The organism is Micromonospora sp. WMMA2032, from assembly GCF_002688545.1.
GTDB classification, from domain to species: Bacteria; Actinomycetota; Actinomycetes; order Mycobacteriales; family Micromonosporaceae; genus Micromonospora; species Micromonospora sediminicola.
In genome coordinates, this window is sequence record NZ_CP024052.1 from 3996356 (window position 1) to 4051396 (window position 55041).

At 72.2% G+C, this 55041-nt stretch carries 63 protein-coding genes and 3 tRNA genes (2 of these 66 only partly in view); 41 read left to right on the forward strand and 25 right to left on the reverse strand.

Annotation, left to right across the window (positions count from 1 at the left end; all coding sequences use genetic code 11):
* The 8 genes from CO540_RS18330 to CO540_RS18365 form a co-directional block, all read right to left on the reverse strand.
* Nucleotides 1-635: the 5' portion of an IS3 family transposase gene (locus CO540_RS18330; RefSeq protein WP_099163001.1), read on the reverse strand. It extends 97 nt beyond the left edge of the window; 635 of the gene's 732 nt are visible here — the first part of the coding sequence; its start codon is at nucleotides 633-635; the stop codon falls past the left edge of the window.
* A 302-nt stretch (nucleotides 636-937) separates the two neighbouring features.
* Entirely contained in the window at nucleotides 938-1420 is a 483-nt protein-coding gene (locus CO540_RS30605) for a hypothetical protein (RefSeq protein ID WP_216642286.1), read from the reverse strand.
* Complete coding sequence (locus CO540_RS31345; protein WP_216642287.1) at nucleotides 1417-1860, reverse strand: HIT domain-containing protein; 444 nt, start codon at nucleotides 1858-1860, stop codon at nucleotides 1417-1419. Before CO540_RS31345 ends, CO540_RS30605 begins: the two co-directional genes overlap by 4 nt.
* A complete protein-coding gene (locus CO540_RS18345) occupies nucleotides 1857-2342 on the reverse strand; it encodes a TIR domain-containing protein (protein WP_099163002.1) in 486 nt (161 codons plus the stop codon). Before CO540_RS18345 ends, CO540_RS31345 begins: the two co-directional genes overlap by 4 nt.
* Before the next feature lie 235 nt (nucleotides 2343-2577).
* Entirely contained in the window at nucleotides 2578-3042 is a 465-nt protein-coding gene (locus tag CO540_RS18350) for a hypothetical protein (RefSeq protein WP_099163003.1), read from the reverse strand.
* Between the two features lie 86 nt (nucleotides 3043-3128).
* Nucleotides 3129-4892, reverse strand: a complete 1764-nt coding sequence (locus CO540_RS18355; protein ID WP_371682308.1) for an IS481 family transposase — start codon at nucleotides 4890-4892, stop codon at nucleotides 3129-3131.
* Between the two features lie 633 nt (nucleotides 4893-5525).
* Nucleotides 5526-6344 (reverse strand): toll/interleukin-1 receptor domain-containing protein, encoded by an 819-nt coding sequence (locus tag CO540_RS18360; RefSeq protein WP_157779154.1) that lies wholly within the window; start codon nucleotides 6342-6344, stop codon nucleotides 5526-5528.
* Nucleotides 6345-6603: 259 nt separating this feature from the next.
* Entirely contained in the window at nucleotides 6604-6891 is a 288-nt protein-coding gene (locus tag CO540_RS18365) for a hypothetical protein (RefSeq protein ID WP_253866034.1), read from the reverse strand.
* 218 nt (nucleotides 6892-7109) lie between these two features.
* On the opposite strand from CO540_RS18365, the gene CO540_RS18370 reads away from it, so the two are divergent.
* The 7 genes from CO540_RS18370 to CO540_RS18400 all read left to right on the forward strand — a co-directional run bounded on the left by CO540_RS18370 (nucleotide 7110) and on the right by CO540_RS18400 (nucleotide 12663).
* Entirely contained in the window at nucleotides 7110-7505 is a 396-nt protein-coding gene (locus CO540_RS18370) for a hypothetical protein (RefSeq protein ID WP_099163006.1), read from the forward strand.
* Between the two features lie 500 nt (nucleotides 7506-8005).
* Entirely contained in the window at nucleotides 8006-8449 is a 444-nt protein-coding gene (locus CO540_RS31350) for a hypothetical protein (protein ID WP_157779155.1), read from the forward strand.
* Nucleotides 8450-9992: 1543 nt separating this feature from the next.
* On the forward strand, nucleotides 9993-10439 hold the full coding sequence (locus tag CO540_RS18380; RefSeq protein WP_157779156.1) for a YbaB/EbfC family nucleoid-associated protein: 447 nt from the start codon (nucleotides 9993-9995) through the stop codon (nucleotides 10437-10439).
* Nucleotides 10393-10785, forward strand: a complete 393-nt coding sequence (locus tag CO540_RS18385) for a WXG100 family type VII secretion target (protein ID WP_099163009.1) — start codon at nucleotides 10393-10395, stop codon at nucleotides 10783-10785. Before CO540_RS18380 ends, CO540_RS18385 begins: the two co-directional genes overlap by 47 nt.
* Nucleotides 10763-11860, forward strand: a complete 1098-nt coding sequence (locus tag CO540_RS18390; RefSeq protein WP_157779157.1) for a hypothetical protein — start codon at nucleotides 10763-10765, stop codon at nucleotides 11858-11860. The genes CO540_RS18385 and CO540_RS18390 overlap by 23 nt, the downstream gene beginning before the upstream one ends.
* A 28-nt stretch (nucleotides 11861-11888) precedes the next feature.
* The gene (locus tag CO540_RS18395; RefSeq protein WP_091565469.1) at nucleotides 11889-12182 is read left to right on the forward strand and encodes a hypothetical protein; all 294 of its coding nucleotides are present in this window, start codon (nucleotides 11889-11891) and stop codon (nucleotides 12180-12182) included.
* Nucleotides 12183-12294: 112 nt separating this feature from the next.
* Nucleotides 12295-12663, forward strand: a complete 369-nt coding sequence (locus CO540_RS18400; RefSeq protein ID WP_253866036.1) for a DUF5713 family protein — start codon at nucleotides 12295-12297, stop codon at nucleotides 12661-12663.
* Nucleotides 12664-12736: 73 nt separating this feature from the next.
* On the opposite strand, the gene CO540_RS18405 is transcribed toward CO540_RS18400, so the two are convergent.
* Nucleotides 12737-13261, reverse strand: a complete 525-nt coding sequence (locus CO540_RS18405) for an SMI1/KNR4 family protein (RefSeq protein ID WP_099164829.1) — start codon at nucleotides 13259-13261, stop codon at nucleotides 12737-12739.
* Nucleotides 13262-13332: 71 nt separating this feature from the next.
* On the opposite strand from CO540_RS18405, the gene CO540_RS18410 reads away from it, so the two are divergent.
* On the forward strand, nucleotides 13333-13698 hold the full coding sequence (locus CO540_RS18410) for a hypothetical protein (protein ID WP_099163011.1): 366 nt from the start codon (nucleotides 13333-13335) through the stop codon (nucleotides 13696-13698).
* A 51-nt stretch (nucleotides 13699-13749) separates the two neighbouring features.
* Here the strand turns inward: CO540_RS18410 and CO540_RS18415 are convergent, their stop codons facing one another.
* From CO540_RS18415 to CO540_RS18440, 6 genes are all read right to left on the reverse strand, one after another.
* Complete coding sequence (locus tag CO540_RS18415; protein ID WP_253866038.1) at nucleotides 13750-15222, reverse strand: endo-1,4-beta-xylanase; 1473 nt, start codon at nucleotides 15220-15222, stop codon at nucleotides 13750-13752.
* A 323-nt stretch (nucleotides 15223-15545) separates the two neighbouring features.
* The gene (locus tag CO540_RS18420; protein WP_099163012.1) at nucleotides 15546-16343 is read right to left on the reverse strand and encodes an ABC transporter permease subunit; all 798 of its coding nucleotides are present in this window, start codon (nucleotides 16341-16343) and stop codon (nucleotides 15546-15548) included.
* A complete protein-coding gene (locus CO540_RS18425) occupies nucleotides 16340-17239 on the reverse strand; it encodes an ABC transporter ATP-binding protein (protein WP_099163013.1) in 900 nt (299 codons plus the stop codon). Before CO540_RS18425 ends, CO540_RS18420 begins: the two co-directional genes overlap by 4 nt.
* The gene (locus CO540_RS18430; protein ID WP_091565513.1) at nucleotides 17236-17607 is read right to left on the reverse strand and encodes a hypothetical protein; all 372 of its coding nucleotides are present in this window, start codon (nucleotides 17605-17607) and stop codon (nucleotides 17236-17238) included. Before CO540_RS18430 ends, CO540_RS18425 begins: the two co-directional genes overlap by 4 nt.
* Complete coding sequence (locus CO540_RS18435) at nucleotides 17607-18212, reverse strand: helix-turn-helix domain-containing protein (RefSeq protein ID WP_172967871.1); 606 nt, start codon at nucleotides 18210-18212, stop codon at nucleotides 17607-17609. The genes CO540_RS18430 and CO540_RS18435 overlap by 1 nt, the downstream gene beginning before the upstream one ends.
* A 40-nt stretch (nucleotides 18213-18252) precedes the next feature.
* Complete coding sequence (locus tag CO540_RS18440; RefSeq protein ID WP_099163014.1) at nucleotides 18253-18705, reverse strand: MarR family winged helix-turn-helix transcriptional regulator; 453 nt, start codon at nucleotides 18703-18705, stop codon at nucleotides 18253-18255.
* Nucleotides 18706-18799: 94 nt separating this feature from the next.
* Between CO540_RS18440 and CO540_RS18445 the strand changes: the two genes are divergently transcribed.
* Entirely contained in the window at nucleotides 18800-19891 is a 1092-nt protein-coding gene (locus tag CO540_RS18445; protein ID WP_099163015.1) for an epoxide hydrolase family protein, read from the forward strand.
* Nucleotides 19892-19938: 47 nt separating this feature from the next.
* On the opposite strand, the gene CO540_RS18450 is transcribed toward CO540_RS18445, so the two are convergent.
* A complete protein-coding gene (locus CO540_RS18450; RefSeq protein ID WP_099163016.1) occupies nucleotides 19939-20424 on the reverse strand; it encodes a carboxymuconolactone decarboxylase family protein in 486 nt (161 codons plus the stop codon).
* A 166-nt stretch (nucleotides 20425-20590) separates the two neighbouring features.
* Here CO540_RS18450 and CO540_RS18455 point away from each other — a divergent pair, with 166 nt between their 5' ends.
* The 6 genes from CO540_RS18455 (at nucleotide 20591) to CO540_RS18480 (ending at nucleotide 25255) form a co-directional block, all read left to right on the forward strand.
* Nucleotides 20591-21472: an RNA polymerase sigma-70 factor gene (locus CO540_RS18455; RefSeq protein WP_099163017.1), complete on the forward strand. Its 882-nt coding sequence runs from the start codon at nucleotides 20591-20593 to the stop codon at nucleotides 21470-21472.
* Between the two features lie 26 nt (nucleotides 21473-21498).
* Entirely contained in the window at nucleotides 21499-21792 is a 294-nt protein-coding gene (locus tag CO540_RS18460; protein ID WP_099163018.1) for a hypothetical protein, read from the forward strand.
* 109 nt (nucleotides 21793-21901) lie between these two features.
* Nucleotides 21902-22330, forward strand: coding sequence for a hypothetical protein (locus CO540_RS18465; protein ID WP_091565540.1), 429 nt, complete (start codon nucleotides 21902-21904; stop codon nucleotides 22328-22330).
* Nucleotides 22331-22341: 11 nt separating this feature from the next.
* On the forward strand, nucleotides 22342-22764 hold the full coding sequence (locus tag CO540_RS18470; protein WP_099163019.1) for a hypothetical protein: 423 nt from the start codon (nucleotides 22342-22344) through the stop codon (nucleotides 22762-22764).
* Nucleotides 22765-22880: 116 nt separating this feature from the next.
* Nucleotides 22881-24677, forward strand: a complete 1797-nt coding sequence (locus CO540_RS18475) for a serine/threonine-protein kinase (RefSeq protein WP_099163020.1) — start codon at nucleotides 22881-22883, stop codon at nucleotides 24675-24677.
* A complete protein-coding gene (locus CO540_RS18480) occupies nucleotides 24674-25255 on the forward strand; it encodes an FHA domain-containing protein (protein ID WP_099164832.1) in 582 nt (193 codons plus the stop codon). Before CO540_RS18475 ends, CO540_RS18480 begins: the two co-directional genes overlap by 4 nt.
* 82 nt (nucleotides 25256-25337) lie before the next feature.
* Here CO540_RS18480 and CO540_RS18485 read toward each other — a convergent pair whose 3' ends face one another.
* Nucleotides 25338-26111, reverse strand: coding sequence for an SAM-dependent methyltransferase (locus CO540_RS18485; protein ID WP_099163021.1), 774 nt, complete (start codon nucleotides 26109-26111; stop codon nucleotides 25338-25340).
* 115 nt (nucleotides 26112-26226) lie between these two features.
* On the opposite strand from CO540_RS18485, the gene CO540_RS18490 reads away from it, so the two are divergent.
* Entirely contained in the window at nucleotides 26227-26706 is a 480-nt protein-coding gene (locus CO540_RS18490; RefSeq protein ID WP_099164833.1) for a hypothetical protein, read from the forward strand.
* On the opposite strand, the gene CO540_RS18495 is transcribed toward CO540_RS18490, so the two are convergent.
* Together CO540_RS18495 and CO540_RS18500 are read right to left on the reverse strand one after the other, a co-directional pair.
* The gene (locus CO540_RS18495) at nucleotides 26682-29048 is read right to left on the reverse strand and encodes a glycoside hydrolase family 65 protein (RefSeq protein ID WP_099163022.1); all 2367 of its coding nucleotides are present in this window, start codon (nucleotides 29046-29048) and stop codon (nucleotides 26682-26684) included. The two genes, CO540_RS18490 and CO540_RS18495, sit on opposite strands and share 25 nt — an antisense overlap.
* A gap of 118 nt (nucleotides 29049-29166) precedes the next feature.
* Nucleotides 29167-29940, reverse strand: a complete 774-nt coding sequence (locus CO540_RS18500; RefSeq protein ID WP_371682309.1) for a prepilin peptidase — start codon at nucleotides 29938-29940, stop codon at nucleotides 29167-29169.
* 590 nt (nucleotides 29941-30530) lie between these two features.
* Between CO540_RS18500 and CO540_RS18505 the strand changes: the two genes are divergently transcribed.
* The 12 genes from CO540_RS18505 to CO540_RS18560 are packed head-to-tail and all read left to right on the forward strand — an operon-like array spanning nucleotide 30531 to nucleotide 39474.
* Entirely contained in the window at nucleotides 30531-31097 is a 567-nt protein-coding gene (locus CO540_RS18505; protein ID WP_091576700.1) for a hypothetical protein, read from the forward strand.
* Nucleotides 31091-32044, forward strand: coding sequence for a hypothetical protein (locus CO540_RS18510; protein WP_099163024.1), 954 nt, complete (start codon nucleotides 31091-31093; stop codon nucleotides 32042-32044). The genes CO540_RS18505 and CO540_RS18510 overlap by 7 nt, the downstream gene beginning before the upstream one ends.
* On the forward strand, nucleotides 32041-32706 hold the full coding sequence (locus tag CO540_RS18515) for an SAF domain-containing protein (RefSeq protein ID WP_099163025.1): 666 nt from the start codon (nucleotides 32041-32043) through the stop codon (nucleotides 32704-32706). The genes CO540_RS18510 and CO540_RS18515 overlap by 4 nt, the downstream gene beginning before the upstream one ends.
* Nucleotides 32706-33539, forward strand: coding sequence for a ParA family protein (locus CO540_RS18520; protein ID WP_099163026.1), 834 nt, complete (start codon nucleotides 32706-32708; stop codon nucleotides 33537-33539). Before CO540_RS18515 ends, CO540_RS18520 begins: the two co-directional genes overlap by 1 nt.
* On the forward strand, nucleotides 33529-35067 hold the full coding sequence (locus tag CO540_RS18525) for a CpaF family protein (RefSeq protein WP_099163027.1): 1539 nt from the start codon (nucleotides 33529-33531) through the stop codon (nucleotides 35065-35067). Before CO540_RS18520 ends, CO540_RS18525 begins: the two co-directional genes overlap by 11 nt.
* Complete coding sequence (locus CO540_RS18530; RefSeq protein ID WP_371682310.1) at nucleotides 35010-35966, forward strand: type II secretion system F family protein; 957 nt, start codon at nucleotides 35010-35012, stop codon at nucleotides 35964-35966. Before CO540_RS18525 ends, CO540_RS18530 begins: the two co-directional genes overlap by 58 nt.
* 17 nt (nucleotides 35967-35983) lie before the next feature.
* Nucleotides 35984-36829 (forward strand): type II secretion system F family protein, encoded by an 846-nt coding sequence (locus CO540_RS18535; RefSeq protein ID WP_099164834.1) that lies wholly within the window; start codon nucleotides 35984-35986, stop codon nucleotides 36827-36829.
* Nucleotides 36830-36853: 24 nt separating this feature from the next.
* The gene (locus tag CO540_RS18540) at nucleotides 36854-37063 is read left to right on the forward strand and encodes a hypothetical protein (protein WP_091565586.1); all 210 of its coding nucleotides are present in this window, start codon (nucleotides 36854-36856) and stop codon (nucleotides 37061-37063) included.
* Nucleotides 37063-37551 carry a TadE family protein gene (locus tag CO540_RS18545; RefSeq protein ID WP_099163029.1) on the forward strand — a complete coding sequence of 163 codons (489 nt, stop codon included), beginning with the start codon at nucleotides 37063-37065 and terminating at the stop codon, nucleotides 37549-37551. The genes CO540_RS18540 and CO540_RS18545 overlap by 1 nt, the downstream gene beginning before the upstream one ends.
* The gene (locus tag CO540_RS18550) at nucleotides 37548-38018 is read left to right on the forward strand and encodes a TadE/TadG family type IV pilus assembly protein (RefSeq protein ID WP_371682232.1); all 471 of its coding nucleotides are present in this window, start codon (nucleotides 37548-37550) and stop codon (nucleotides 38016-38018) included. The genes CO540_RS18545 and CO540_RS18550 overlap by 4 nt, the downstream gene beginning before the upstream one ends.
* Nucleotides 38015-38449 (forward strand): pilus assembly protein TadG-related protein, encoded by a 435-nt coding sequence (locus tag CO540_RS18555; RefSeq protein WP_091565594.1) that lies wholly within the window; start codon nucleotides 38015-38017, stop codon nucleotides 38447-38449. Before CO540_RS18550 ends, CO540_RS18555 begins: the two co-directional genes overlap by 4 nt.
* Nucleotides 38450-38463: 14 nt before the next feature.
* The gene (locus tag CO540_RS18560) at nucleotides 38464-39474 is read left to right on the forward strand and encodes a LysM peptidoglycan-binding domain-containing protein (protein WP_099163031.1); all 1011 of its coding nucleotides are present in this window, start codon (nucleotides 38464-38466) and stop codon (nucleotides 39472-39474) included.
* 6 nt (nucleotides 39475-39480) lie between these two features.
* Here CO540_RS18560 and CO540_RS18565 read toward each other — a convergent pair whose 3' ends face one another.
* Complete coding sequence (locus CO540_RS18565; protein WP_099163032.1) at nucleotides 39481-40332, reverse strand: Rieske 2Fe-2S domain-containing protein; 852 nt, start codon at nucleotides 40330-40332, stop codon at nucleotides 39481-39483.
* A gap of 85 nt (nucleotides 40333-40417) precedes the next feature.
* Here CO540_RS18565 and CO540_RS18570 point away from each other — a divergent pair, with 85 nt between their 5' ends.
* The 4 genes from CO540_RS18570 to CO540_RS18585 all read left to right on the forward strand — a co-directional run bounded on the left by CO540_RS18570 (nucleotide 40418) and on the right by CO540_RS18585 (nucleotide 42389).
* The gene (locus CO540_RS18570) at nucleotides 40418-40879 is read left to right on the forward strand and encodes a nitroreductase family deazaflavin-dependent oxidoreductase (RefSeq protein ID WP_099163033.1); all 462 of its coding nucleotides are present in this window, start codon (nucleotides 40418-40420) and stop codon (nucleotides 40877-40879) included.
* Nucleotides 40880-40942: 63 nt separating this feature from the next.
* Nucleotides 40943-41152 carry a type II toxin-antitoxin system VapB family antitoxin gene (locus tag CO540_RS18575; RefSeq protein ID WP_099163034.1) on the forward strand — a complete coding sequence of 70 codons (210 nt, stop codon included), beginning with the start codon at nucleotides 40943-40945 and terminating at the stop codon, nucleotides 41150-41152.
* Nucleotides 41149-41574 (forward strand): PIN domain nuclease, encoded by a 426-nt coding sequence (locus CO540_RS18580; protein ID WP_099163035.1) that lies wholly within the window; start codon nucleotides 41149-41151, stop codon nucleotides 41572-41574. The genes CO540_RS18575 and CO540_RS18580 overlap by 4 nt, the downstream gene beginning before the upstream one ends.
* Before the next feature lie 50 nt (nucleotides 41575-41624).
* Nucleotides 41625-42389: a crotonase/enoyl-CoA hydratase family protein gene (locus tag CO540_RS18585; protein ID WP_099163036.1), complete on the forward strand. Its 765-nt coding sequence runs from the start codon at nucleotides 41625-41627 to the stop codon at nucleotides 42387-42389.
* A 4-nt stretch (nucleotides 42390-42393) separates the two neighbouring features.
* Here the strand turns inward: CO540_RS18585 and CO540_RS18590 are convergent, their stop codons facing one another.
* Nucleotides 42394-43878 (reverse strand): NAD(P)/FAD-dependent oxidoreductase, encoded by a 1485-nt coding sequence (locus tag CO540_RS18590; protein WP_099163037.1) that lies wholly within the window; start codon nucleotides 43876-43878, stop codon nucleotides 42394-42396.
* Nucleotides 43879-43970: 92 nt separating this feature from the next.
* On the opposite strand from CO540_RS18590, the gene CO540_RS18595 reads away from it, so the two are divergent.
* The gene (locus CO540_RS18595; protein WP_099164835.1) at nucleotides 43971-45071 is read left to right on the forward strand and encodes a serine hydrolase; all 1101 of its coding nucleotides are present in this window, start codon (nucleotides 43971-43973) and stop codon (nucleotides 45069-45071) included.
* Between the two features lie 13 nt (nucleotides 45072-45084).
* On the opposite strand, the gene CO540_RS18600 is transcribed toward CO540_RS18595, so the two are convergent.
* Together CO540_RS18600 and CO540_RS18605 are read right to left on the reverse strand one after the other, a co-directional pair.
* Nucleotides 45085-46407 carry a deoxyribodipyrimidine photo-lyase gene (locus CO540_RS18600; RefSeq protein WP_099163038.1) on the reverse strand — a complete coding sequence of 441 codons (1323 nt, stop codon included), beginning with the start codon at nucleotides 46405-46407 and terminating at the stop codon, nucleotides 45085-45087.
* Entirely contained in the window at nucleotides 46404-47330 is a 927-nt protein-coding gene (locus CO540_RS18605) for a phytoene/squalene synthase family protein (RefSeq protein WP_099163039.1), read from the reverse strand. Before CO540_RS18605 ends, CO540_RS18600 begins: the two co-directional genes overlap by 4 nt.
* A 65-nt stretch (nucleotides 47331-47395) precedes the next feature.
* Here CO540_RS18605 and CO540_RS18610 point away from each other — a divergent pair, with 65 nt between their 5' ends.
* The 8 genes from CO540_RS18610 (at nucleotide 47396) to CO540_RS18645 (ending at nucleotide 52949) form a co-directional block, all read left to right on the forward strand.
* Nucleotides 47396-48550: a polyprenyl synthetase family protein gene (locus tag CO540_RS18610; RefSeq protein WP_099163040.1), complete on the forward strand. Its 1155-nt coding sequence runs from the start codon at nucleotides 47396-47398 to the stop codon at nucleotides 48548-48550.
* 35 nt (nucleotides 48551-48585) lie between these two features.
* A complete protein-coding gene (gene crtI, locus CO540_RS18615; protein ID WP_099163041.1) occupies nucleotides 48586-50064 on the forward strand; it encodes a phytoene desaturase family protein in 1479 nt (492 codons plus the stop codon).
* Nucleotides 50061-50654: an isopentenyl-diphosphate Delta-isomerase gene (gene idi, locus CO540_RS18620; RefSeq protein ID WP_099163042.1), complete on the forward strand. Its 594-nt coding sequence runs from the start codon at nucleotides 50061-50063 to the stop codon at nucleotides 50652-50654. Before crtI ends, idi begins: the two co-directional genes overlap by 4 nt.
* Nucleotides 50644-51591 carry a MerR family transcriptional regulator gene (locus CO540_RS18625; RefSeq protein WP_099163043.1) on the forward strand — a complete coding sequence of 316 codons (948 nt, stop codon included), beginning with the start codon at nucleotides 50644-50646 and terminating at the stop codon, nucleotides 51589-51591. Before idi ends, CO540_RS18625 begins: the two co-directional genes overlap by 11 nt.
* A gap of 76 nt (nucleotides 51592-51667) precedes the next feature.
* Nucleotides 51668-52465: a polysaccharide deacetylase family protein gene (locus CO540_RS18630; RefSeq protein ID WP_099163044.1), complete on the forward strand. Its 798-nt coding sequence runs from the start codon at nucleotides 51668-51670 to the stop codon at nucleotides 52463-52465.
* Nucleotides 52466-52620: 155 nt separating this feature from the next.
* Nucleotides 52621-52693 (forward strand) — tRNA-Glu (locus tag CO540_RS18635).
* A 33-nt stretch (nucleotides 52694-52726) separates the two neighbouring features.
* A tRNA-Asp gene (locus CO540_RS18640) sits at nucleotides 52727-52800 on the forward strand.
* Between the two features lie 75 nt (nucleotides 52801-52875).
* Nucleotides 52876-52949: transfer RNA gene (locus CO540_RS18645), tRNA-Phe, on the forward strand.
* Nucleotides 52950-53295: 346 nt separating this feature from the next.
* Here CO540_RS18645 and CO540_RS18650 read toward each other — a convergent pair.
* Complete coding sequence (locus CO540_RS18650; protein ID WP_099163045.1) at nucleotides 53296-53946, reverse strand: response regulator transcription factor; 651 nt, start codon at nucleotides 53944-53946, stop codon at nucleotides 53296-53298.
* On the reverse strand, nucleotides 53937-55041 hold the 3' portion of the coding sequence (locus CO540_RS18655; protein ID WP_099163046.1) for a sensor histidine kinase. Its footprint extends 113 nt past the window's final position; the window shows 1105 of its 1218 coding nt (coding positions 114-1218); its start codon lies beyond the right edge, outside the window; it ends in the stop codon at nucleotides 53937-53939. Before CO540_RS18655 ends, CO540_RS18650 begins: the two co-directional genes overlap by 10 nt.

Here is a 55041-nt window from a genome sequence, read left to right on the forward strand (position 1 = left end):
AAGTGAAACGACGTGTACTGGCTGCCCGCGTCGCTGTGATGCACCAGGCCCGCTCCGACCGGTTGGCCGGCGCGGTCGCGGCGCCACAGCCCCATGTCCACCGCAGCGAGGACCAGCGGGGTGCGTTTGTTCGTCGCCGCGGACCAACCCACGATCGCCCTGGAGTAGACGTCGACGACGAACGCGACGTAGACGACGCCGGACCAGGCGGCGACGTGGGTGAAGTCCGCGACCCAGCACCGGTTCGGTCGGGCGGCCGTGAAGTCCCGGTTCAGCAGATCAGCGGCCCGCTGATGTCCGGGGTCGGCGACCGTGGTGCGGATCTTCTTGCCCCGCACGACACCGGTCAGGCCGGCGCCGCGCATCAACCGCTCGACCGTGCACCGGGCCGTCGGATGTCCTTGGCGGCGCAGCTCATGCCAGATCTTGCGGGCTCCGTAGACGCCGTAGTTCGCCACGTGGATTTCCCGGATGAGTGCTGTCAGCTGCGCATCACGCAGCTGCCGCTTCGACGGCGGACGCTTCTTGGCCGCCCAGTAGCCGCTCGGGGTGATCTGCAGCTTGTGCTGACGCAGCACGCGGCAGATCGGCTCGACTCCACCGAAGCGGTCCCGATGCTCGTCGACGAAACTCACGAGCGTGTCGTAGGCCGGTCGAGCTCGGCCGCGAAGAAAGCCGACGCAGCCTTCAAGATCTCATTCGCCCGCCGCAGCTCGGCGTTCTCCCGCCGCAGCCGCTTCAGCTCCGCCGACTCCTCCGACGTCACCCCCGACCGCTGGCCGTCGTCGACCTGCGCTTGGCGGACCCACTTACGCAGCGTCTCGGCCGTGCCGATCCCGAGCCGGGCTGGTGCGTATCTCCCCGATGGTCTGCGACAGCGCCCGACGTTTTAGAGGCAGAGGCCAGACCAACCCAGAGCCGGAGTAGCTGGAACCCATCACTGTGCCAGTGTCGCGATCAAGCATCCGACGATCACCAACGCTCCGTAGAAAGGGGCAACCGACCACGAGAGCCAGACGGTCCGATTTGGGAACCACCGATGGACGCGCAGCCAGACCTTCTGTAGCAGTGTGGCTGCCGGAGGGGCTGGGTCATCAGCATGTGACGGATCGAGGGAAAATAGCGGGATCTCGTGCGTTCTCCGCGCTACAGCGTCGTAAAGTCGCCTATACGCCTTCTCCTGCCGAAGGTAGTTCGCGTCGAGGAAGCCAAACAGGAGCACTGCCCCGACACCAAGCAATGCAACCGAGGTGACCTTCTTGGTCAAGGAGTACCCGTAGGTCGCTGTCACCACCGGAAGAAGCCAACCTTTGGCTGCGGAAGAGGCAGCAGACATCCGGGTGACGACAGCTTGGATATAGTCCAAGTGCTTACGGCGGTCGTCTGGATCGATCGCAGCTTGCTGGGGAAGTTGCGTCACCCCTTACTCACCTTTAGGCACTCGTTGCGAATTCGGTTCCACGCTTGGTCCTTTTGCCTGTTGGAATAGCTCGTTTCAGGGGGCCAAATTCGTCCCAATTCGTCACCTGACCAGCGAGGCACGATGTGCACATGCAAATGAAAAATTGATTGAGTAGCCGCAGTGCCGTTCGACTGGATTATGTTCAATCCCTCCGGCTCCGTTGCGCACCTCACGGCCCGCGACAGCTTCAGCGCCACTCGTGCCAGGTGGGAAGCTGTTTCGTCATCAAGCGACCAGATATCGGGGACGTGCTCGCGCGGCACCACGAGAGTGTGACCTAAGGTTGCTGGCTCCAGGGGAAAGAATGCCACCGCTACCTCATCCCGGTAGACTTCCCGGGCATCGGAGTCGCGTCGCTGGATAATCGCGCAGAACGGGCAACCGCGGTCGGGTGTCATCGCGTCCGAACCACGCCCTTCTCCGACCAGCTCTCCAGATTGCTAGCCAGGTTTCTGTAGGTGGCCTGGGAATCGGTGTTGCCGCGCCAATCTCTAACAGTTGGGTCGAAGACCGGAATACCGCTTCCAACTTTTGCCTGGTCGAAAGGATTCGGGCCCTGTCTATCAACGGAGCCGAGGGAGGACAGCCCGTGAATGCGGACGCCTAGGAGCGGCTTCTTGTCGAACCACGCCTTCTCGATCTCGTAAATGACCCATGGGCGCCTGGCGGTCTCCTGACCGATGAGGACGATGACCGCCTTCTTGTATGCCATTTGCCCGTGAATCCAATCCTGGATCGCCGAAGGGCCCTTTCGTTGAACCTCTTCCCATCGTTGCCCGTTCAGAAGTGGCTGCCCCTCCAACGCGTTGATGTTCCACACGAGCTGCACCCGATGCACATCTCTCTCGTAGTGGAAGCTATAGAACACCGATTTGGCCACAGTGCTGTCCTCTCTTGAGGGGTAACCGCCCACGTGCCTGCGTCGTCCCGGCACCTGATCTTCCTAGCACCAGGGTGGGACAAGCTTCCACATTGCCTGGTCTCGCATGATGGTTGACGGAACGGCGTCGCAGGACGCTTGACGTCAGGTCTAGATCGAATACTGGTGATCTGGTGCTGACGTCGATGGTATGGCGTGGCGGTGGTGTGCCTGGCCGACTGCTCTGGGTGTCGTGTTAGACGAGCCGGAGGATCTCTACGAGTTGGGAGAAGGTCGGGGTGACGGTCCGCCAGGAGCATTGCTTCGGGTCGGTCCAGAAGTCGCTGGCGACGACCCGGGGGTCGGCGGGGTCGGTGCGGTAGTCGAGGGCCATCGCGACGTCATCGCCGGGGATGCGGTTGACCGCGATGAGGACTGCCTGTTCTGCGTCGAGCCAGGGCAGTTCGACGCCCGCGGTGGAGATGCTGCCCCGTGCTTCCCGGAACAGGTGCGAGGAGGGTGGGTCGTCGGCAAACAGGGTGAGCGATCTGCTCTCGCCGCGTATCTGTTCGGAGCTGGTGAGGAAGTCCAGCGGAGATTCGAACCAGGGCATGAGATCACGAAGGACGTCGTCACCTGGATGTCGCCAGCGGCCACCGTTGAGCAGTTCGGTCAGCAAGGTGGGCAGCACCAGGCCATTGACGTCCAGGGTGTTCTCCACGCGCTCTTTCCCGTTTCCTCAGTATGGTGCCGACGGACGCGCCGGCGGGCATGGTGCCGATGACGAGACTAGGTGTCGTGTCGAGGTCAGCGCCGGGAGGTAGTTATCTGGTGTTTGGCCTTGGTTCGGTTCAGGTCGGTGGTGCTGCGGCGGGGCACGGCTGTGATCGGGGTGTCGGCGTCGTAGACGGTGACGGTGTGCTCGTCGAGGGCGACGGTGACGAGCTTGCGGGCGTGGACTTTCCCGACTTGGATCTTCTGTCCGGCGACCTGGATGCTGCCGTTTATGGACACGATCCGCTGAACGGTCGGGGCGGTGGCCGGTGGTGGGATGGGGGAAGCGGGTCGGGCATCGCGGATGCGGCCAAGCGCGGTGGGCGGAAGTGGGCAGCGCAGGGTGCGACGCAGCTGCCCGGCGTCATCGATGACGTGCAGGAGGACCCCGTCGACGCGGATGCGGATCCGTTGACCGGCAAGCGGCATGCCGACGCTGATCTGCCGGCCGGCGATGCTGATCCCGCCGCAGGCGTTGACGACCCGGTCGACCTCGACAGCGGTGGTCTGCGGCAATGGCGGTGGTCCGGCGGGGACGCCGCCGTCGGCCAGGAGGCGGGCAAGGTCACGTTGGGACAGCCGGGACGGGCTGGACTTGATCCGGGCGCCGTCGGCGGTCAACACGTGCAGCCGGTCGGTGTCGACCCAGATCATGACCGGGGTGCCGGCGAGGACGGGGCCCAGCCACACCTGCTGTTGGGCGACGGTCAGGTTTCCCGACGGCGGAACGACCCGGACGAGCTGCACCGGCTGCGGCCGGCCGGTGGACACGGTCACCGAAGCGGTGTCGACCTCGACAGGGAGTGGCTTCCTGGGGGCCGGTGCTGCGATGGGCAGCAGCCCACCCGGCAGGCGCAGCGGCAGAACGTCTGCCGCCGTCTGGCTCTGTCCCGGCGTCGGTCGGTGGAACCGGTCGGCAGGGAAGGCGTCGTCGATGCCCTGGTGGGGCCGGTCGTAGTTGTATTCCGCGGCGAACGCGTCCACCGCGGCCTGGGCTTCCTCCACGGTGGCGAACACCCGCCCGTCCAAGCACTCACCTTGCAGGCTCTGGTGGAACCGCTCAACCTTGCCGGTGGTCGTCGGGGTGCGGGGTCTCGTATTTCGAGCCACGATGCCGTTCTCCCTGCAGATCCGCTCGAACAGCACCTCACCCGGGCGGGGCTTGGTGAACCGGCCGGTGAACTGCTTGCCGTTGTCGGTCAGCACCTCACCCGGCGTCCCGAACCGGGTCAGAGCGGCGGCGAACGCGGCGCACACGGCCCGGCCGGTGGCCCGGCGAACCACGGTGGCGATGACGCAGTAGCGGGAGTGATCGTCCAGGCCGGTGACGACCTTCGCCTCCGTGCCGTCAGCGAGCAGTACCCCGCCGACGATGTCCATCTGCCACAGCTCCATCGGCTCCGGACGTTCCCACCGCCGATAGTCCTCCCGCCGACGCTTACGCGGCACGGCCGGCACCAAGTTGTTCCGCCGAAGGATCCGATACACCGTCGCCCGAGCCGGCGCAGGAGTGACACCGCGACGGCCGGCCTCGAACCGCAGCCGACGCGGACCCCACCGCGGATGATCCCGGCGCAGCTCACACACCAGCGCCTCCGTGGAGGGGTCTACCCGGTGCGGGCAGACATGCGGCCGGTGAGACCGGTCCTCCAAGCCCTTGATGCCCTCGGCCGCATAGCGGGCGAGCCAGTTGTGGATCGTCTGCCGCGACACCCCATACCGGGCGGCGACCTCTGTCTTCGGCGTGCCGCCCAGGCACTCCATCACGGCGTGAAACCGCTGCTCCATGACGCTCAACTCCGCGAGTCCCACCCGGTGCTCCTCCCGCCTGAGTTACAGGCGCAACGAGCACCAGGCCGACCAGGTGTCAAACATCAACCGAGGCCGCCGTGTCAAACATCAACCGGCGCAGGACAGACAAGCTTCCACATGTATGTGAGAACTTTCTGTACGAGATCAAGGCGGCCCGCTTCGCAGGCCGCTCGCGCCGCCGAACCTGGGCCGGGCCGATGGCCCGCCGCCGCGCCTCTGGCCTTCGGCCGCCAGCGCGACGGCGACAGCCCGCCGGCGGCGCGACATACGAAGAAGCCTCGGGCCGCCATGAGTACTGGCAGGTCCGGGGCTTCGATGTTGGGCAACACAAGGGCAAGTGCCTCCGGCGGGGTCTCGGGCACTCCAGGATGGTGGCGCCATCCCGACGGCCTCAGCCCGGGCAGAGCCGAGCCGGTGGGGCCTGCCAGGTCAAGGTCGTTCAGCCACTGGGTGCTCCACCTTGACCTGGCAGGCCCCACCGGCTCCACCGAGTACGGACGAAGGCCGACGGGATGGCTGGAGTGCACTGAAAGGGCGAACGCCAGTAGTCCGTCCAGCACCTCCAACCCGAGCGGCACGAGTTGGATAGTTAAATCGAGCGAATGCGGCTAGTAGTCGTTAGCCTTTCGGCTGTGCTGCGCGCTTCTCCACCTCTAGATTGTATTCCATAAGCCTATGGCGAGCTTCGTCAGCTGTTGCCGTCGCCTTATCAAGGCGAGCCTCTAGTTCCACCAGCTTTTTCTCGGCCTGGGCACTAGCAAAGAATGCGTGTTCGGCCCTAGCGTTTGCGTCGGACAAAGCGCGTTCGGCGTGAAGTAGCCGCTCTTTCCAGACGCCCACCGCGTGCTCTAGGGACGCGGATTCTCTCTGCTCTACATCTCGCTCGATGTTGCGCACTCGTGTCACCAGTTCGGCGAGCATGTCCTCCGGAGTGCGTCGAGGCTTGCCAGGGGATACGGTTGCGGTCGCTGCTCCTGCCACTGCCGCCTCAAGCCTCGGCCACATAGCGTCGAACAACGTATCGATGCTCTCTCGCGGCCTCGGATGCTCCGCAAGTTCGCTGAGCTCGTACACGAGTCGTCGCATCCCCTCTTGATTGAGCCTGCGAGCCTGAAAAGCCTGCAACGGTGAGGTGATATCCGATGCCTCTAGGTCTATGCAAAGTGGTACAACGCGTGCGTGCTGCAAGCGCTTCGCAAGAGCGCCTGCCTCGAACATCAACCAAGGGGCAGATTGGTTTGCCCGAGTTACACAAACGATGCCGAAATTGGTGTCATCGAGCGAGTGCGCGACGGAATCGTTCCATCTTGTACCGCTTTGGATCTCCTCGTCGGACATCCAGGGCTCTACGTGTTGGACGACAACACTGAGCCAGTCCCGCAACGCCCGGGCGATCTGGCGGCTTGGTTCGCCACTCCATGAGATGAAGATCTTCAAGTCGCTTCCTCCCGCGGTTCCCTCCCCGAGAGGGTACAGAGGGCGGTCACTGCGGCGTGCTGCCCGTCTGGTGCCCGTACGCGCAGCCGGGCCGGGGAGATTGGCAAGATCGTCGGGCGCAGAACCACTGCAACTGAGAGCAACCAACGGCGACAAGCGTCAGCAACTGCTGGGAGGTTCAGCCCTGCTCGCAGCGCCGATTGGGCCGACCGTCGTGGTCTCTCGCTACCGTGGGTGTAAGGGGTTCAAATCCGCCGGATCATCGGTAGCCCCGCTGTTCATGCAAGGCGATGAGCGCTGCTTCGACTCGTAAACCCACACCGGTCAGCACCAGCAAGCCGGCCAGTACGTATCCACCGGTTTGGGGGTTCTCCGGGCTGACCATGAATAGAGCGATCAGCAGGCCAACCCCGAGCGCGACATTGCCGCCGACCCGGATTGATCCGCTTCGGGTGCACCGGAGATGCATGTCGCTCACCATAGCGAGGTGGGCCGAACCCAAGGGTGTCCCGACATCGACATCTTGCGTCGTTCCTGCCGCCGTCACCGCCCCAAGATCATGCCGTTCCCAGGCCGTCCAGCAAGAGCCAGCACCGACCATCGTTGACCACCTATGCAGTTCGAGCAGCAGTTCAGACGCTGGGTCGTCCGATTTGATCGACTACGCCCCTAGCCTAGATCAATACCGCTGGAAGTGGCCTCGTCGGAAGACCGACAGACTAGAAACCTTCACGTTGTGCACTCACGTCCGTACCGTACGCACTCATGGCGTCGCGTGGAAGATCGAAGTTGTGGCAGTACTGGGGCTACGCGGTTCTGGCGCTGCTCTTTCTATCCCTGGGCAACAACGCGATCGGGCCGGGCATCGACGCCGTCCTCGTCGGTCTACTGCTCGTCTTCGTCCTCTTCCAAGCGCCGGTGTACTGCGGCGCAATCAACCGCAAGCGTGGTGGCGTGGTCGAGTTCTGTCGCAACAACTCGACGGGGCTGGTTCTGGGATGCCACCTCAGACAGCACAAGTGGCAGAAGTTCGGACGTGACTGGTGGTCTCTCGGCTGGCGGGAGAAGTCCAAGGGCATCTGGACTGGCGCGTCAGCGAAGCTCGCAACAGTCAGCGGCATCGTCGGCACGGTCACGGGGATCATCGGCGTCTTCAAGTAGCCCTGCGACCGGGCACGCCCGCCTCCCCTTGCGACAAGATCAACGGGCACAACTCCGGCACAACGGAGGGCGACAAGGGCTGTCAAACGTTGTCAGGTGCCGTGAACGGACGCCCTGCTCAGCAGCCCGATCTGTCCAGTCGCGGCGCATACTCGTGAGACCGGCCGGATTCAGGGTTCGAGTCCCTGGCGGCCCACTCAACAGCGCATCTGAACTGCGAGAACACCGGCCGAAGATCATCGGGCTAGCTCTCGCCCGCCTGCGCAACGGCGACACGTACACCGACTCGCGGCCGGCTTCGAGATCGGCGCCGCCACCGCCTGGCGCTACGTGCAGGAAGCCGTAGCCCTGCTCGCGATGGCCACGAACGACCTGGACACTGCCATGCAACGGATCCGCCGGTTGGCGTACGCGATCCTGGACGGCACCCTGATTCCGATCGACCGGGTCGATGGCCAGCGACCGTGCCACTCCGGGGAAACAAGCATCACGGCATAAACGTGCAGGTCAACGCCGATGCCGCTGGCCGGCTCGTCTGGGCTTCCCCGGCGCCGCCCGGTTCGGCGCATGACCTGACTACAGCCCACACCCACCGCATCATCGACGCGGTGACCAGTGCAGACGTGATGACCTCGCCGATAAGGGCTACCAAGGAGCCCGCGGCAGCGTGTACCCCGTTCAAGCGACGCTGCTTCCGGCCGAAGCTGTCACGCCAGCAGAAGGCCCTCAACCGCGGCCACGCGAAGATCCGCGCCCGCGGCGAACGAACGGGTCGACTCGGGGTTACGGGCCTTGATCGGGCGTTCAGCCTGGTGTTGTGCGGGCGACGCCGGCCGGTTGGCGGCAGGGGTGGTGGGCCGGCGGGTCTGGCATCTCGGATGCGGGCGAGCTCGGTCGGTATGAGCCGATTGGCAGGCCGCACAGCAGGAGAGCGTCTCGAATGAGTTGCAGCAGACCCTGGTCGAGACGGACGCCGATCCGGGGCCCGGCGAAGCGGTAGCGACCGGGCGTTGCTGGTCATCCAGACTAATCGCATCGACGAATCGAACTGGCAACCTGTGATCTGCATCACTAGGGGTTGCCACTGTCCATTCAGCACCGAAGGATGATCGTGTCCATCGATGCATTGGTAGATGGGCAGGACCAAACCAAAGCTCTACCAATTCGTACGGGGGAATCAAATGAAGAGGACTAGAGCAGTTCTGACTGTTGCCGGCTTGGTGGGTGCCTCGTCACTCGCGGTGGCCACCCCCGCGAGCGCCAGCTCCGGCTGCTACACGGGCCGCATTGCATCCATCGCTTACAACCTTCCTATCCGAACCGACTCAAGTGTCACCGCCCCGGTGTTGACTACCGCTCAGCCAGGAGATCAGTACAACTGCTCCGACGTTTGGCTCTCTGAGTGGTACACGGCATGCGGCGTGAACACCAACCGGTGGATGCAGATCGCCTTCCGGAGTGGCACCAGCGGTTGGACCTACGCCGTCTGCGTGAAGGACGTGTAGCCGACACATACGTTCTTGCCAGGGGCCGCCACCGTCTGGGGCGGCCCCTTATTATCGGCCCGCGTAAAGTGGCCTGCCGAGCAGTTTCTTCAGAGGATCTTAGTTTTATACCATATAGCGCGTGGCCGTCGTTACGATTCGGCTGACATCGAGTGGAAAGTGCGGTCGCGTAACTGCCGTCGGTGGTGACCGGTCGATCTACACCCGTTTTTGCAGATCAGTCGTTGACGCGTTCGAGCGGATACTCGCGGGGGGTACAGGCCGACGCGGGCGCGACCGGGGATATCGACTGGCTGGTGTCGGTGGAATCGACCATCGTGCGACCTCACCAGCAGGCCGCCGGCGCTAAAGGGACGCGAAGAATCGGATGAACCACAAGATCAGGCCCTCGGTTGAAGTCGAGGTGAACTGACCCCAAGGCTCACCTCGCCTGCGCCGACCCGGTCGGATCCTGGCGTTCGTGCTCTCCGGTAGCGACGTCAACGACTGCATCCGTTCCACCCGAATCATGGCTGCCATCCGCGTCCAAGGCCCAGGGCTTGGACGGCCTCGCGTGGGTCGGACCACATCGTCGCTGACAAGAGCTACAGCTCCAAGGCCATCCGAGTGGACCTACGCCGACGCGGCATCGGGCACACAACTCCGAACGCTCATTCGACAAGCAGCTCTACGAATGCCGCAACGTCGTCGAACGCTGCCTTCAACCGGCTCAAGCAGTGCCGCAGCGTCGCCACCCGCGACGACAAGGACCGCCACACGTCCTACCGGGCCACCGTCACCATCGCCGCATTACTCCAATGGTTGTGAACCTTCGACGACACGACCTGGTGGCCTTCGGATGGTCGATCCTGCGAGGTCCAGCTTCCACACCCTGCCCTGTCCGAGGAAGCAGTGTGGGCGCATCGGCCGGGCTCGTGCCGAGCCGTTCACGTCGGTAAGATCCGCCGGGTTGCTCGTCGAACCGGAGATCGGGGCGGTGCGAATGGCGGATCAAGAGCGTACGGATCATGCTGCGGTCGGCCGTTCCCTGGAGGCCGCCATGCGCCTGCTCGGCCAGGCGACCGGACCGGCCAGGTCGGCGGACCCCACCTCCCCGGTCGAGGAGACCCCGCTGCGCGGGCGTGGCACGGGCGGGGACGGCCTGGTCGAGGCGGTCGTCGGCGGTTACGGGCGGCTGGAGTTGCTGGAGATCAACCCGACCCTGCTGCGCTCCGGCACGACGGCCATCGCCCAGTACGTGGTCGAGGCCGTGACCGCCGCCCAGGACGACGAGCGGCGGCAGCGCCAGGAGGCGCTCGGCGGTGAGGTCGACCAGGCGGCGCTGCACCGGCAGCTCGAGGGGGTCGCCGAGCAGGCCTGGCGGGGGCTCGACGGGATGATCGGTGACCTGGACGCGATGGTCCGCCGACTCGACCGCGATCGGCGGTGACCGGTTGACCGGCGGGATCGAGGTCGACGTCGCCGCGCTGCGGTCGGCGGCCCGGACCATCCGGGGCGGCGGCGAGCGGCTCACCGGCGAGGTGCAGCGGCTCCAGGGCACGGTCAGCGGTTCGGGCAACCCGTGGGGTGGCGACGAGGCCGGGACGGTCTTCGGGATGGCCTACACCGAGGTGCTCCAGCACGCCCTCGACGTGTACGCCTCGACGGCCGACCAGCTGGTGGACGTGGCCGAGCGGCTCGACACGGTCGCCGCCGACCACGAGCGCACCGACATGGACAACGCCGCCCTCTTCAAAGGACTGGAGTTGCCCGGTGGGCCTGCAGTTACCACCTGAGCTGGCCGAGGCTCTCAACTGGGTGGGCTTCACCTGGCCCGAGGCCGACGAGGAACTGCTGGTCGAGGCGGCCCAGGCGTGGACGGCCTTCGCCGGGACGCTGCGCGCGGCGGGCGCCGAGGCGAACGCCGGCGCCGCGACGGTCGGCGCCGCCAACCGTGGCCGGGACGTCACCGCGTTCGACACCATGTGGCGGGGTGAGGAGGGTCCGACCCGGCGCGTCGAGGACGGTGCCGAGGCCGCCGAGCTGATCGCCGCCGCGCTGCTGGTGATGGCCGTGATCACGCTGACCCAGAAGATCCTCACGATCGTCCAGCTGATCATCGTGGTGGTTCAGGTCGCGATGGCCCTGGCGGCGGCCGCTCCCACGCTGGGCGGGTCGCTGGCGCAGATCCCGGTCACGATCGGCCTGGCCCGGGTCGCGATCCGCCGGATCATCAAGGAAGTCATCGACCGGGTGGTCAACGAGATCATTCCTCGGCTGCTCCGTCGCGCGAAGACGCTGCTCCGCCGGTTCACCCGCAAGCCGGGCCGTGGCCCGGGGCGGCCGCCCAAGGTGCCGGGGCCGCTGCGGGACATCCGCTACCAGGGCAAGCCGATGCTGGACAAGTACCGGTACGAGACCATGGGCGACCACCCGGGCAACCCGTTCCGGCCGAGCTCCGTACGCCGGCTCGACGAGGCGCAACTGGAGCAGCACCGGGTCTACGTCGACTCGGACGGCATCATGCGCAGTGCCCGGGACGGGCAGCCGTTCGACACCCGCAACGCCAGCACGCACTGGAGCCAGGACGGGGGCCGGGCGATCTTCGTGATGGACGAGCGCGGCAACATCTACGCGTCGACCTACCAGGAGGTCGGTAAGTTCCACCACTCCACGCTGGGTAACGGCAAGCCGGTCGCCGCGGCCGGTGAGATCGCGGTGGTCGACGGTAAGGTGCAGTACGTGACCTCGGCGAGCGGGCACTACCAGCCGACTCCGCAGCACATGCGACAGGTCACCGACGAACTGGGCCGCAACGGCGTCAACAACGTTCCGCTCTTCGGCTTCGACGGCCGTACCCGGCTGAACTGACTGTCGGAATCGGAAAGGGTGTCTGCGAGTGGCCAGTGACGACTGGAAGGGCATCGTCAACCAGATCCTGTACGGGTTGATGTTCACCCCCCAGCTGGATGACGACACCGCCGGCCAGATGGCCGCGGCGATGGTCGAGCGGCGCTACTTCGGTGCCGGCCCCGACGCGTACGCGGACGCGATCGTCCAGGCGCTGCGGTACGACGGCCCGCTCACCGACGAGATCGACACGCCGCACGGCGAGGCGGGGTTCCGTGACTTCCTCGGCCGGCTCGGCACCCGGCTGGAGGCGCTGCGGCCCTGGCCGCAGACACCGGCCTGACGTCCCCCGGCCCCGAGCCCGCCGTGTCCCGCGGTGGCGGAGCCGCGCCCGCCGGTCCGGGCCGGCCGTCTTCAAGCGATGAAGTGTCGGTCCCGTGTCGCAGGATCGGTTCGTGGAATCCCCGAAGGAACAGATGACCGCGTCCCTCGCGAATCAACAGATGGCCCGGCACGCCTTCCTGGAGGAGTTGTACGCGGACGGCTACTTCCCGGACCACGTCGTCGACAAGGGCCGGGCGATCCTGCTGCGGTTGTGTCAGCGCATCGAGACGGAGCGCCCGCAGGACCTGGCGGCCCTCTACGCGTTGACCGACGCGGCGACGGATGAGTTCAACCTGTTGGAGGCGGAGTTCGAGGCGGCCGGCAGCGGGATCGAGACGGTGGCGCGCGAAGCGATAGGCGAGGATTTCTGGGTCGTCGCGACGAGCTACGGGTTCGCGGACGCGGACACCGGACGGCTGATCGCCAATCGGAACTGGTGAGCGGATGGGCGGGCCCACTCGTACGCAACTCGCGCCTTCGAGGGTGGCCCCGCTCCTGGTCAGGTGGGGCCACCTAGCGGCAGAGCCCGCCGATCATCTCGTCGAAGTCGGGGAACTCCGCCCTCGCCGCCGCGATGACCTCCTCGGCGGAGGCGCGGCGGTTGGCCGCCCACCGCTGGGCGATCGCGGCGAGGCGAGCGTCCGCGCGGGGCTGATGCTCGTGGTCGGGGTACGCCGTTGCCTCCCAGGGGCCGAAGCCGTCGGCGAGCAGCCACAGGTAGGCAGACAGGTCCCGCGCCACGACGGACGTCTCGCCCTCCGAGCCGAGGAACACCACCGGCTGGCGTTCGATCGGCTCGCCGCCACGCACCAGCCAGAACGCGGCCAGGCCACCGGTGCCGTCCTGCCCGAACACCCGGAACTCGGATCCGTCCTGGGCCGCGTTCCCGGTCCAGGCCCGCCACCACTCGGCGGTCTCGCCGGGGTCCAGGAACCGGTCGTACGGCTCGAAGTCGACGCCGTCCCCGTCCCGGTAGTCGAAGCCGACCTCGTGAGCTTCCGTCAGCGCGACCGGCAGGGCGCGACCATCGTCTTCCACGGGCAGCACCCTAACGACGACGACCGACACACCGGCCCGGTGCCGCGCCACGTCGGGTCTAGGGTGTCGCCGTGGACGATCACGCAGTCGAGTCGTACGAGCACGGCGACCAGCACGAGGTGTTCCGGTCCCTGCCCTTTCCCTTCACCGATGATCGGTTCCCGGACCAGCTCGGTGCGGTCGTGCAACGCACCGTGCTGGAGGGCGTGGAACCGGCTCGGGAGGTCATCCACACGGACGACAACGCGTGGATCGTCGGCGACGGCGTGAACGATCCGAACGAGCCGGATGCCGTGGTCGTCACGTGCATCCAGCACGTCGCCGAGCGGGACCCGGCCGTGGCCGGGTTGGCCGGCCTTCCGCTCGGCCAGGTGGCCTATCGGGAGGACCTCGGCCAGCCGTGGTCGGTCGAGGCCCACTCGTGGCTGGCGGAGTGACGGGCAGACGGCCGCTCGCCGTCTGCCCGTCACCCACGATGGACGGTCGGGTCAGCTGATGGGCACGAGCTGGAACCGCTGGTTCGCCTGCCCGTTGCAGTCGTAGAGCTGGACCTGCTGCCCGTTTCCGGTGCCCCAGACGTCGAGGCAGCGGCCGGACTGGACGCCCGTGATGGTGCCGTTGGAGTTGACGTTCCACTGCTGGTTGGTCTGGCCGTTGCAGCTGTAGATCTGGACGGCCGCACCGTTGCCGGAGCCGGCGGCGTCCAGGCAGCGGCTGCCGCCGTAGATCGTCAGTTGCCGGCTGGCGGTGTAGGTCCACTGCTGGTTGGTCTGGCCGTGGCAGTCGTAGAGCTGCACGCGGGTGCCGTTGGTCTGCGACGCGTTGGGCACGTCGACGCACCGGCCGGACTGGTTGCCGACGATCCGGTTGGCGCCGTTGGTCGGCGGCGGCGTGGTCGGCGTGGTGGTCGGGGTCGGCGTCGGCGTCGCGGTGCCGGTCGGCGCCGGGCCGGCGGCGTTGAGGGCGTTGAGGACCGAGGTGTACGCGGCCTTCTTGTTGCCCCCGCCGTCGAACAGCAACGGGTTCTCGCCCGAGCGCCAGGAGTCGCTGTCGCGCACGCCCCACACCGTGATGCCGATGCAGCGCGGCACGTTCAGGCACGCCTGGGTCAACCCGGCGTACTGGGACGTGGAGGCGTTGGTGACGTCCACCTCGGTCAACGCCACGTCCACACCGAGCGCGGCGAAGCTCGACAGCGTGGTCTGGAAGTTGCCCGGCAGGGAACTACCGCCGGTGAAGTGGGTCTGCAACCCCACACAGTCGATCGGCACACCACGGGACTTGAAGTCCTGGACCATCCGGTAGACACCCTGCGTCTTGCCGTACGACCAGTTCTCGATGTTGTAGTCGTTGTAACACAGCTTCACCGACGGATCCGCCGCCCGCGCCGTGCGGAACGCCACCTCGATCCAGTCGTTGCCCGTGCCCTGCAGATTCGACTGCCGGCGACTGCCGTCCTCGTTGAACGCCTCGTTGACCACGTCCCACGCGGCCAACTTGCCCCGGTAGTGACCCATCACCCCGTTGATGTGGTCGATCATCGCCTGACGCAGGTTGCCGCCGCTCAGACTCTGCATCCACCCCGGCTGCTGCGCATGCCACGCCAGCGTGTGACCCCGCACCTTCAGACCACGCTGCGTCGCCCAGTTGTAGATCTGATCCCCGGAGCTGAAATTGAACTGACCCCGCTGCGGCTGCGTCGCATCCGGCTTCATCTCGTTCTCAGCCGTGATCATGTTGAACTCACGACCCGCGATCGTGCTGTACGTCGAATCGTTCAACCGGTTCGCCGCGATCGCCGTGCCGAAGTAGCGACCCGACTGCGCCGCCGCCGCACCCAGCGTGCTCGCGGCCTGGGCCGGACCCGGCACGATCAGCGCCGCGCCGGCCAGGGCCAGCGCGCCGGCGGCGGCGGCGGCCGCAGCCAGACGGTAACGGCCGTGCTTCACTAGACGTTTCATGACACTCCTGTGCATATCGGGGGATGTGCAAGGTCGTGAGGAAACGCGGGCCCGCGTACCTGCCGTGCGGGAGCCGGTGCCGCGAGGATTCTCGGGGCCCCGGCTCCGAAACTTTTCGGAAACGTACCGGTAACTTGCCCAGCAAGATACTCGCGGCTCCGTGATCGGTCAACGTCGATGGCCACGCGGATTCCCGCGAAAAGGGCCCCGGGCAGCACCGGCACCCGGATCGAGAAGTGCCACCGAAACTTTCGGAGATCGGCCCCCCCGAGCGCCACGCGTCAGGACGGGCCGGGCCGTCCGCGTGCCCCCGGCCCGGTCGGTCAGGTGACGTCCCGGCGCATCGGGACGATCACCGCCACCGCCGCGGCAACCAGCGCGTACGCGGTCAGCAGCAGCGCTCCTCCGAGCGGCGGCAGGAGGTGGACGGCGTCGCCGCCGGTCTGGTCGGACATGGCGTCGGCGAGGTAGGTGAAGTCGGTCAGCGCGGCGGTCGCCCCACCGGGCAGGACCGGATAGAGCGCGCTGACCCCGGGGATCATCATGAGCACCGGCTCGCCGAGGTAGAGGTAGCCGACCACGGCGGCGAGGGCGGCGACCTGGTTGCGCAGGAGCGCGCCCACGCCGACGCCGATGAGCAGGTAGACCGTCATCGCGATCCCGATCCGGGCGAGCAGCGCCAGCACGGTCGGCGCGGGCAGCCCGAGCGGTACGCCCCGGGCGGCCGTGACGGCGAACAGCGCCACCGCGGCGGAGCCGGCGAGAACGATCCCGTAGGCGAGGCCGACGACCGCGTGGGTGGCGAGTTTGGCGGCGAGCACGCGCCCGCGGCGCGGCGCGAACAGGAACGTGACGGCGGCGGTGCCGTGCCGGTACTCGGACGTGACCGCGAGCGTGCCGGCGGCGGCCGGCACGAACGCGGTGTAGCCGAGGATGCCGAGGACCGAGCGGAGGCCGACCTCGGTGTCCAGCCCGGGCAGGGGCGGGTCGAAGTTCTCCGGACCCACCAGCGCCATGAGGCCGACCAGTCCACCGCCGAGCAGTACGGCGGCGAGCAGCAGCCCGCGCCACATCCGGGTCGCCAGCAACCGGCGCGACTCCGCTCTGATCAGGGGCCTCATCGGGCGGCCACCGGGTCGCTGGTCAGGTCCAGGAAGAGGCGTTCGAGGTCGGCGGGCGCGGCGACCAGCTCGTGGACGCGGAGACGGTGGGCGGCCGCGAGGTCGGCGACGGCCGGCGCGTCCAGTCCGCGTACCCGGAGCTGTCCGGGCCCGGCGGGTTCGACGGCGCCGGCGGGCAGGGCGGCGGCGAGCGCATCGGCGTCGGGCGAGGTGACCAGCACGGTCGGCGGGCCGGCGAGCCGGGACAGCGGGCCGGCGGCGACGAGTTCACCCCGCCGGATCACCACCAGGTCGTCGACGAGCTGCTGGACCTCGCTGAGCACGTGGCTGGAGATCAGGACGGTGCGCCCCTCGTCGGCGAGTCGGCGCAGCAGGTCGCGCAGCCACGACATGCCCGCCGGATCCAGCCCGTTGCCCGGTTCGTCGAGCAGCAGGACCCGGGGGTCGCCGAGCAGCGCGGTGGCGAGGTTGAGCCGCTGCCGCATGCCGGTGGAGAACCCACGGGTACGGCGGTCGGCGGCCCCGGTGAGGCCGAGCAGGTCCAGCAGCTCGGTGACCCGACCGTCCGGGCAGCCGCTCATCGCGGCGTAGACCCGCAGGTGGTCGCGGGCGGTGTGGCCGGGATGGAAGGCGTTGGCGTCGAACATCGCGCCGACGGTGCGCGCCGGCTCGGCCAGTCGCGCGTACGGCAGCCCGCCGATCGTGGCGGTGCCGCTGGTGGGCGACACCAGCCCGGTCATCATCCGCATGGTGGTGGTCTTGCCGGCGCCGTTCGGACCGAGGAATCCGGTCACCACGCCGGGTGCCACGGTGAACGTCAGGTCCCGCACGACGGTCGCGTCGCCGTAACGCTTCGTCAGGCGCGACACCTCGATCGCCAGCCGTTCGCCGGTCACGGTCGCGCCGCCGTCCCGCGCGCGATCGCGGCGGCGAGCGCCGGTGCGTCCGGAGTGGAGAGCACGACCTCGTCGAACTCGCCGCCGGCCGCCGCGCGGTCGAGCACGAGGTGCAACCCGGGTTCGCCGCGGCGGGCCGCCACGAGCTGCCGGGGACCGCCGAACAGGCCCCAGACACCGATCTTGGCGAGGCCGGACACCACGAAGCCGCGCCGGGCGCCGCGGGCCAGCCGGACCGGCTCACCCACCGGGGCGGCGTGCCGGACCGCGCCGACGGGCAGCACGAACCGCTCCCGCCCGGTCCAGACGCGCTCCCATCCGGTGAACCGGACGTCGATCACCTCGCCGGTGAGCATGACGGTGGCCATCAGCTGTCCCCCTTCGTCGGGTCGGAGTCGTTCGCCGACTCCGGTGCGTCTTCGGTGCCGGTCGGCGGCAGGTCGGCGGGCATGAGGACGGTCGCCAGCAGGCGCGGTTTCCGCCCGTCGCCGGGCCGGTTGCCGAGCAGCGGGCCGACCAGCGCGTTGAACCCGGCCGCGAACTCACCCAGCTCGGCGTCGGTCAGGTGGAGCACGATCTGCTGGTAGCCGGCGCCGTCCGCGGCGAGGTCCACCCGATCCCGGGCCAGGTAGCGGGAGAACTCCGAGAGCAGGCTCGACACGAACGCGGTGAAGTAGCGCTCGTGGTCCTCGGGCGTGGCGGCGGCCAGGGCGTCGGCGTCGAGCGTGGCGCCGTGCGCGGGCAGCGCGTAGACCCGTTCGACGGCCCCGCGCACCCTGCGCCCCTCGACCACGTCGAGCAGCCCGGCCTTCACCAGCGTCGCCAGGTGCCGGTAGAGGGTGGCCTGCGGCACGTCCGGCAGCAGCTCGACCAGGTCGTGCGTGGTCAGCCGGGTGCCGGCGACCGCCCGCAGGATCCGGATCCGCACCGGATGCAGGGCCAGTTCGGCCCACCGCTCCCTCGACATCGCCATGACCGAACGTTATCACTTTTGATAGTGATAACGGTAGGGATCAGGCCGAGTGGTGGCGCAGCACCCGGGTGAGCAGCCGGGACAACTGCGCGCGCTCCTCCGGCGAGAGCGGCGCGAGCAGTTCGTCCTGCACCACCGCGAGCCGCGTCTCCAACCGCCGCAGCTGCCGCCGCCCGGCCGGGGTGATGGTGACGACGTTGCGGCGCCGGTCGGCCGGGTCCGGCTCGCGGGTCACGTAGTCGCGGTCGGCGAGTTCGTTGAGCGCCGCGACCACGTCGCTGACGTGGATGCCGCTGCGGCGGCCGAGCGCCGCCTGACTGGCCGCCCCGAACTCGTCCAGTGTGGCGAGCAGGCGGAAGTGGTAACCGCGGGCGTCCACCGCGGCGAGCCCGTCGCTCACCATCCGTCCGGCGCGGACGGCGGTCTGGCTGATCAGCCAACTCGGCAGGCCGGCCAGTCGGGCCGGTACGACGTCCTGATCCGGAGTGTCCATGTGAGCAGCCTAACCAGAAACGTTGGTGCAACCAACGAAGCGAACCCATACTGTTGGTCGCACCAACGTTAGGACGACCAACGAAGGGCAGATCATGATCAAGCCGTTCCGAGTCGACATCCCCCAGCGCGACCTCGACGACCTCGCCGACCGCCTGGCCCGGACCCGCTGGCCCGACGAACTGCCGGACGCCGGCGCCGACTACGGCATCCCGCTGGCCCGGGTACGCGAGCTGGCCGAGCACTGGCGCACCGGGTACGACTGGCGTGCGCACGAGGCCGAACTGAACCGGTACCCGCAGTTCACCACCGAGATCGACGGGCAGAACGTGCACTTCCTGCACGTCCGCTCCGCCGACCCGGACGCGCTGCCGCTGATCCTCACCCACGGCTGGCCCGGCTCGGTGGTGGAGTTCCTCGACGTGATCGGGCCGCTGTCCCGGCAGTTCCACGTGGTCGTCCCGTCGATCCCGGGCTTCGGCTTCTCCGGCCCCACCCGGGAACGCGGCTGGGACGTCACCCGCGTCGCCCGCGCCTGGGCCGAGCTGATGCGCCGGCTCGGCTACCGGCGGTACGGCGCCCAGGGCGGCGACTGGGGCTCGGTGATCTCCACCCGCCTGGGCGGGATCGCCCCGGACAACGTCGTCGGCGTGCACCTCACCTACCTGCCCACACCCCCACCGCCGGGCTGGACGGGCGAGGGCGACCTGTCCGAACAGGACCGGGGCCGGCTGGCGCGGATCCGGCACCTCGTGACGCACCGGCACCCGCACCAGATCCTCTACGCCAGCCGCCCGCAGACCGTGTCGTACGCGCTGAACGACTCACCCGCCGGCCAACTCGCCTGGATCGCCGAGAAGTTCACCGAGTGGGCCGACCCACGTTCCACCATCAGCGCGGACCGCATCCTCACCGACGTGTCGCTCTACTGGCTCACCGGCACCGCGGCGTCGTCGGCCCGACTGGTCCGGGAGAGCGCGCTCGGCGGACCGCCCGCGCCCTGCCCGCCGCCGGTGGGCGTCGCCGTCCTCCCGCACGACATCACCCGGTCCGTCCGCCCGCTCGCCGAACTGACGTACCAGATCCGGCACTGGAGCGAGTTCGACCGGGGAGGCCACTTCGCCGCCCTGGAGGTGCCGGACCTGTTCGTCGCGGACGTCCGCGCCTTCTTCGACGACCTGCGGTGAGCGCGGCAGGCCGGCCCGGGACCTCCCGAGCCGGCCGATCCCGTCGCTCAGGCCAGTGCGGCGGCGAACATCCCCGCCTCGTACGCCCCGCCGCGCTGGTGCACGATCACCGCGAACCGGTTCGCCGCGTTGATCAGGCCGACCAGGCAGACCAACGCCGCGACCTGGTCGTCGTCGTAGTGCTCGCGCACCCGGGCCCAGGTCTCGTCGGACACCCCCTGGTGGGCGTCGGCGAGCCGGGTGCCCTCCTCGGCGAACGCCAGCGCCGCGCGCTCCGCCTCGGTGAAGACGGTCGACTCGCGCCAGGCGGCGACCAGGTGCAGCCGGACCGCGCTCTCCCCGGCGGCCGCCGCCTCCTTGACGTGCATGTCGATGCACCAGCCACAGCCGTTGATCTGGCTGGCCCGCAGCGACACCAACTCCTGGACGGCGTGCGGCAGCGGCGACTGCTGGAGCACCAGGCCCGCGTTGGCGAACCGCTTCATGAACTTCACCGCGACCGCGTTCTCGAACAGGTTGATTCGGGTCTCCATCGTTCCGACCTCTCTGCTGGGGTGGTGTCGGACGACCACGAGATGCCGGCCGCCGCGCCGGCGTGACAGCGTGGCCCGGTGACCACCGACACAGCGACGGGACGTCACACCGCGCCTTCGGTCGGCGTCTGGTGGGGAACGCAGCCGAGCAGCGAAGGAGCCAGCCATGGCGGACCCGGCCACCGAGGACTTCCGCGCCCACCGGAACCTGCTCTTCACCGTCGCGTACGAGATGCTCGGCTCGGCCGCCGACGCCGAGGACGTGGTGCAGGAGACCTGGCTGCGGTGGGCCGGCGTCGACCTCGACGAGATACGGGACCGGCGCGCCTACCTGGTGCGGATCACCACCCGCCAGGCGCTGTCCCGGCTGCGCGCGCTGGGCCGCCGCAAGGAGTCGTACGTCGGGTCCTGGCTGCCCGAGCCGCTGCTCACCACGCCCGACGTGGCCGACGACGTGGCCCTGGCCGACAGCGTGTCGATGGCGATGCTGCTCGTGCTGGAGACGCTCACCCCGACCGAACGGGCCGTGTTCGTGCTGCGGGAGGTCTTCGACGTCGGGTACGACGAGATCGCCGCGACGGTCGATCGGAACCCGACCACGGTCCGGCAGATCGCCCACCGGGCCCGGGCCCACGTCGCGGCGCGCCGGCCCCGCCAGGCCGTGTCCGCGGCCGAGACCCGCGACGCGCTGGAGGCGTTCCGGCGGGCGGTCGAGACGGGTGACCTCCGGTCGCTGCTCGCCGTGCTCGCCGAGGACGTGGTGCTGGTCGGCGACGGCGGCGGGATCAAGCAGGCCGTCCCGCGCCCGGTCACCGGCGTGGACAAGGTGGCCCGGCTGCTGGCCGGCGGCTGGGGCCGGGTCGCACCCGTGGCCTCGATGGAACCGGCACAGGTCAACGGCTATCCGGCGCTCGTCGTCCGGCTCCACGGCGAGCTGGACACGGTCGTGGCGGTCCGCCTCGACGACGGCCGGATCAGCGGGCTCTACGCGGTGCGCAACCCGGAGAAGCTGTCGCACATGAACCGGGAGAACACGCTGCGCCGGTGAGCGGCGGGCCGTGCGACGATGCCCGGATGAGCAGCGACGTCCCGCCCGACGTGAGCGCCCTGGCCATCAACGTGACCGTCCCGGAGGCGTTGCGCTGGACCGACACCCGGCGCGGCGAGGAGTTCACGCTGACCACGCTCAACGTCCGGCTGCTGCCGGACGGGAGCCTCGCGGCGAAGGCGTACGGCCGGCCCACGGCGGGCGGGCGCGGCGCGTACGTGTCGTTCCGGGTGCCCGACCGGCCGGAGTTGGCCGCGCTGGTCGCGGCGGCGGCCGACCGGGCCGCCGCGCTCTGGGCCGCACACCGCGGTCTCGGCTGACCGGGACACCGCAGGGGAGTAAACCCTCCCCGCTTCGTCACCTGTCGGCCGCACGCCCACCCTGGTTGTCTCGGTCGAGGAACTGACCTCGACCAGAAAGCAGGGTGTCATGTCGATGCTCCGCCGTACCCTCGCCACCGCCTCCGTGGCCCTCGCCGCCGGCGCCGTCGCCCTGGTCGACGCGTCACCGGCGCTGGCCAGTACGCCGTCGAGCTGCTCCAGCGTCCGCCAGATCGGCACCACCCGGGTGCTCACCGTCGGCGGCATGCAGGCGGCGTCGGTGAAGCAGTACTACGGCTGCGGCTACAACTACGCCTACATCTACGTCTGGGAGCAGTACCGGGCCAGCCACTCGAACTGGGACCTGTACGTGCACGTCGTCGACGAGTCGGACAGTGGCACCGACTACGGCGTGGGCGAGCTGAACAACACCACCCGGGCAGAGCTGTGGGGCCGGGCGGCGAACACCGCCGCGCACTGCACCCACGTCACCGGCTACCTGAACTCGACCGGCGGGTCCACCAGCACCGTCTGCTGAAGGGGAACCACATGCGAATCAAGCGCACCGCGCTGACCATCGGCGCGGCGGCGGCCGCGCTGGTCGTCGGCCTGCAGAGCCCGGCCATGGCGTCGGACTCGTACCACGTGATGAACACCGGCGACGCGTTCGGCGGCGGCATCTTCGACTACAGCGGCGAGGCGTACTTCACCGAGCACGGCGACATCCTGAAGATCTGCGACACGGACGCCGACGGCTACGCGGTGAAGATGTACGTCAGCCTGGACGACGCGTACGGGGCGACCCGGTACAGCTTCACCCGGGGCGGCGAGGGCAACTGCGCCACCCACCGGGCCAGCGAGGGCGGCGCGTACAACCTGCCGGAGAACCGCTACATCGGCTTCCTCTTCTGCCGCTACAAGGACGGCCACGAGAGCGAGTGCCGCGCCTACCGGTTCTACAACGACTACTGATCCGCCGAAGGGGGGCGGGGCCGGCCGGCGTGACCGGCCGGCCCCGGGGCACCTCCCGACGTCGCACGCCGAGCGCCGCGGGCCGCGTCCGGGCCCATCGGTAGCATTCGACGGCGATGGTCCACAGCGAGCAGCCGGTGACGCCCGGCCCGGACGTCGATCTGGGGATCGCCGGCTGCGCCGACGCGATCGAGGTCGGCCGGGGCGGCTTCGGTGTGGTCTACCGGGCCTGGCAGGCCGACTACTCCCGCTGGGTCGCGGTGAAGGTGCTCGCCGCCGACTGGGCCGGACCGTCCCGCGCCCGCTTCGAACGGGAGCTGCGCACCCTCGGCCGGCTCTCCGGCCACCCGCACATCGTCACCCTGCACCAGGCCGGCCGCACCGCCGCCGGGAACCCGTACCTGCTGATGGCGTACGAGGAGGGCGGCTCGCTCGGCGACCGGTTGCGCGCCGGGACGGCCGGTGACTGGCGGACGGCCGTGGCCGGCGGGATCGCGGTGGCCGGCGCGCTGGAGACCGCGCACCGGGCCGGCGTGCTGCACCGCGACGTGAAACCGGAGAACATCCTGGTCTCCGGCTACGGCGAGCCGAAGCTCGCCGACTTCGGCCAGGCCCGCCCGGACGCCGAGCGCGCCGGCTCCCGCGCCACGGTCACCGCCAGCGTGCTGCACACGGCCCCGGAGGTGCTGCGCGGCGAGCCGGCTTCGGTCGCCTCCGACGTCTACGCGCTGGCCTCGACCGTGCTGCACTGGATCCGCGGCGCGCCGCCGTTCGCCCCGGCCGACGGCGAGCCCACCCCGTCCCTGCTGCGCCGGATCACCGTCGACCCGCCCCCGGACACGCGCCCGCTCGGCGTACCCGACGAGGTGTGCGCGGCGCTGGACCGCGCGCTGGCCAAGAAGCCCGCGCGGCGACCGGGGTCGGTGGCGGAGTTCGCCGCCGACCTGCGTGCGGCGCAGGCGGCGGCCGGCCTGCCGGTGACCCCGTTCGTCCTGGGTGACGTGTCCGCCGACCCGGCGCCGCCGCCGGCCGCGCCGGCCGACCGGCCCCGGTCGCTGTCGGCCCGCCGCCGCGCGGCCCTCGCGCTCTCCGCCACCGTGACCAGTGCCACCGGGGTACGCGGGCGCGTGCTGCGCCGGTCGGCCGGGCTGGCGGTCGCGGTGGCGGCCGTGCTGGCCACCGGGTACGCGCAGGCGCCGCCGACGCCCGCGCCGGTGGCCCTGCCGGACCGGCTGGCGCTCGGAGAGCTGACCATGCACGCGCAGTCCGACGAGCGGATGGTGCAGGTCCGCAACCGCAGCGACCACCCGGTGACGCTCGGCCCGGTGGCGGTGACCGGCCCGTCCCGGGACGCGCTGCGGATCACCTCGGACGGGTGCGGGACGAGTCGACTCGCCCCCGGCGAGGGGTGTGCGGTCGGGCTGGTCGCGGTGCCCCGGGAGGCGGGGCCGCTGCGGGCGGTGCTGGAGGTGACCGTGGCCGACCGACGGTTCGGCACCCCCGTCTCCGGCACGGCCGCGCCGCGCCGGGCTGTCCAGGACGACGCCCCGCCGGGCCGCTGCTACGCCGACGCCCACCAGGTCGGCGCGTCGGCCTACGGCTACGCCGGGGGCCTGCGGGCCATCTCGGTGAAGCAGTACTGGTCGCCGAGCTGCCGGACCGCGATGGCGTACGTGTGGGTGTGGAAGCAGTACCGGGACAACATCTCCACCGGCGGCGGCACCTGGACCGTGGACGTGGCGGTGCGCGGGGACGGCCCGGACACCCGGCAGCGCGCCGCCGGGCAGGCGTACGAGCTGTGGACGGAGCCGTCGCCGTCGACCGGGCGCTGCGTCACCGCCACTGCCACCGTGACGGTGACCCGCTCCGGCGAGGCGACGTCGGCTGCCACCGCGCCGTGGTGCGACCGATGACCGGCGGCTGGTTCGAGGTGCACGGGACCGGTCCGGTCCGGCTGGTCCCGCTCAGCCCGGACGCGCTGACCATCGGTCGCGCGCCGGACAACGAGCTGCCCATCGACGACCGCCAGGTGTCCCGGCTGCACGCGCTGGTCGAGCGTTTCCCCTCCGGTTGGATCATCCGCGACCTGGGCAGCACCAACGGCACCACGGTCAACGGCGCCCCGCTGCGCGACGCGCGCACCCTGCACGACGGGGACCGGGTGGGGATCGGGCCGGCGCGGCTGGTGTTCCGCGCGCCGGCGAAGCACGGCACGAACACGCTCGCGGTCGAGCCACCGCCCGCGCCACCGCCCCTGACCCGCCGGGAGCGGGAGCTGCTCGACGTGCTCTGCCGCCCGTATTCGGACGGTGGCCTGGCGTTCCCCGAGCCGCCGTCGGTGCGGGTGCTGGCCGGCGCGCTGGGCGTGAGCGAGAGCGCGGTCAAGAAGCACCTGACTCGCCTCTATGACAAGTTCGACCTGGTCAGCAACGACGACCGGCGGCGGGCCCGGCTGGCCGCGGAGGCGGTGCGCCGGGGCGCGACCGGTTGACCGGTCTGCTCGGCGGCCGGGTGCGCCGGGCCGGCGGGCGGCCGGGTGTCGTGCGGCTCTCCAGCGCGTCCGGCCGGACGGCTCAGCGGCGGACGCCGACGCCGCCGTAGCCGTGCGACACGGCGGCCCGGGGCTCGCCGTCCGGCCGCCAGTCGGCCAACCGGACCAGGCCGGGCTCGACCACGTCGTAGCCGTCGAGGAAGCGGGCCACCTCGGCGTGGGTGCGGGGCACCAGCGGCGCGCTGCTGCGCCGGTAGACCGCCGTGCCGGCCTGGGCGGGCAGCGGCGGCGCGCCGTCCAGGGTCAGGTGGGAGACCGCGAGCATGCTGCCCGGGGCGGTGGCGTCCCGCAGTCGCGCCACGGCCGCCCACGGGTCGTCCGCGTCCGGCACGAAGTGCAGCACCGCCACCAGCAGCAGCGCCACCGGCTCGGTCAGGTCGACGGTGGCGCGCAGCAGCGGGTCGGCCAGCATCTCGTCCGGCCGCCGCAGGTCGCCCCGCAGCACCACGGTGCGGCCGTCGGTGGGCAGCAGCCGCCGGGCGTACGCCACGGCGACCTCGTCGTGGTCGACGTAGACCACCCGGGCGTCGGGGGCGACCGCCCGGACCACCTCGTGCACGTTGCCCTGGGTGGGCAGGCCGGCCCCGACGTCGAGGAACTGGCGTATCCCCTGCTCGGCCGCCCAGCGCACGGCCCGGCGCAGGAACGCGCGGTTGGTCTGGGCCGCCACGCCGGTGTCCGGGAAGATCTTCAGGATCTCCTCGGCGGCGGCCCGGTCGGCGGCGAAGTTGTGGCAGCCACCCAGGTAGTAGTCGTACATCCGGGCGACGTTGGGTCGCGTCTCGGCCTCCGTCACGCCCTGATGTCTAGCACTCTGGGCGACACACCGCTGACCCGACGTGTCCGTGATCCGCTTGCCCACGCGGTTGACCTGGTACGACGGTGGGACCAGCCGATTCGAGGAGGTACCGATGACCGGTGGACGGAAGACCGTGGAGGTCGACCCGGTGGTGTTCCGCGCCGTCTACGACTCGCCCGCCTCGCTGCCGGGGCGGCACCGGTGGACCACGCCGGATGCGGACGTGCGGCGACTGGAGAAGCTGCTGAACATCCCGGCGCGCAGCGTCGGCGCGCCGCTGTGGGTCAGCGGCGACGAGCCGGACTGCCCGAAGTGCGGGCGGCGGGTGACCTGGTACGACATCGTCTCCTCGGCGCTGCACGAGGTGCACGACCGGGCGATGATCGCCCGGGTGGTGCTCGGCGAGCGGAAGTACGTCAACACCGAGGTGCCGGAGGCGATCCCCGGTGTCCACTGTGCCGACTGCCGCACCCCGATCACCGGCCTGCGCAGCTTCAAGTGCCACAACTGGGCGTACGCGTTCGAGGCGCTGGAGGAGATCGTCGAGCGGATGTCCGGCGTGCCCGCTCAGTCGCCGCCCGCCGCCTCCTGAGCGCGCCGGGCGGGGCGACGGCCGGGCGGGGAGGACGGCTCGGGGCCGGGGTCCGGCACCGGCGGCATCGGGCGGGTGACCGACGCGCCGCCGGTGACGCGCAGCCGCTCGCCGTGGTGCCACAACTCGACCGCGTCGCCCGGGCCGGGGTCGGGCAGCGCGTACCCGGCCGTGTCCGGGGTGAGCGTGACCCGCAGCCGGTGCCCGTGCCAGCGCAGGTGGAACACCAGCCGGGTGATCCGGCGGGGCAGCCGCGGGTCGAAGGAGAGCACGCCCCGGTCGTCGCGCAGCCCGCCGAAGCCCTGCGCCACCACCAGCCACGCCCCGGCCAGGGACGCCAGGTGCAGCCCGTCGGCGGTCTTGTCGCCCAGGTCGGCCAGGTCCTGGAACGCCGTCTCGGCGAGCAGGTCGTACGCCAGGTCGAGGTGGCCGACCTCGGCGGCGAGGATCGCCTGCGCGGACGCGGACAGCGACGAGTCGCGGACCGTGCGGGCCTCGTAGTAGGCCAGGTTGCGGGCCTTCTCCTCGGCGGTGAAGTCGCCGGGGCAGCGCAGCATGGCCAGGACCAGGTCGGCCTGCTTGACCACCTGCCTGCGGTACAGCTCCAGGTAGGGGAAGTGCAGCAGCAGCGGGTAGTCGTCCTCGCCGGTGCCGGCGAAGTCCCACTCCGGCTGCTCGGTGAAGCCGGCCGACTGCTGGTGCACGCCGCGCTTGCCGTCGTACGGGACGTGGACCGCGTCGGCGGCGGCCCGCCAGCCGGCCACCTCGGCGGGGTCGACGCCGAGCCGGTCGGCCACCTCCGGGCACCGCTGGACGGCGTCGGCGGCGCCGCGCAGGTTCCGCCGGGCCATCAGGTTGGTGAAGATGTTGTCGTCGACCAGGGCCGAGTACTCGTCCGGGCCGGTGACGCCGGTCAGGTGGAAGGCGCCGGCGTCGTCCCAGTGGCCGTAGCCGTGCCACAGCCGGGCGGTCTCGACGAGCACCTCGGCGCCGCACTCGGCGAGGAACGCGGTGTCCCCGGTGGCCGCGACGTAGCGCAGCACCGCGTCCGCGACGTCCGCGTTGACGTGCAGGCCGGCGCTGCCGGCCGGCCAGTAGCCGGAGCACTCCCGGCCGCCGAGCGTCCGCCACGGGAAGGTCGCCCCGGTCAGCCGCAACTCGGCCGCGCGCTGCCGGGCCTCGGGCAGGTGGGCGTGCCGCCACCGCAGCGCCGAGCGGGTCAGCTCGGGCGCCAGGTATGTCAGCACCGGCAGCACGTACCCCTCGGTGTCCCAGAGCACGTGCCCGTCGTAGCCGTTGCCGGTCAGGCCCTTCGCCGGGATGGTGCGGTCGCCGTCGGCGCGGCCGGACTGGATCAGGTGGAACACCCCGAAGCGCACCGCCTGCTCCAGTTCCGGGTCACCGGACAGCTCGACGTCGGCGGTGGCCCAGGCCGCGTCGAGGGCGGCCCGTTGCGCGTCGAGCAGGGCGTCGAACCCGTCGGCCCGGGCCGCGTCCGCCTCCGCGACGACCAGGTCGGCCAGCTCGTCGGCCGGGGTGCCGTCCACGTCCGCGCACTCGTACGCGGCGAACTTGGTGACCCGGATCCGCTCACCCGGGCGCAGCGGACCGGTGAGCGCCAGCCGGAACCGGTCACCGGTCAGCTCGGCGTCGGTGGCCGTGTCGTCGGGGGCCGCGACCCGGTGCGCGACCGCCACCGCGACCCGCTGGCCGCTGTGTTCGGTCCGGTGCACCAGCACGCCGTCGGTGCCGTCGTGCCGGCCGGGCTCGGCGGTGAGCGGGTCGTGGATCACCGAGGCCGCCCGGGGGTCGTCGGCGCGTTCCGGCACCCGCTCGTTGGCGAGCAGGTCGGAGCAGATCCGCACCGGGACCGGGCCGTCCAGCGGCTCGACCGTCCAGTCGACGGCGGCGACCGGCCGGCGGGGCAGCGAGACCAGCCGGGTGCTGACGACCCGGACGCCCCGCCCGCCCGGTGAGATCCACTCGGTCTCCCGGCGCACCACCCCGGCCCGCAGGTCCAGCTCCCGGTGGTGCCGCCGGATCGTGCCGGTGCGCAGGTCCAGCGGCTCCCCGTCGACCCAGAGCCGGACCAGCGCGGCGTTGGGGGCGCTGATCACGGTGTCGCTGCGTTCGGGGAAGGCGTACCCGCCCTCGGGGTAGCTCAGCTCGTGCCGCTCGTGGAACCCGTTGAGATAGCTGCCGGGCATGCCGTACGGCTGGCCCTCGTCGAGCGTGCCGCGCCAGCCCACCCAGCCGTTGGCCAGCGCGAACACCGACTCGGTCTCGCCGAGCCGGTCCAGGTCCGCGCTGGTGCGCCGGATGCGCCATCCGTCGTGCGACACGTGCCCTCCCGGGTTCGGTGCGTGGACCGCCACCGAACCAGACCCGGCTGGGAGGTGGCTGGGATCCCGCTACCCGCGGCGGGCCGCGCGGCCACCCGGGGGTGGCCGAGCACACGGCTCAGGTGGCCAGCACCAGCGTGACCGCGCTGGCCAGGACGAGGAACGGCCCGAACGGCAGGTGGGCCGACCAGCGGACCCGGCGGAGGACGAGCAGCACCACCCCGGCCACGCCGGAGAGGGTCACCGCGAGGACCAGGCCGGCCACCAGCACCGGCCAGCCGTACCAGCCGAGCAGCGCGCCGGCGCCCAGCGCCAGCTTGGCGTCGCCGAGGCCGAAGCCGCGCCGACCGAGCAGCAGGGTGGTCGCCGCGAAGCCGGCGCCGAGGGCCAGCCCGGCCGCGGTGGCCCGCAGCCACGGCGTCGGACCGGGCCCGGCCAGCGCGGCCACCCCGAGAAGCACCCAGGTGCCGGCCGCGGCGGGCCAGGTCAGGCGGTTGGGCAGGCGGTGGGCGGCGGCGTCCACGAGCGCCATGGGCACCGCCCAGCCGAGCCACCAGGCCAGCGCCAGGCGGGTCGCGGGCGGCCCGCCGGCCAGGACCAGCGCGGTCACGGCGGCCAGCAGCGCCACCTCCACCAGCGCGGGTGGCGCGCCGACCCGTGCCCGGCATCCCGGGCAGCGGGCGGTGGGGCCGAGCGCCGGCAGCGGTCGGTCCAGGTTGATCGGGGTGCCGCAGGTGTCGCAGGCCGCGCGGTCGGGGGCGTCCGGCGGTACGGCGAAGCGGGCCACCGCCAGGCGGACCGGCGGCACGACCGTGAGGACGGCGAGCAGCCGGACGACCGGGCGGGACGGGACGGCCGCCGGGGCGGCGTGGTGCACCCGTTCGGTGGTCACATCCATGCTCCCGTCCGGTCGCCGACCGTTCCACTCTGGAGCACGCAGAGTGATGTCCGGCCGGAAATCGGCGGGCGGACGGCGGGACGAACGGCCTCCGGCGCACCCTCCGCACCACCGGGGCGACCTGCGACGGCGGCGCCTCCCGGGCCGGCCGGAGCGGCAGGACGGATCGGACTCCCGGGTCGGAGCCCACCCATACCGGCGGCCCCCGCGTCGACCTCGGGGGAACCGGCGACGCGTGCGGGTGAGCGCACTCCCGCCGCCGGGAAGGCCGGCGGTCGCCCGCCCGTCACCGTCCGGCCATCCACCGGCCGCCACCACCCGTCTTCACTCACCGTGTTCACGTGAATTGCCTCTGTTGCATCGGCTGACGTCAGCCTATGCTCGCCCCTTGGGTACGACGCAACCCCCCGATCAATAGGCGTCGGAGGCCGACCGAAGACATCAGTTCCCCATTCTTGAAGATCAGCACAGGTAAATGCACGCGGTGGCGGTCGAGGCCCGGCCGGACAGATCCGGGCGCGCTTCCGCATGCCCGGAGCGGGTCGGATCGACCGCACCGGGCCGGCACCGAGGAGGGCTCGGCGTTGCGCACACGGCAATCCCGTCGATGGGAAATCTGCCTGCTCAGCCTCGCGCTGACGGTCGGCGCGGCCGGCTGCGGCAGCGGGCCGGAGGCGACGACCGGTCCGCTGACCGGGCGCGCCGCCGCACCCGTCGCCCATTCCGACGCCGAGGAGAACGCCGCCGCCAAGGCCGCGCTCGCCGCCTATTCCGGCTATCTCGACGCGTCCCGGACGGCGAGCGCGCGCAGCGATCCCGGGCATCCCGCACTGCCCCGTTTTCTGGCCGATCCACTGCTGACCCGGGTCCGGCTGGCAATTCGTGACGCGAAGGAGCACGGCGCGATGCGTACCGGAAAACTGGTTTCCGACCCCACCGTCGTCTCGGTCGACCTGGCCGCCGACCCGCCCACCGTCGAGATCCAGGACTGCCTCGACGCGCGCGACTACCGGCTCGTCACCGTCAAGGACCGCAAGACCGTGCCCGGCACCCGCGGCGGTCGCTACCTGGCCACCGCGACCGCGGCCCGCTACCCCGACGGCCGGTGGCTGGTCAACACCGGCGCCGCGCACCAGGACCAGCCGTGTTGACCTGGGGAGGTGGGGGTGCCCCGGCCCGCCGGACCCGGGCCGGGGCGTCCCGACGGCTGCTGCTGGCCGCCGGCCTGGCGGCGCTGCTGACGTTGACCGGCGCGCCCGCGCGTGCCGCCGACCCGGGCGGCTCCTGCCCGCCCGACCAGACCGACTGCGACGTGTGGGACGACGACCCGGGTGTCCCGGGCGGCGGCGGCGGACCGGGCGGCGGGGGGAACGACGGTGGCGGGGGCGGCAACGGCGGCGGCACCGCGAAGTGCCAGTGGAACGGTCAGGTCGTCAAGTGCTACGACGACCTGCTCGGCTGGTTCAACAACAGCGACGGGTGCTACTACAAGCTGACCGAGCCGCAGCTGCCGGCGCCGGCCGGCCAGCAGTGGTACACCGCCAGTTGCGTCGGGGGCGCCACCGGCCAGCAGGGCAACGTCCTGCTCGCCGCCCCGCCGCCCGGCTTCGGCACGCCGCCCGACCCCGAGGAACTGGCCCGCCGCGCGCTGGCCTCGATCTCGCTGCTGCCGCCCCGGGTCGCTGTCGCACCCCGGCGCAGCAAGGGACCCGGCCTGGTCGGCCTGCCGGTCTGGATGTGGGCCAGCCCCGGCCCGTCGTACTTCGGGCCACTGTCCGCCTCCGCCTCCGACCGGGGGCTGACCGTCGAGATCACCGCGAAGGTGGACCGGATCGTCTGGCACATGTCCGACGACATCGACGTCACGTGCCACGGGCCGGGCACCCCCTACGACGCCGACGGCCCGGACGCCGGCGCGGCCTCGCCCGACTGCGGCCTCCCCCACGGATACCCGACGGCGGCCACCTACCAGGTCAGCGCCACCACCTTCTGGACCGTGGAGTGGTCCGGCGGCGGGGAGAGCGGCGTGATCCCCCAGAGCCGGGTCAGCGGTGTGGTCCCGGTGCAGATCAACGAACTTCAGGTGGTGACCCGATGAGTGTGGTGGCGTCCCGGAACGGGACCCCGGTGGAGGCGCCGGTGGCGCCCCCCAGGGTGGTCCGGCAGCGGCGGATCCGGCCCGGCCTGCTGGGCCTGGCGATCCTGCTGATCGCGGTCGGCGGGCTGGGCGCGGCGTTCGCGGTCACCTCGGTGCGGTCCACCGGCAGCTACCTGGCGGTGGCCCGGCCGGTCGAGGTGGGCCAGCAGGTCACCGCCGACGACCTGGTGCCGGTCCGCGTCTCCGGCGGGCGCGAGCTGCGGCCGGTGCCGGCCGACCGGGTGAAGGACGTGCTGGGCCTGCGGGCCGCGGTCCGGCTCACCCCGGGCACGCTGCTCACCCCGGCCCAGCTCACCGACGCCCCGCTGCTCGGCCCCGGCCAGCAGCAGATCGCGCTCGGGCTGGAGCCCGACCAGGTGCCGGCCCGCAAGCTGCACCCCGGCGACAAGGTGCTGCTGGTCAGCACGCCGGACGCCAGTGCCAACGGCAGCGCGGCGGCGCGCGCCGGCGGCACCCGCTTCGAGGGCACCGTGATCGACACCGCGACGCCGCAGAACGACGACACGGTCGTCTACCTGGCGCTGGCCGTCCGGGACGTACCGGCAGTGGTGGCGCTGGCCGCGGACGACCGGATCGCGCTCGTGCTGACCGAGGCCGCCTGATGGCGATCATCGCCCTGGTCTCGGCGAAGGGCTCGCCGGGCGTCACCACCACCGCGCTGGCCGCGGCGCTGAGCTGGCACCGCCGGCTGGTGCTGGCCGAGTGCGACCCCGCCGGGGGCTCGATCCTCGCCGGCTACCTGGGCGGGGCGCTGGACGGTCCGCGCGGCATCGGCGAGCTGGCCGTCGGCGAACTGCGCGACGGCAGCCTGGAGAGCGCGTTCTGGTCGCAGCTGGTCGACCTGGACGCGCCGCGCCGGGAGCGGCTGCTGCTGCCCGGCGTGGTCGACCCGGCCCAGGCCGGCAGCGTGATCCCGCTCTGGCAGCGGTTCGCCGACTACTTCACCGGCCTGGAGCGGGGCGTGCCGCCCTACGACGTGCTGGTCGACTGCGGCCGGCTGGCGGTCGGCGGTCCACCGTGGCCGCTGCTCCGGGCCGCCGCGGTGGTGCTGCTGGTGACCCGCGCGCACCTGCCCGACCTCTCCGCCACCCGGGCCACCATCCGGGCGATCGAACGCGACCTCGGCGAACACCGCGTCCCCCCGGGCACCCTGCGCCTGCTGGTGGTCGGGGACGGGCACGGCACCAGCGAGATCAGCAAGGCGCTGCGGCTGCCGGTGATCGCCCGGCTGCCGCACGACCCGCGTACCGCCGAGGTGCTCGGCCACGGCGGCACCGTGCGCGGCAACCGGCCGCTGATGCGCGCGGCCGGCGCGTTGGAGGTGCCGATCCGGGCGCTGCTGGACCGGCGCCGGGCCCGGTTGGCCTGGCCCGGCACCACCGCCGCGCGCGCGGTGGCCGAACCGACCGCGCCGGGGGTGCCCGGTGCGGTTTGAGCCGGTCTCCCACGACCCGCGCGGGCAGCAGCCCGGCGTCGTCTCCACGGTCCCGCCGCTGGCCCCGCCGAACGGTCGGCACCAGGTCACCGCGCCCGCGCCGGCCGCGCCGCCGGCGCCGCCGCGCCCCCGGGTCGACTTCGCGGTGGTCCGTGAACTGCGCCGGGAGCTGAGCGAACGGCTCACCCACTGGCAGCGGGGGCGGGAGTTCGACGCCGACGCCGAGGAGGTCGAGCGGGCCCGGCTGGCCGTCGCGGTCGTCTCCGCGTACGCGGACTCGGTCCGCCGGGGCGGCACGCCGATGCCCGCCGACGCGGAACGGCTGCTGCTCGACCAGGTGACCGCCGAGCTGGTCGGCCTGGGCCGGCTCCAGACGCTGCTGGTCGACGACACCATCGAGGAGGTGCACATCCTCGGCTGCGACCAGGTGCGCATCACCCGGCACGGTGGCGGCGTCGACTGGGCCGAGCCGATCGCCGAGACCGACGACGAGCTGGTGGAGATCCTCCAGGCGGCGGCCCGGCGGGCCGGGGCGACCGAACGGTCGCTCTCCACCTCCAAGCCCACCCTCGACCTGCAACTGCCCGACGGCAGCCGGCTGGCCGCCGTGTTCCTGGTCAGCCACCGCCCGTACGCGGTGATCCGCAAGCACAACACGCTCGCGGTGAGCCTGGAGGACATCGCGGGCGGCCGAGCCGACCTGGACGAGATGATCGACCCGCTGCTGCGCGACTTCCTCCGCGCGTCCATGCGGGCCGGGCTGAACATCATGGTCGCCGGGCTGGCCGGGGCCGGGAAGACCACCGTCATCCGCGCGCTCATGGACGAGATCCCGGCCGACGAGCCGTACGTGCTGCTGGAGGAGAGCCGGGAGCTGCTGCCGGCGCGGCGCGGGCACAAGCACCGGGCGGTGATGAGCTTCGAGTCCCGCGAGGGACACGGGGAGCGCGGGGCCGACGGGCGACCCGCCGGTGAGGTCAGCATCGCCGACCTGATCCCGGTCTCGCTGCGGATGGGCGTGCTGCGGATCATCGTCGGCGAGGTGCGGTCCCGGGAGATCGTGCCGATGCTCCAGGCGATGACGACGAGTCGCGGGTCGATGTGCACCATCCACGCGCGTACCCCGGCGGGGGTGAGCGAACGGATCATCGAGCTGGCGCTCTCCCACGGCCGGGAGATGACCGTCGACCAGGCCCGCCGGATGGCCGGCAACGCGCTCGACCTGATCGTCTACGTCACGGTCGACGACGAGACCGCGATCGGTGGGCGCAAGCACCGGTTCGTCTCGCACGTCGAGGAGGTCATCGGCGTGGGCGAGGGCAACCGGATCACCACCACCACGGTCTTCGGCCCGGGACCGGACGGCCGGGCGGTCCCCCGCCACCTGCCCGAACGGATCCGCGACCAGTTGCTGCGGGTGGGCTACGACGCCCGGCTGCTCACCCGGTTCGTCGAGGCCGGGATGGGCGCCTGGCGGCGGCCCCGGCACACCCGCCTCGGGCGGCGGCCGAACGGGGGCCCGGCGTGACCCGGATCGAGCTGATCGCGCTGGTCTCCGGTGCGGCCTGCGTGGCCGGGCTGGTGCTGACCGTGGTCGCGCTGGTCGGCACCCGCCGGCCACCGAGGTCGGCGCCGGGCGGCGCCGGGCCGGGCCTGAGCCGGCTCTGGAACGGCTCCGGGGCGAGCCGCGCCGACCGGCAGCGGCACCAGCTCCTGCTCGGCGTCGCCGTGGTGGCCGGCGCGGCGGCGTTCCTGCTCACCGGGCTGCCGGTGGTCGGCCTGCTGGTGGCGCTCGCGGTGCCCGGCGTGCCGTGGCTGTTCGCGGTCGGCCGGGCCGAGCAGCGGGCCATCGCCCGGGTGGAGGCGGTCGGCGAGTGGACCCGCCGGCTCAAGGACATCTCGGCCACCGGGCAGGGGCTCCAGCAGGCCATCATCGGCACGATCGCGACCGCGCCGGAGGAGATCCAGGAGGAGGTACGCACGCTGGCCGCCCGTCTCCAGGCCGGCTGGCTGGCGCGCTCCGCGCTGCTCGCCTTCGCCGACGAGATCGCCGACCCGGTCGGCGACCAGGTGGTGGCCGCGCTCATCCTGCACCTCACCGACCGGGGCGAACGCCTCGGTGACGTGCTCGGGTCGATCGCCGGCGCCGCGTCGGCCGAGGTGGCCACCCGGCGCGAGGTCGAGGCGAAGCGGACCCAGCCCCGGTTCGCGGTCCGCTTCCTCACCGGCATGACCCTGGCGACGCTCGCGTACGGGCTGGTGAACAGCGACTACATCCGTCCCTACGGGACCGTCACCGGGCAGCTCGTGATGGCGGTGCTCGGTGCGGCCTTCATCGGGCTGCTGGTCTGGGTGCGCTCGATGAGCCAGCCGCCGCGTCCGGCGCGCTTCCTGCCGGCGCCCGACCTGGAGGAGGCGATCGCGTAGTGGTCCTCAACTGGCAGATGACGATCGCGGTGCTCGGCGGGTGTGCGGTCGGGCTCGGGCTGTTCCTGGTGGTCCGCGAGGCGTTGCCGGCCACCCCGGCGCTCGGCCCGGCCCTGCGTCGGCTGCACCAGCCGCCCGGCCAGGCCCCGGCGGCGGGCGCCGGGCCGGACTGGTTGGGCGGCTTCGCCCGCTGGCTGCGGCCGCCGCACCGCCAGCTCGCGCTGCTCGACCGGACCCCCGAGCAGTACGCCCTGTCCGTGCTGCTCTCCGCGCTGGTCGGCTTCGCCACCCCGGCGGTCGCCTCGGCCGTGCTCTTCCTGGGCGGGGTGGCGCTCCCGGTGGCCGTACCGGTGCTGGCCAGCCTGGGCCTGGCGCTGGTCGCCGGCCTGCTCGCGCACCGCTCGGTGCTGGCCCGGGCCGACGCCGCCCGGGACGAGTTCCGTCAGGCGGTCTGCACCTACCTCGACCTGGTGGCGTTGCAGCTCTCCGCCGCGCACGGGCCGGTGCAGTCGCTGGAACGCGCGGCGGCGGTCTGCGACGGCTGGGTGTTCGACCGGATCCGGGAGGCGCTGCGGCTCGCCCAGCTCCAGATGCACTCGCCCTGGGACGAGTTGCAGGAGCTGGCCGACCGGATCGGCATCCCGGAGCTGGGCGACGTGGGCGCGATCATGCGCTCCTCGGGCAGCGAGGGCGCCCAGGTGCACGAGACGTTGCGCTCCCGCGCCGACTCGCTGCGCGACCAGATCCGCACCGACAACCTGACCCGGGCCGAGGGGGTGACCAGCAAGTTGGACATCCCCGGCTCGCTGCTGGTCTTCGTCCTGCTCGGCTTCGCCGTCTACCCGTTCATCGCCCGTCTGTGATCCCACCCCGAGAAGGAGAACACGATGCACCTCTACGCCTACCTGTACGCGACGGTGAGCACCCGCCTCGCCGAGCTGCGCCGGGACTCCGAGCGCGGCGACAGCCCGGTGCCGACCGCCGTGATCATCTTCGGGCTGGTCGCGGTGGCCATGGCGGTCACCGGGCTCGCCCTGGCCAAGGCGAACAACTGGATGAACGCCATCCCGAACAACACGGCGCCGAAGGCACCGTGATGCCCCGCCCCGCCCGTACGGTCCGGAGCCGGCCGGCACCCGCCGGCCGGCCCGCCGGCCCGCGCGGTCCGGGGCGGATCGCCGCCGCCCTGCGCGCCCGCCTCGACGCGGGCGGGCGTGAGCGGGGCGCCAACCCGGTCGAGCTGGCGGTGATGATGCCGGTGATCCTGGTGCTGCTCTTCGGCTCGATCCAGGTCGCCGTCTGGTTCGTCGCCCGGTCCACCGCGCTCAACGCGGCGCAGACCGGGGTCAACGCCCAGCGCACGTTCGACGCCGCCCCGGACGCCGGCCGGGAGCGGGCCACCAACTTCCTGCGCCGCTCCGGGGACTGGCTGGTCGGCTGGGAGAGGACCGGACCGACCTGCGCGGAGATCGGCGACGGCGTCACCTGCACGGTGCGGGGCCGCTCCCTGTCGGTCATCCCGGGGGTCTCGTTCGAGGTCACACAGACCGCGCACGGCCCCGCCGAACGCTGGACCGCGGGGTGAGGCCGGTGCCACGGGACCGGGGATCCGTCTCGATCGAGGTGGCGGTGCTGGCCCCCGCCTTCATCGGGCTGATGGTGCTCGCCGGGGTCGCCGGGCGGACGGCCGTCGCCGACGAGGCGGTGGAGTCCGCCGCGCACGACGCCGCCCGGGCCGCCTCGCTGGCCCGCACCTCGGACGACGGCGAGGAGGCCGCCGAGAACGCGGCCCGCACCCAGCTCGACTGGTCCGGCCTGCGCTGCACGGCGCCGCCCCGGCTCGACCTGGCCGGTTCGGTGGCCGGGAAGCCGACCAGCTTCGCCGCCGCGTACCGTAGCGCGCCCGGCGTGCCGGCGACCGTCACGGTGACGGTGACCTGCACCGTGTCCTTCGACGACCTGAGCGCACCGGGGCTGCCCGGGGTGCCGGGCGGCAAGACCGTCGCGGCGAGCTTCACCTCGCCGCTGGACACCTACCGGAGCCGCGGATGACCGGGCGACGCGGGGCGGAGAGCGGCCGGGTGAGTCTCTTCCTGGCCGTGGCGATGACCGGCGTGCTCGCCGTCATCGGTCTCGCCTACGACGGCGCCGGGCAGCTGCGCACCCTGCAACGGGCGGACAACCTGGCCGCCGAGGCGGCCCGCAGCGGCGGCCAGATGATCGACCGCGCGGGCGCCATCGAGGGCGGTCCGACCCGGATCGACCAGGTGGCCGCCCGCGGGGCCGTCGCCGACTACCTCGCCGCCGCCGGCGGGGTGGGCGGTCACGAGGTCGACTTCCCCGTGGTCGGCGCCGAGACCCAGATCCGGGTACGCGTGCGGATCACCTACCGCCGGGACCTGCTCGGTCTCTTCGGCGCGCCGCAGACCGCCACCGTCACCGGTGAGGCCACCGCTCGGGCGCTCACCGCGCCACCACCGTAGGAAGGAAGGCCACTATGGGTGCACCCCGACGCTCCGCCGTCCACCGCACCGGCCAGGTCCTCACCGGCCTCGGCGCCCTCGTCGTGCTCGTCGGGGTGCTGGCCGGCGGGCCGGTCGCGCTGCTGGCCTTCGCCGGCAACCCGCTCCCCGACCATCTGCCCACCCTGGCCGAGGTGGGTACGGCGTTGACCAGCCGCGACGACGGGCAGCTGTTCCTGCGGGCGCTGGCCGTGGTGGGCTGGTTCGGCTGGGCCACGTTCGCGTTCTCCGTCCTGGTGGAGCTGTCCGCGTCGGCGTTGCGCCGGCCCGCGCCGAAGCTGCCCGGCATGCACCGCCAGCAGCGGGCCGCCGCCGCGCTGGTGGGCTCGGTGGCGCTGATCCTGGCCGCGAGCCCGGCCGCGGCGAGCGCCGCCGCGCTGTCCGCACCGCAGGCCGTGGCCGCCGCCCCGGCCGCCACCGTGACGCAGGCCGCAGCACCGGCGCGGACCGCCTCGGTGACCACCGACCCGGCGGTGTACCGGGTGGCGAAGGGCGACTACCTGGGCGAGGTGGCCGACCGCTACCTCGACGACTTCGACCGCTACCGGGAGCTGGCCCGGCTGAACCGGCTCGCCGACCCGGACCGGATCCGTCCCGGCCAGCTCATCCGGCTGCCCGAGGGCGCGGTGGACTCCGGCGCCCAGCGGCACGCGAACGGCCGCCTGGTGGTGACGTCGGCGCAGCCGGCGCCCGCGAAGCCGGGTGGGGGTGGCGCGTCGTCGACGGCGTCGAAGCCGAAGCCCGCGCCGCAAACCACGACCCGGGACACCACGCCGACCGTGGCGGCACCGGACGGGCAGCCGCCGGCCATGTCGGCGGGGGCGTCCCGGGCGACGGCCGAGGAGGGCATCAACCGACCGCTGGCCATCTCGGCGGTGCTGGCGGTGGCGAGCATCGTGGGCGCGCAGATCGGCGCGGTCCTCGGCCTGCGCCGGCGGCCGGTCCCCGCCCGTGCGCTCGGCAGCGGTCGGCACCGCCGGGACTGACCCGGGTCAGGGCAGCCGGGCCTCGACCCGGCCGGAGACCACGCGGGTGGGGAGCACGACCTGGTCGTTGGCGGCCGGGCCGTGCACCACCTCGCCGCCGTTGAGCCGGAACGCGCTGCCGTGCCACGGGCAGACCACGCAGGCGTGGCCGTCGATCTGCTGCACCTCGCCCTCACCGAGCGGGCCGCTCTGGTGCGGGCAGCGCTCCAGCATCACGGTGACGTCGTCGCCGTGCCGGTAGAGGATCACCGAGACGTCGTCGATCTCCCGGGTGACCAGCTCCCGCTGCGGCAGGCTGCCCAGGTCGCCCACGGCGTGCCAGCCGTCGCTGATCAGGTGCATCTCGGAGACGCTCTGGCTGACCTGGGCGCCCTGCTTGTAGGCCAGGTGCCCGCCCAGGTACGCCCCGCCGCTCGCCGCGGACAGGCCCAGGTAGGCCAGCGCCCGGCCGAGGCCGTGCCGCCCGTTCAGCCGGGCCGCGAGCGAGCCGGCGTAGAGGGTCAGGCCGACGATGTTCGCCCCCGCGTGCACCAGCCCGATCCGGCGTTGGTCCCGGGAGAGGGAGGCCCAGTCGTTCCATCCGGCGACCGCGGCGGGCAGGGCGCTGACCGTGCCGAGCCCGACCAGGGCGGTGGCGGCCCGACGCTGGCCGGGCAGCAGGTCCACCACGGCGGCGGAGATCCACGCGCCGACCGGGACCTGCACCATCGCCGGGTGCAGCGGGTGCCCCAGCCAGACGCCGTGCAGCGCGTCCCGGACCCGTTGCGAGCGCAGCGTCCCCTGGACGGCGCGTTGCAGGCGGTCACCCACCCGGTCGAGTCCGGAGGCCTGTTCGAGCTTCGTCATCAGTTCGCGCACGTGTTCCGACTTCCCGGCCGGAGGGCCCCCAAACCGGACGGCCGGGAAATCCCTCGCAGGTGGGCCGGGGCGTACCGTCGGAGGCATGGCACGCCGTCGCATCCCCCGCTGGCTCGCCCGCGCCCCCATTCCGCTCTACCGCCACGGCCTCGGCCGGCTGCTCGGCCGCCGGCTGATGATGCTGGAGCACCGGGGCCGCCGCTCCGGACTGCCCCGCCACGTGGTGCTGGAAGTGGTCGACCGGGAGCCGGGCGCGCTCTTCCTCGCCTCCGGCTACGGCCGGGGGTCGCAGTGGTTCCGCAACGTCTCCGCAGACCCGGCGGTGCGGGTGTGGAACGGCCCGGACCGGGGTGTGCCGGCGCGGGCGACCGTGCTGGCCGGCGAGGAGGTGCGGCAGCGGCTCGCGCGCTACCGGCGGCGGCACCGGCGGGCCGCCGCCGCGTTGGGCCGTGCCCTGGGCATCCCGGAGCTGACCGGCGACGGCCCGCTGCCGACCGACGTGGACGCCCGCCTCCCCCTGGTCCGCCTCGACTTCGCCGAACGCTGAACCGCCACCGTCACAGCCGCCGCCAGATATACTCCAGGCGCTTGCCGTATATAGGAGGCGTGGATGACCAAGATCCTGGTGGATGTCGACGATGAGGCACTGGCGGACGCCGCCGAGGCGTTCGGCACCAAGACCAAGAAGGAGACGGTAAACGTCGCCCTTCGCGAGGGTGCCGCCCGCCTACGCCGCGCCCGGGCCTTAGCCGAGCTGTCCGAACGCGGCCGGGCCGGTGACTTCGACGAGTTGCTCGACAAGGGCAGTTACCGCTCGTGAAGCTCGCCGACTATCTGATCGACACCAGCGCTCTCGTCCGGCTGCTCCGCGACCCCGACGTGGCAAAGCGCTGGGAGGAGACGGTGACCGCCGGCCTGGTCGCCGTGTGTCCGCTGGTCGAGCTGGAGTTCCTCTACACCGCCCGTTCCGTCGCGGACCGGGCCCAGCTGGAACAGCAGCTCCGAACCGTATTCGGGTGGGTGGCGATGCCCGACCGGATCTACGGACGCGCCGCCGAGACACAGCTGGAGCTGACCGGCCGGGGGACACACCGCTCAGCCGGTGCCGTCGACCTCCTCGTCGCCGCCACCGCCGAATACCACGGGCTCTCGCTGTTGCACTACGACCGGGACTTCGACCAGGTGGGCGCCGTGACCGGCCAACCGATGCGGTGGCTGGCCGCACCCGGCACGATCAAGTAGCCGGCCCGGGTCCGCTGGCCCCCGGGCAACGTCGGGGGCATGCTGACCCCATGGGTGTACGCGTCGAGCACGCCGACGGCGTGACCACGGTGATCCTGGACCGGCCGGAGGCCCGTAACGCCGTGGACGGGCCGACCGCCCGGGCCCTGGCCGACGCGTTCCGCGCCTTCGACGCCGATCCGGACGCGTCGGTGGCCGTGCTCTGGGGCGCGGGCGGCACGTTCTGCTCCGGCGCCGACCTCAAGGCGATCGGCACCCCGCGCGGCAACCGGGTCGAGGCCGAGGGCGACGGGCCGATGGGCCCGACCCGGATGCGGCTGTCCAAGCCGGTGATCGCCGCGATCTCCGGGTACGCGGTGGCCGGCGGCCTGGAGCTGGCGCTCTGGTGCGACCTGCGGGTCGCCGAGTCGGACGCGACGCTGGGCGTGTTCTGCCGGCGGTGGGGCGTACCGCTGATCGACGGCGGGACGGTGCGGCTGCCCCGGCTGATCGGGGAGAGCCGCGCGATGGACCTGATCCTCACCGGCCGCCCGGTGCCCGCCGACGAGGCGTACGCGATGGGGTTGGTGAACCGGCTGGTCGCGCCCGGTGCGGCGCGGGCGGAGGCCGAGCGGCTGGCGGCCGGGATCGCCCGGCATCCGCAGACCTGCCTGCGCAACGACCGGGCGGCGCTGCTCGCCGGCGCCGCCCGGCCCGAGCCGGAGGCGCTCGCCACCGAGTTGGCCTACGGCATGGAGTCGCTGGCGGTGGACGGGGTGCAGGGCGCCGGCCGGTTCGCCGCCGGGGCCGGCCGGCACGGCGCGCCGGCCGGCTGAGGCGTCACTTCAGGTTGCGCAGCGCGTCCTCGACGGCCCGGTGGAACGTCGGGTACGCGTAGATCATGTGCCGGAGCTGGCTGATCGGCACCGCCGCGTGCACGGCCACCACCAGCGCGGAGAGCACCTCGCCGCCGGTCGGGCCGGCCGAGGTGGCGCCCACCAGCACGCCCTGGTCGGCGTCGGCGACCAGTTTGATGAAGCCGGCGTTGCCGGTCTTGTGGATCCAGCCGCGGGCCGACGAGGTCAGGTCGGTGTAGCCGACCTGGACGTTGACGCCGCGCTCGCGGGCCTGCTGCTCGGTGAGGCCGACCGCGCCCACCTCCGGGTCGGTGAAGGTGACCCGGGGCAGCGCCCGGTAGTCGGCGACCGGGACGCTGCCCGGCGCGACCGTCGAGCCGCCCGCGCTCATCGCGCCGCCGACCGCGCTGACCACCCCGGCCGCGCCGCCGACCACGCTGGCGGTGCCGCTGGCGTCCGGGCCGCCCTTGGCGCGCCGCATGTGGTCGAGCACGTCCGCCACCACGATGCCGGCCTGGTACATGGCGATGTGGGTGAACGCGCCCTCGCCGGTGAGGTCGCCGACCGCCCAGATTCCCTCGGTGACGTGCATCCGGTCGTCGACCGGCAGGTAGCGCTGCCCGGCGTCGACGCCGACCGTGTCCAGGCCCAGCTCCTCCAGGTGGGCCTTGCGGCCGGTCACCACGAGCAGCTTCTCGCCGGTGAACGTGGCGTCGTCGGCGTGCACGGTGAACGCGCTGCCGTCGTGGCTGACCCGGCCCGCCTTGACCCCGGTGTGGATCTCCACTCCGTCGGCGCGCAGCGCCTCGGCGGCGAGCGCGGACGCCTCCGGCTCCTCGACGGCGAGCACCCGGTCGGCCGCCTCGACGACCGTCACCCGGACGCCGAACCGGGCGAACACCTGGGCCAGTTCCAGCCCGATCGCGCCACCGCCGAGCACCAGCAGCGACGCGGGCAGTTCCTCCACCTCGATGGCCTGGTGGTTGGTCCAGTAGGGGGTGTCGGCGAGCCCGTCGATCGGCGGGACCGACGGGCGGGTGCCGGTGCCGAGGACCACGCCGTACCGCGCCTGGAACACCTGGTCGCCGACGCGGATCCGGTTCGGGCCGTCGAGCCGGCCGCTGCCCCGGAGGAACCGGCCGCCCTTGCCGGTGAACCGGTCCACCGCCGCCGTGTCGTCCCAGGTGTCGGTGGCCTCCTCGCGGATCCGCTTCGCCACCGGCGCCCAGTCGGGTCGCACCTGGGCGGAGCCGGCCAGCTCGTTCACCCGGTGCGCCTCGGCCAGCGCGTTGGCCGCCCGGATCATCATCTTGCTCGGCACGCACCCCCAGTAGGGGCACTCGCCGCCGACCAGGTCCCGTTCGACGCCGACCACGGTGAGGCCGGCCTCGGCGAGCCGCCCGGCCACCTCCTCGCCGCCGACCCCGAGCCCGACCACGACCACGTCCACCAGTTCCGGCTCCGCCATTCCGCCAGCATTCCGCACCGCCGCGCCGCCGGCCACCGGACCCGGCCGGAATTCCCGTGCCGGTCACGATCGGGACGGCCTACCGTGGCCGGATGCACGCGCGCTTCGCCCCGGTCCGGGACTGCTTCCACGACCTCTTCGCCGCCGGCCGGGAGACCGGTGCCGCGCTGACCGTGTGGCACGACGGCGTACCGGTGATCGAGCTGGTGGGCGGCACCTCGGCGGCGGTCCCGCCGGGCGTGGTGGTGCCGGCCGTCGGCGCGGACCGGCCGTGGCGGCCGGACACGCTCGTCGACGTCTACTCGGTGGGCAAGCCGGTGGTGGCGCTCTGCCTGCTGCTGCTGGTCGACCGGGGGCGGGTGGATCTGGACGCGCCGGTGGCCGCGTACTGGCCGGGGTTCCGCGCCCCGGCGACCGTGCGGCAGGTGCTCGCCCACACCGCCGGGCTGCCCGACTTCCCGGTGCCCCGGCCCGCCGCCGCGATCACCGACTGGGACCTGCTCTGCGCCGACCTGGCCGCCGCCGAACCCGAGTGGACGCCGGGCTCCGTCGCGGGCGAGCACGCCTGGACGTACGGGCACCTGGTGGGCGAGGTGGTCCGCCGGGTCGACGGGCGGGCGGTGGGCCGTTTCCTGGCCGAGGAGATCGCCGGTCCGTGGCGGCTGGACCTGGCTTTCGGCCTGGGACCGGCGGACCGGCGGCGCTGCGCCGACCTGTCCTACGGCGACCCCGGCTGGCCGGACCTGGTCCGCGGCGAGCCGGGTTCGCTGCGCGCCCGCGCGCTGGACAACCCGCCGGGCGGGCGGGACGTCGCCGTGGTGAACGGCGACCGCTGGCGGGCCGCCGAGATCCCGGCGGTGAACCTGCACGCCACCGCGTCCGCGCTGGCCCGGCTCTACGCCGGGCTGCTGGCCGGCGGCACCCTCGACGGGGTACGCCTGTTCAGCCCGGATCTGGTCGCCGAGGCGACCCGGGTGCAGTACGCCGGCCCGGACCTGGTGCTGGACCGGACGGCGCACTGGACGCTCGGCATGCAGTGGGAGCCGGACGGCAGCTGGGGCATGGGTGGGATCGGCGGCAGCAGCGCCTGGGCGGACCCGGAGCGGGGTTACACCTTCGCGTACGTGACGGCGCGGCTGGCCGACCACGACCGGGTGGACGAGCTGGTCGAGGCGTTGCACTCCTGCCTCTGACCCGTCGCCCGCGTCAGCGCAACCAGACCGGGTCGGCGCCGGGCACCTCCAGCGGCGGCGGATAGTCGAGCGCCCGGCGCGTCTCGTCGGGCAGCCGCCACGGCTGGTGCACCGCCTTGCCCGGCACCGACTCCAGCTCCGGGACCCAGCGCCGCACGTACGCGCCGTCGGGGTCGTAGCGTTCGGCCTGCCGCACCGGGTTGAAGCCGCGGTACGGCCGGGTGTCGTTGCCGGTGCCGGCCACCCACTGCCAGTTGCCCGAGTTGTTGACCCGGTCGCCGTCGAGCAGCCAGCGGAAGAAGACCTCCAGGCCGGGCCGCCAGTCCAGCCCGAGGTGCTTGGTCAGGTAGCCGGCGGTGATGAGCCGGGCCCGGTTGTGCATCCAGCCCTCGGCGCGCAGTTGCCGCATGCCGGCGTCGACGATCGGCATGCCGGTCCGCCCCTCGGTCCAGGCCTCCAGCGCGTGCGGGTCGTCGCGCCAGTCCTCCCGGGCGCCCCGCCGGTAGGCGGTGGTGGACAGGTCGGGGAAGCCGGCGACGACCTGGTGGTAGAAGTCGCGCCAGCAGAGCTGCCGGACGAACGGCCCGTCGCGGTCGCCGGCCCGGTTGGCCACCGCCAGCGGCGAGACGCAACCCCACCGGAGGTACGGGCTGAGCCGGGAGGTGTCGTCACCGGCCATGTCGTCGTGGATGTCGTCGTACCGGTCGAGGGTGGGCAGCCACGTCGTGAGGCGGCGCCGGGCGACGCTCTCCCCGCCCTCGGCGGCGTCCGGGCTGTCGCCCTTCGGTGGGTCGGGCAGCCGGCCCGGGTCGACGCCCTCGGGCAGCCGGATCCGCTTCGGCGCGGCCAGCTCCTCCCGGAGCCGCACACCCTGCCAGGCCCGGAAGTAGGGGCTGAACACCCGGTAGTGGTCGCCGCCGGCGGGCCGCAGCGCGCCCGGCTCGACGATGGTCAGGCCGGGGAAGAGCCGCAGGAACATCCGGTGTCGGTCGCACTCGGCGCGCAGGCGGCGTTCCCGGCGGTGGGCGTGGCAGCTGACGTCGGCGGAGAGCCCGATCCCCTCGGCACCCACCTTGCGGGCCAGCTTCACGGTCTCGGCCACCGGGTCGCCGCGCCGGACCACCAGGTCGCCGCCGCGCTTGCGGAGCGCCTCGCGCAGGTCGGCGAGGCTCTGGTGGAGGAACCGGGTCCGGTTCGGGGAGAGCTTCTGCAGCGCCGGGTCGAGCACGTAGAGCGGCACCACCCGGTCGAACGCCGAGACGGCGGCGGCCAGCGCCGGGTGGTCGTGCACCCGCAGGTCGCGGGTGAACAGCACGACCGCCGTACGCTCGGTCATCCGGCCAGGGCCGGCTGGAGCGCCGGGCCGGGCACCCGCACCGGCGTGCCGGCCGGGGTGAGCAGCGCCCGGGCGGCCACCGACATCCGCCGGCGCTGCGGCACCAGGGCCCGCCGGACGAAGACGTCGAAACCCTGTCCGGCCACCTCGTCGAGGATCCCGCCGTAGAGCGCGTACGCCGTGCGCATGCACGCCTGCGAAGCGGGGTTGAGCAGCGGGATGCCGGGCGCGGCGGCGAGGTAGTGCGCCTGGGCGCGGGTCACCTCGTACTCGATCAGTTCGCGGATCCGGGGCGTGGTGCGTCCGGCGGCCTTGGCGGCGAGCAGGTCGTCGCGGGTGACGTCGAACTTGGCCAGGTCCTCGTCGGGCAGGTAGGTCCGACCCCGGTCGAGGTCCTCGGCGACGTCCCTGATGAAGTTGGTGAGCTGGAACGCGAAGCCGAGCTGGCGGGCGGGCTCGCGGGCGGCGGCCGGGTCGGAGCTGCCCAGGATCGGCAACATCATGGTGCCGATGACGGCGGCCGAGCCCTCCATGTAGTCGAGCAGGTCGTCGTAGGTCGGGTACGACATGACCGTCAGGTCCATCGCCATGCTGCGCAGAAACGACGCGAAGTCGTCGCGGTCCAGGTCGAAGACGGCGATGGTGTGCAGCACCGCCGGCAGCAGTGGGTCGTTGACCGACGCACCGTGCAGGCCGGCGACGAACCGGTCCGACCACTCGCGCAGCCGGGCGGCCCGCTCGGCCGGCGGCAGGTCCTCGGTGCGGTCGACGATCTCGTCCGCGTAGCGGGTGAATCCGTACAACGCGTGCACATGCCGTCGTTTCCAAGCGGGGAGCAGCCGGGTGGCGAGATAGTAGGTACGGCCGTGACGCCGGTGCAGCTCGCGGCAACGGTCATAGGCAGCGGTGAGATCGGTGTCCACCGGCCCTCCTCGGTTTTCGACGCAGCAATCGACGCAACTCGTAACCCTAGGGTACGCTCCCCCACATGGCCAACGACGCAGTTGCGGGTAATGCGCTCCGCGTCGCGCCGGCACAGCCGGAAGCGACGGACGATCCGGTCCGCGGCGTACTGGCCGCGTTCACGAAAGACCTGGTCAAGGGGGTTGACGACACCCTGGCGGGGTTCCTGGCCACCGAGGTCGACTCACTCACCGAGATCGACGCAGCGATGGGTGGCTTCGCCGCGACGGCACGCGACGCCGTGCTGGCCGGCGGCAAGCGGGTCCGCCCGACGTTCGCGTACTGGGGCTGGCGCGGGGTGATCGGCGGCGAGGCGGCGGTGCAGGACGTGCTGCCCGCCCTGTCCGCGCTGGAACTGCTGCACACGTTCGCGCTGGTGCACGACGACGTGATGGACGCCTCCGACACCCGGCGCGGCCTGCCCACCGCGCACCGGGCCGCCGCCGCGCGACACCGGGCCGCCGGGCACGCCGGCGACCCCGACCGCTACGGCGAGGCGGTCGCCGTGCTCATCGGTGACCTCTGCATGGTCTGGGCCGACCGGTTGATGGCGCACGCCGCCGTGCCGGCGGACCGGCTGCTCGACGTGCGTCGCTGCTACGACCAGATGCGGGTGGAGACGGTCGCCGGGCAGTTCCTCGACATACTGGGCGAGCACGACGCGGCCAACTGGTCGGTCGACCGGGCGCTGCGGGTGGCCCGCTACAAGACCGCCAGCTACACCGTCCAGCGTCCGCTGCTCTTCGGCGCCTGCCTGGCCGGCGCCGACGCGGACGGTCCGCTGATCGCCGCGTACACCCGCTACGGGCTGGCCGTCGGCGAGGCGTTCCAGCTCCGCGACGACCTGCTCGGCGTCTACGGCGACCCGGAGACCACCGGCAAGCCGGCCGGGGACGACCTGCGTACCGGCAAGCCGACCGCGCTGCTGATGCTGGCCCGGCAGCTCGCCGACCCGACCCAGCGCCGGGCCCTGGACCGGGCCGGCACGGTCACCGGCGACCGCGAGGTGGCCCGGCTGGCCGACCTGGTCCGGGACACCGGGGCCGCCACCCGGGTGGAACGGATGATCTCCGAGCGGGTCGCCGAGGCGTTGGCCGCGCTCGACACCGCACCGATCGACGAGACGGCGCGCACCGCGCTGACCGGCCTCGCCACCGCCGCCACCGCGCGGCGGTCCTGATGAGCACCTTCGTGAGCACGAGCAAGGGAGCCGGAATGCGCACCGTGAACGGACGGACCGACCGGGTGGTCGTGGTCGGGGCCGGGCTGGGTGGGCTGGCGTGCGCGCTGCACCTGGCCGGCAGCGGCCGGCAGGTGACCGTGCTGGAACGCGAGCCGGTGCCGGGCGGGCGCGCCGGCCGGCTCAGCGTCGACGGGTACGAGTTCGACACCGGCCCGACCGTCCTCACCATGCCCGACCTGATCGCCGAGGCGCTGGGCGCGGTCGGCGAGGAGCTGACCGACTGGCTCGACCTGACCCCGCTCGACCCGGCCTATCGCGCCTACTACCCGGACGGGTCGACGCTGGACGTCATCACCGACACCACCCTGATGGCCGCCGAGATCGCCAAGGTCTGCGGCCCCCGGGAGGCGGACGGCTACCTGCGCTTCGTCGACTACGCCCGCAACCTGTGGAAGTGGGAACGCGCCGACTTCATCGAGCGCAACCTCGACGCGCCGACCGACCTGCTCACCGGCAACCTGCTGAAGCTGTTCGCCAACGGCGCGTTCCGGCGACTCCAGACGAAGATCAACCAGTTCTTCCGCGACCCGCGTACCCAGCGGATCTTCTCCTTCCAGGCGATGTACGCCGGGCTGTCGCCGCACGACGCGCTGGCCATCTACACGGTCATCGCGTACCTCGACTCGGTGGCCGGGGTGAGCTTCCCGCGCGGCGGTATCCACGCGGTCTCCCGGGGCATGGCCGGCGCGGCGGAGAAGCACGGCGTGCAGATCCGGTACGGCACCACGGTGAGCCGGGTGGAGACGGCACACGGCCGCGCCACCGGGGTGGTCACCTCCGACGGCGAGTTCGTGCCCGCCGACGTGGTGGTGCTCAACCCCGACCTGCCGGTCGCCTACCAGGAGCTGCTGCCCGAGAGCCGGCAGCGCAGGCTCACCTACTCGCCGTCGTGCGTGGTGCTGCACGTCGGTTCGAAGCAGGGCTATGGCAAGATCGCCCACCACAACATCCACTTCGGACGCGCCTGGAAGGGCACGTTCGACGAGGTGATCCGGCGAGGCGAGCTGATGACCGACCCGTCGCTGCTGGTGACGAATCCGAGCCGCACCGACCCGTCGGTGGCGCCGGCCGGCAAGCACACCTACTACGTGCTGGCCCCGGTGCCCAACCTCGACCGGGCGCCGTTCGACTGGTCCGGTGACCTCACCGACCGCTACGCCGGTCAGCTCGTGGCGACGCTGGAGGAGCGCGGCTACGTCGGTTTCGGCGACGGCATCGAGGTGCTGCGCGCGGTCACCCCGGCCGACTGGGCGGCGCAGGGCATGGCCGCCGGCACCCCGTTCGCCGCCGCGCACAGCCTCTTCCAGACCGGCCCGTTCCGCCCGTCGAACCTGCACAAGACGCTGGGCAACGTGGTCTTCGTCGGCTCCGGCACCCAGCCCGGGGTGGGCGTGCCGATGGTGCTGATCAGCGGCAAGCTGGCCGCCGCGCGCATCACCGGGGACTCCTGATGGGCCGGGAGGAGCACCTGGTCGAGCTGGTGGACGACGGCGGCCGGGTGCTCGGCGAGACCACCGTGGCCGCCGCCCACCAGCCGCCCGGCCGGCTGCACCGGGCCTTCTCGGTGCTGCTGGTCGACCCGGACGGCCGGGTGCTGCTCCAGCAGCGGGCCGCGGTCAAGACCCGGTTCCCGCTCCGCTGGGCCAACTCCTGCTGCGGGCACCCGCTGCCCGGCCAGTCGTTGACCGACGCCGCCAACCGCCGGCTCGCCGAGGAACTCGGCCTCGGCCCGGTGGACCTCACCGAGGTGGGCGTTTACCTCTACTACGCCGAGGATCCGGCCACCGGCCGGGTCGAGTTCGAGTACGACCACGTGCTGCGCGCCGAGGTGCCCGCCGACTTGCCGACCCGGCCCGACCCGGACGAGGTGGCCGACCTGCGCTGGGTGGACCCGGTCGCGGTGCTGGCCGACCTCGACACCGACCCGCGGGCGTACGCCCCCTGGTTGGGCGGCGTGGTGAACCGGCTTCTGCACCCGGTCGGCGTGGCCCGGTCCGGCGCGCCGGCCGACGAGGCACCGGAGCGGTCGGGTGGCCGATGAGGCACTGAGCGCGGGGGCGGTCGCACGCCGGCTCGGCGTGGCGGTCACCACCCTGCGCACCTGGCACCAGCGCTACGGCCTCGGCCCGAGCGAACACGTGCCCGGCCACCACCGGCGCTACACGCCCGCCGACCTCGCCCGCCTGGAGATCATGCGACGGCTCACCGGGGAGGGCGTCGCGCCGGCCGAGGCGGCCCGCTGGGCCCGCCAGGCGCCGGCCGTGCTCCCACCGGACCGGCTCGGCCTGAAGGCCCGCACCTCCACGGTCCGCGACGGCGGCGGCACCACCATCCCGGTCGGACGGGCCGGGCCGGTCGCCCGCGGCCTGGCCCGGGCCGCCATGCGCCTGGACTCGCTGATCATCGGCCGCACCATCGGCGATTCCCTCGCCGCCGACGGCGTGGTGGCGACCTGGGAGGGCCTGCTGCGACCGGTGCTCGCCGGAATCGGGGAGCGGCACGCGGCCACGTCCGGGCTGATCGAGGTGGAGCACCTGATGTCCCGGTGCGTCTCCGAGGCGCTCGCCTCGGTGGCCCGGGCGCACCCGACCGTCGGGCCGCCCCGGATCCTGCTCTCCTGCGCGGACGAGGAGCAGCACTCGCTGCCGCTGGAGGCGCTGGCCGCCGCGCTGGCGGAGGCCGGCGTGAGTTACCGCATGCTCGGCGCCCGGGTGCCGGTGGCCGCCCTGGTCGAGGCGGTCAACCGGACCGGGCCGGCGGCCGTGGTGCTCTGGTCGCACACCCGGGCCACGGCCGGTCCGCACCAACTCGCCGCGCTGCTGGCGGTCCCGCGCCGGCCCCTGCTGGTGCTCGCCGCCGGGCCGGGGTGGCGGGCCGACTCGCTGCCGGCCGGGGTGGTCCGACCGGTGGATCTGGCCGAGGCGCTCTCGCTTGCCGTGGCGGTACGGGACTCGCTGGACCAGTCGGCGGCGGGCTGAGGGCCTTTCCGCTCCGGGGCGGCGTCCACTACGGTCGGAAAGTCCGTCTGACCCCGACCCCCTCCGGGAGCGACAGATGCGTCCCCGCACCCTGTTGGCGTTCGCCCTCGGCCTGGTGCTCCTCGTCACCGGCTGCGGCGATCCGGGCAAGACCCCGGAGAAGGTCACCGCCCAACCCTCGGCCTCGGCCACGGCGGAGCCGAGCCCGACCCCGAGCCCGAAACCGCGGCCGACCCGCACCACCCCACCGCCGAAGCCGAAGCTGCGGCCGGTGCCGAAGAAGCTGCCGCCGGGCCTGCACCGGGCCAGTGGGAGCCCGGGGGTGGCGTTGACCTTCGACGACGGTCCGGACCCCCGCTACACGCCGCAGATCCTGGCCCAGCTCCGGGCGGCCCACGTCACCGCGACGTTCTGCGTGGTGGGCCGGCAGGCCAAGCGCTACCCGCAGCTGGTCGCGCAGATCGTCCGCGAGGGCCACCAACTCTGCAACCACAGCTGGCACCACGACGTGGACCTCGGCCGGCGCCCGGTGGCGGAGATCCGGGCGGACCTGGAGCGGACCAACCGCGCCATCCGCGCCGCCGCCCCCGGCGCGCCGATCACCTGGTTCCGGCAGCCCGGCGGCCGCTGGACCGCCGAGGAGCTCACCGTCGTCCGGCAGCTCGGGCTGCGTCCGCTGCACTGGAGCGTCGACCCGCAGGACTGGGACCACCCGCCGGCGAAGACGATCATCAAGCGGGTGGAGTCGGCGACCCACCACGGCTCGGTCGTGCTGATGCACGACGCGGGCGGCGACCGGACCCAGACGATGGCCGCCTGCCGGCGCCTGATTCCGGACCTCAAGCGGCGGTACGGGATCGTCCGGCTCCGGTGAAACCGCGTCTGACCTGCACTCTTGTCCGCCGGTGTGCCGACGGCCATACCGGTTTGGTCGTCCGAGGAGGCATGGCATATGCTTCTCATGCCTCCGGCGGGGCCGGATGGGAGCAAGTCCGCTTGAAGTTGCGAGTGTGCAATGATGGCGGGGCCGCCCTCATCGTCTAGCGGCCCAGGACGCCGCCCTTTCAAGGCGGTAGCACGGGTTCGAATCCCGTTGGGGGCACGGTCCGGCTCGCGCCGGATGCAACACCAGCCAGGTCCTGTGGAGCAGTTGGAGTGCTCGCCGCCCTGTCAAGGCGGAGGTCGCGGGTTCAAGTCCCGTCAGGACCGCAAGCGCTGACGCCGCGCACCTCATGCGCGGCGTTCTGCGTATCGGCCCATGCGGTAGCATGTGCCGAGCACCACGGCCAGGTAGCTCAGTTGGTACGAGCGTCCGACTGAAAATCGGAAGGTCGGCGGTTCGACCCCGCCCCTGGCCACATAGCCTTTCGCCGGGCTACAGGAGCGCCGACCAGCGGAAACGCCGGTCGGCGTTCTGCTTCTCGCCCCGAGAGCCCGGATGTCTGGTCCGTCCCTCGTTGACCCCGGAATCCCTCTGTCGCCCGGCGACGCTCTCTCAGCCGACCGGCATGACGGGGCCGTGCAATCCCCGTGCAAGAAGGAGTGGCCAACCCCTACCTTGCAAAGATCAAGACTGCTGTCGGCCGGCGTCGGAGCGGTAACTGACAGGCGACACCCTCAGCGCGCTGATCGCGGCAGATCCAGATGTCACTTGCCCTACCGGCGTAATTGCAGAGCCGGCCGGCGGCCTGGTACGGGTACGGTTCAGCGCGCCGCGTTCAGGTAGCGCAGCACGGCTAGTACTCGACGGTGGTCGGTCCGCGCTTGGGGTAGGTCGAGCTTGGCGAAGATGGATGTCACGTGTTTCTCCACGCTGCGAGGGGCCAGGTAGAGCGACTCGCAGATGGCCGCGTTGGACCGGCCCTCGGCCAACATACTGAGCACCTCCCGCTCCCGGTCGCTCAGCCGGGCCAGGCCCGCGTCCACCGCCGGCGTCGCCAGCAACTGCCGCACCACCTCCGGATCTAGTGCTGTTCCGCCGGCAGCCACCCGGCGCAGCGCGTCGACGAAGTCATCGGTGCTGACGATGCGGTCCTTCAACAGGTACCCGACCCGCTCGGGATGCTCGGCGATCAGTTGCCGCGCGTACTGGGTTTCCACCCACTGCGAGAAGACCAGCACAGCGGTGTCCGGGTGAGCCGCCCGGATCGTCAATGCCGCCCGCAGACCTTCATCGGTGAAGGTCGGTGGCATCCGAACGTCGACCACCGCCAGGTCCGGCGCGTGCTCGCCGACCGCCGCTCGCAGGTCGTCACCGTTGTCCACCGTCGATACGACGGTGATTCCGTGATCGGTCAGTAGCAGCCTGATCCCGTCGCGTAGCAACGGGTTGTCCTCGGCGATCACTACTCGCATGGCAGCTCCACGGTGACAGTCGTCGGCCCACCGGGTGGGCTGTGTACCCGCAGCGCGCCGTCCAGCGACTCGGACCGCCGGACCAGGCCAGCCAGGCCCGTACCCTCGCTCCCAGGCCGCGCCCCGCCGCGCCCGTCGTCGGTGACGGTCAGGCGCAGCGCGCCGTCCAGCGCGCGCAGGTCAAGCCGGATCCGGCTGGCCCCGGCGTGCTTGGCCACGTTGGTGAGCAGTTCGGCGGCGCTGAAATAGAGCGCCGACTCGATCTCGGGCGCCGGTCGCTCAGGCAGGTCCACGTGCACGTCGACCGGCACCGCGCTGCGCGCGGCCAGGGTGTCGATCGCGGTGCTCAGGCCGGCGTCCAGTGCGGGCGGGTGAATGCCCCGCACGATGTCCCGCAGCTCGGTCAGCGCCTCCACCACCGCCCCCTTGGCCTGCGCCGCCATCGCCCGAAGCTCCGGCTCGTCGACTCGACGCTCGATACGGGACAGCGTCACCCCCAGCGCGACCAGCCGGGCCTGCGTGCCGTCGTGCAGATCCCGCTCAACCCGCCGCAGCAGCGCTGCCGCGTCTGCCCGCAGCGCGGCCCGGCTCAGCTCCAGCGCCGCGATCCGGGACCGCTCCGGGCTCGGCTCCAGTAGCGCCCGCACCAACCGCCGGTCCAGCCACACGATGAGCCGGAAGTACCACGGAAACGCGAGCAGCGCGACCAGCCCCTGGGCGACCAGACCCCAGGATCCGCCCCACGGTGACTCGTCGGGGAACCGATGCACCCACACCGGATAGCTGACGCCCAGCAGCCCTCCGCCGACAAGGACCCCGCCGATGTACGTGGCGGCGGTCATCAGCGGCAGCCGGGCGAAGCAGTAGGCGAGCGCCTTCCAGGCGCCGGGGTCGGTCAGCACCGCTCCGGCCCAGCGCACCGGCCCTGGGCCCCGGCGGCGTACGGGCGGAGGGTTCGGCCAGCTCCAGCCGAGGAACAGCCGGGCCGGCCCACGGAAATACCGAACGGTCAACCGGGCCAGCACCAGCACACCGGTCAGCAGTGGCAGGCCGATCGTCAACAGCGACAGTACGGCGAACACGAGCCCCAGCAGC

Bases quoted from the DNA above. Each gene is read 5' to 3' on its own strand.
- CO540_RS31345 (WP_216642287.1), bottom strand. From the start codon at position 1,860: ATGACACCCGACCGCGGTTGCCCGTTCTGCGCGATTATCCAGCGACGC.
- CO540_RS18370 (WP_099163006.1), top strand. From the start codon at position 7,110: ATGGCGTCGCGTGGAAGATCGAAGTTGTGGCAGTACTGGGGCTACGCG.
- CO540_RS18380 (WP_157779156.1), top strand. From the start codon at position 9,993: ATGGCGGATCAAGAGCGTACGGATCATGCTGCGGTCGGCCGTTCCCTG.
- CO540_RS18415 (WP_253866038.1), bottom strand. From the start codon at position 15,222: ATGAAACGTCTAGTGAAGCACGGCCGTTACCGTCTGGCTGCGGCCGCC.
- CO540_RS18420 (WP_099163012.1), bottom strand. From the start codon at position 16,343: ATGAGGCCCCTGATCAGAGCGGAGTCGCGCCGGTTGCTGGCGACCCGG.
- CO540_RS18430 (WP_091565513.1), bottom strand. From the start codon at position 17,607: ATGGCCACCGTCATGCTCACCGGCGAGGTGATCGACGTCCGGTTCACC.
- CO540_RS18435 (WP_172967871.1), bottom strand. From the start codon at position 18,212: ATGGCGATGTCGAGGGAGCGGTGGGCCGAACTGGCCCTGCATCCGGTG.
- CO540_RS18440 (WP_099163014.1), bottom strand. From the start codon at position 18,705: ATGGACACTCCGGATCAGGACGTCGTACCGGCCCGACTGGCCGGCCTG.
- CO540_RS18445 (WP_099163015.1), top strand. From the start codon at position 18,800: ATGATCAAGCCGTTCCGAGTCGACATCCCCCAGCGCGACCTCGACGAC.
- CO540_RS18450 (WP_099163016.1), bottom strand. From the start codon at position 20,424: ATGGAGACCCGAATCAACCTGTTCGAGAACGCGGTCGCGGTGAAGTTC.
- CO540_RS18455 (WP_099163017.1), top strand. From the start codon at position 20,591: ATGGCGGACCCGGCCACCGAGGACTTCCGCGCCCACCGGAACCTGCTC.
- CO540_RS18460 (WP_099163018.1), top strand. From the start codon at position 21,499: ATGAGCAGCGACGTCCCGCCCGACGTGAGCGCCCTGGCCATCAACGTG.
- CO540_RS18465 (WP_091565540.1), top strand. From the start codon at position 21,902: ATGTCGATGCTCCGCCGTACCCTCGCCACCGCCTCCGTGGCCCTCGCC.
- CO540_RS18470 (WP_099163019.1), top strand. From the start codon at position 22,342: ATGCGAATCAAGCGCACCGCGCTGACCATCGGCGCGGCGGCGGCCGCG.
- CO540_RS18475 (WP_099163020.1), top strand. From the start codon at position 22,881: ATGGTCCACAGCGAGCAGCCGGTGACGCCCGGCCCGGACGTCGATCTG.
- CO540_RS18480 (WP_099164832.1), top strand. From the start codon at position 24,674: ATGACCGGCGGCTGGTTCGAGGTGCACGGGACCGGTCCGGTCCGGCTG.
- CO540_RS18490 (WP_099164833.1), top strand. From the start codon at position 26,227: ATGACCGGTGGACGGAAGACCGTGGAGGTCGACCCGGTGGTGTTCCGC.
- CO540_RS18515 (WP_099163025.1), top strand. From the start codon at position 32,041: ATGAGTGTGGTGGCGTCCCGGAACGGGACCCCGGTGGAGGCGCCGGTG.
- CO540_RS18520 (WP_099163026.1), top strand. From the start codon at position 32,706: ATGGCGATCATCGCCCTGGTCTCGGCGAAGGGCTCGCCGGGCGTCACC.
- CO540_RS18535 (WP_099164834.1), top strand. From the start codon at position 35,984: ATGACGATCGCGGTGCTCGGCGGGTGTGCGGTCGGGCTCGGGCTGTTC.
- CO540_RS18540 (WP_091565586.1), top strand. From the start codon at position 36,854: ATGCACCTCTACGCCTACCTGTACGCGACGGTGAGCACCCGCCTCGCC.
- CO540_RS18545 (WP_099163029.1), top strand. From the start codon at position 37,063: ATGCCCCGCCCCGCCCGTACGGTCCGGAGCCGGCCGGCACCCGCCGGC.
- CO540_RS18555 (WP_091565594.1), top strand. From the start codon at position 38,015: ATGACCGGGCGACGCGGGGCGGAGAGCGGCCGGGTGAGTCTCTTCCTG.
- CO540_RS18560 (WP_099163031.1), top strand. From the start codon at position 38,464: ATGGGTGCACCCCGACGCTCCGCCGTCCACCGCACCGGCCAGGTCCTC.
- CO540_RS18570 (WP_099163033.1), top strand. From the start codon at position 40,418: ATGGCACGCCGTCGCATCCCCCGCTGGCTCGCCCGCGCCCCCATTCCG.
- CO540_RS18575 (WP_099163034.1), top strand. From the start codon at position 40,943: ATGACCAAGATCCTGGTGGATGTCGACGATGAGGCACTGGCGGACGCC.
- CO540_RS18585 (WP_099163036.1), top strand. From the start codon at position 41,625: ATGGGTGTACGCGTCGAGCACGCCGACGGCGTGACCACGGTGATCCTG.
- CO540_RS18590 (WP_099163037.1), bottom strand. From the start codon at position 43,878: ATGGCGGAGCCGGAACTGGTGGACGTGGTCGTGGTCGGGCTCGGGGTC.
- CO540_RS18595 (WP_099164835.1), top strand. From the start codon at position 43,971: ATGCACGCGCGCTTCGCCCCGGTCCGGGACTGCTTCCACGACCTCTTC.
- CO540_RS18600 (WP_099163038.1), bottom strand. From the start codon at position 46,407: ATGACCGAGCGTACGGCGGTCGTGCTGTTCACCCGCGACCTGCGGGTG.
- CO540_RS18610 (WP_099163040.1), top strand. From the start codon at position 47,396: ATGGCCAACGACGCAGTTGCGGGTAATGCGCTCCGCGTCGCGCCGGCA.
- crtI (WP_099163041.1), top strand. From the start codon at position 48,586: ATGCGCACCGTGAACGGACGGACCGACCGGGTGGTCGTGGTCGGGGCC.
- CO540_RS18630 (WP_099163044.1), top strand. From the start codon at position 51,668: ATGCGTCCCCGCACCCTGTTGGCGTTCGCCCTCGGCCTGGTGCTCCTC.
- CO540_RS18650 (WP_099163045.1), bottom strand. From the start codon at position 53,946: ATGCGAGTAGTGATCGCCGAGGACAACCCGTTGCTACGCGACGGGATC.